This window comes from Duganella sp. CF458 (genome assembly GCF_900113115.1).
Classification (GTDB): domain Bacteria; phylum Pseudomonadota; class Gammaproteobacteria; order Burkholderiales; family Burkholderiaceae_D; genus Rugamonas.
This window is the reverse complement of the sequence record NZ_FOOF01000009.1, coordinates 54172-110152: the sequence shown is the minus strand read 5'-3', so window position 1 is coordinate 110152 and position 55981 is coordinate 54172. Positions and strand designations below refer to the sequence as shown.

Below are 55981 nucleotides of genomic sequence, written 5' to 3'. Positions count from 1 at the left end.
TCTACGCCGCCGCGGTGGCGCGCGAGGCGATGCAGGGCAATATGCTGCAAGACCTGCTGCAGCGCGCCTTCGCCGGCTCCGCCAAGGCCCTGGTGCTGGCGGCCTTGAAAAGCGGCATCTCGAAGAAAGAACGCGCGGAAATCGAGGAACTGCTTAAGCAGGAGGACAAGCCAAATGAATGAGATCATCCACGCCGCCGGCTGGACCCTGATCCACTTCCTCTGGCAAGGCGCGCTGGTTGGCCTCGCCGCCGCTACCCTGCTTTGGCTGATGCGCGGGGCCCGCCCCGCCGCCCGATATGGCCTGGCCTGCGCGGCGATGCTGGCCTGCCTGCTATGGCCCGCTTTCGAATTCGCCAGCGCCCTGCAAGCCACGCCGCACTCCCTGCAAGCCCTGGTGCTGGCGGGCGGCGCCGACACGTTTGCACAAAGCGATCTTCTGGCCAGCATCGACAACCGCCTGCCGCTGCTGGTGGCAGCCTGGCTGGCCTGCGTCGGGGCCCTGGCGCTACGCAGCGTTTTGGGCCTGGCCTGGATCGCCCGTGCCCGCCGCACCGGTGGCCGCAACCAACATTGGCAGCAACGCCTGTCACAACTTGCAGCCCGCCTCGGCATCCGCCGCGAAGTCGGCCTGCGCATCGTTGAAGCGCTGGCCAGCCCGATCACCGCGGGCTGGTGGCGCCCGGTCGTGCTGGTGCCGGCAGCCTTGGTGGCGCGCATGCCGCCGGAATTGCTGGAAGCGCTGCTGGCGCATGAGCTGGCCCACGTGCGCCGTCACGACTACCTGGTCAACCTGCTGCAGAACGTGGTCGAAACCTTGCTGTTCTACCATCCGGCAGTGTGGTGGTTGTCGCGCCGCATCCGCCATGAGCGCGAGCTGGTGGCCGACGGGATCGCCGCGCAACTGACAGGCGAACCGCGCAGGCTGGCGCTGGCGCTGTCCGAGCTGGAGAAGATGCAGTTCGCTTCGCAGCGACTAGCGCTGGCGGCCGATGGCGGGGACCTGATGCAGCGCATCCGCCACCTGATGCTGCCGCCGCAGCAACGCAGCAACTGGAAAGGATTGCTGGCGGCGTTCGGTATCACGGCCGCCTGCCTGGCCGGCTACGCCAATGCCCGTGTCGATGCCGCCAGCGTCCCGGCCGCACGCACGCCGGCAGTGGTCGACTTCAGATCCTGCGCCAAGCCGCTGTGGCCGCAAGAAGACCTCCAAGCCGAGCATACCGGCGCCGTCACGCTCAGTTTCCGCATCAATGCGAAAGGAGACGTCACCGGTTCCAGGGTGGTCAGGTCCAGCGGCCATGTTGGGCTGGATAAAGCAGCGCAAAACGGCATCGGCAAATGCCGCTTCTCACCCGCCAAGGTTCGCGGCAAGCCCGTCGAATCGTGGCAACAAATGCAGTATGTGTGGACCCTCGACTAAAGGAGACAAACCAATGAAACACCTATGCACCGCAGCCATGCTCGCCACCCTCGCCACCCTCACCGCCTGCGCCCATGCCGGATCGACCGACGCCGCCCAGCGTCCCGTCGTGGAATTCAGCTCCTGCGCCAAGCCGGCCTGGCCGCAGGAAGACTTGAAAGCAGGACATGCCGGCACCGTCGCCCTCAACTTCACCGTTGACGAACTCGGCGCCGTCAAGGACTCGGCCATCGTCAAGTCCTCCGGCCACCCGGCCCTGGACGAAGCGGCCCGCAGCGGCATCGCCAAATGCCGCTTCAAGAACGGCCCGGGCAAGACCGATCTGCAATACGTCTGGATCCAGGAGCACGGCAAATGAGATTGGGCTTCATCATCGCGGCCATCGCAACTTGTGCAATGGCTGTTACGTGCAGCGCCCGGGCATCCGGCCCCGCCTTGCCTTCGCATCCGTTCGTCAGCACCAGCGGCAAGGCGCAGCTTTGGATGCGGCCCGATATCGGCGAAGTGAAGTTCGAAACCGGCGCGCAGGACGCCAGCGCGCAAATCGCCGCCAGCCAACTGCAGGAGCTGAGCGCCAGCGCCATGCAGCTGCTGGCCGAACACGGCGTACAGGAAGCGGATATCGAGGCTTATGAAGTCGAGAAAAAGACCGTCCCGGTCGGCGAGCAGCAGCCACCCGCCTATTCGATGGGACGGCTGTTCCACGTCCGCGTGCGTGACCTGGCGCAATGGCCTGCCCTGATCGCCAAGCTGGTCGACATGGACCACGTCACCAATATCAGTTCCAGCTTCGACCGCACGGATGGCGACGACATCAACGCCCAACTGATGTCCGCTGCCGCCGACGACGCCCGCAGCAAAGGCGCGTCGCTGGCCAAGGCCTTCGGCCGCAAGCTCGGGCCCGTGGTTGCCATCGCCCGCGGTCCGCTCGACCAGGTTGGTGCGCCCTACATCGAACAGCAGCCAGGACGCGTATCGCGTGGCACCGTGCCGCAAACCGGCAAGTACTCCGTGCCTGATTCAATCGCGTATTCGCAGACCGTGAATGCGATCTTCGTGCTGAAATGAACCGGTTCTAAGCGCCAGCCATGCGCTGCCGGCGCCAATGCCGCCATGCCACCAGGGCATTGATCCAGTAAGCAGCATACAACGCCGCCGTCAGGTACAGGCCCCGGCTGGCATAGAGCGGCACGGAGATGGTGTTCACCAGCAGCCACACTGGCCAGGTCTCGATGCGGCGTCCCATCAGCAGTACTTGCGCGATGATGGAGAACATCAGCACCGTCGAATCGACAAACGGTGCGAAGGCATCGGTGAAATGCTTCAGCATCAAGCCATAAGCTGCGGTGGCGGCGATACCGGCCAGCACCATCTTCAGCAGCGTTGCGCGGCGCGTGGTGCGGATGTGCAGCGCGTGGCCATGGTCGCCGCGCAGCCACTGGCGCCAGCCGATGACGCAGGTGACAATGAAAAACAATTGCAGCGCCACGTCGGCATACAACTGCGCTCCGTAGAACAGCACCGAGAATAGCGCGCAGCCGGCAATACCGGTCCACCAGGAATGGATGTTGTTGCGCCCGGCCAGGAAGATCGACACGGCCATGACCGCGTTTGCGGCTATTTCGAGGGACATCATGTTCATATCGGGCATCAAGGTGTCGACAGTATGACCAGCAAGCCGGGCATGTCTTCGCCGCTTTCCTGGCGTAGCGTGCTCGGGGTGATTTCATGGATGGTGAAGCCGAGGCTGCGTGCCAGCGCTTCGATGCCGGTGCGCGAATGCGCATAGCGTCCCGAGGAGCGCAGTGCGAAGTCTTCCGCGCCGTCGTGCCGCTCCACCGAAAATGCCAGGCGGCCGCCGCTGCGCAGCGCCAGTCGCGCCACGGAGAACACGGGCTTCAGGTCGCCCAGGTAGACAAACACGTCGGCCGCGACGATGACGTCGACGCTGGCCGGGCGCGCGCGCAGATAAGCCACCATCTCGCCGCAATACAGGCCGTCGTACAGGCCGGTATCGCGCGCACGGTCCAGCATGTGCGACGACAGGTCGACGCCTTCCAGCAGGCAGGCCAATGGGCGCAAAAGCGGGCCGCACAAGCCGGTGCCGCAGCCGGCGTCCAGCATATCGAGCTCGCCCGCCGGCAGGTGGCGGCGCAGGGCCTCCACCAGCAAGGACGGCGTGCGGTAGCGCAGCACGTCGACCAGGTGGCGGTCGAAGTTGCCGGCGTACTGGTCGAACAGCGCCTTCACATACCCAGCGGGCGAAGCCCCCGGCGCCTGTTCCGCACCCATGATGGCCAGCATGTAGCCGACGGTGTCGGCCTCCGCACCAAAGGCCAGCGCCGCCTGGTAGGCCGCGACTGCCTCCTCGCGGCGCCCCATGGCGCGCAAGGTGTTCGCCAAGCCAAGCTGGGCGCGCGCATAGCGCGGGCGCGCCGTCAGCGCATCCTGGAAGCTCGATAGCGCTTCTTCATGGTCCTGGGCACGCAGCAGCAAGGCCCCGCGCGAGCACCACGCTTCCGCGTACTCCGGCTGGATGTGCAGCGCACGCTCAAAGCCTTCCAGCGCATCGGCCGGCTGGCCCAGCGCCAGCAGCGAGATGGCTGCGCCGTGCAAGGCTTCCGGATATTCAGGCCGCGCCTGCAATGCCGCGCCGAAGGTGTCCAGCGCTGCCTCGTGGCGCGCCAGCGATTGCAGCGTCAGTGCACGGTTGCACAGCGCGTCGGCATACTTGGGCGACAGGCGCAGCGCCGCATCGAAGCTTTCCAGGGCGCGCTCGAGATGCCCCAGGTGGCGCAAGGCGTTGCCGCGGTTGCTCAGGGCGATCGCGTAACCGGGCTGCAGGGCCAGCGCGCGCTCGAAGCTGGCCAGCGCCTCGTCGTAACGGGCCAGATCCTGCAGCGCAACGCCGCGGTTGCAGTGGGCGATGGCGCGGCGGCTGTCGATCGCCAGTGCGCCATCGATCAGGTCCAGCGCACGTTGCGGTTCGCCCTGCTGGCGCGCCAAAGCGCCGCTCAGGTGCAGGGCATCGAAGTTCAGCGGCTGGGCGCGCAGCACCTCATCATAAATGGCTTGCGCAGCGGCTAATTCGCCTTTCTGGTGCAAGGCAACGGCTTGTTGCAGGAGTGCATGTATTTCTTTCATGGCCGTATTACACCAAGTCGTCACACGCGCGTCAAACGGCCGTCATATTCGGCCAGCAGAATGCATGCACCTGGCGCTGCGGCGCCACTACCGGGGCCGGCGGTCGGGAAATATACCGGCACCACACTGACCAGCTTTTCTCTTTACAGCAACGCTGCCATCTGAAACACTGTCCTCGTGGATATTTTCGGATGCCCTCGGCCATGAGGCTGTTGCTCGCTGCACTCCTGCTACAACTCGCCAATCCTGCCGGGGCCTGTACCTTGCGCCTGGCGCCCGAAGAATGGCCACCCTATTTTTATCACAATGACAAGGAAGTGCTGGGCGGCGTCGATTTCGAATTGCTGCAGGCCATCGTCAAGCAGGCGGGCTGCGTCCTGCAATTGGAAAAGGAAATGCCGCCCGCGCGGCGCAACGTTTTGTTTCAGCAGGGCAAACTGGATCTGCTGATGGCCGCTTCCGCCACCGAAGAGCGGCGCGGCTACGCCCGTTTCAGCCTGCCCTACCGGCAGGAGACGGTCGGCCTGTTCACCGTGCCGGAGAAGCTGGACAAGTTCAAACGCATCGACAGTTTCCAGGACATCGTCAAGCAGCATGCCAGCCTGCTGGCACCGCGCCTGGGCTATTACGGCGACGATTACGATCGCGCCGCCCCGCTGCTGAACGCGGAAGGACGACGCAGCACCTTCGGCACGTTCGAACAAGGCGTCAAGATGCTGGAGGCAGGGCGCGGAGACCTGATCATGGGTGACGCCCATGCCCTGCGCCACATCGCGCGGCAGCAAAACATCAAAATCGTGCAGTTGGCCTATATGCCCTACCGCGCGCCGGTGCACCTGATGCTGAATGCCGCCAGCACCACGCAAGCGCAACTGGCGCGTATCAACCAGGCGATCACCCAGCTGGAGCAGAACGGATCATTGGCCGCCATCCGGGCGCGCTATGGCATCCACTGATCACTTCCTGAATTCCACGTAGGCGGCAGGAACGTTGATGCCTTTGTGGACCCAGTCGTAAATGGCATAGCCTTTGAACGCGGTCAGTTCGGCGTGCGACTGCGCCTGCTCAAGTGACATGCCCTTGGCGTGGGCATCCTGCACCGCGGCCTTCAATGCGGCCAGGTAGTCCAGGTGCCACTTCATCGCTTCCCTGGCGATCACCGGACCGTGTCCCGGCACGATACGCGCGTCCGCCGGCAGGAAATCATAGAGGCGGGTCAGCGTGTCCAGCGTATCCTGGACATGGCCGTCCAGCAGCCATGGCAGCGAAGGCTTGCCGGCGATCACCGGGTTGCCGGTAAAGGCCACCTTGGCCTGCGGGTCCCATACCACCAGGTCGCCGCCGGTCTGCCCGAAGCCGAAGTCGATGATCTCGACGACCTTACCGCCCAGGTCCAGCTGCACGCGGCTGTCCTTGGCCACCAGCACGTCACCGGTGCGCGGCCTGATCCTGTCGATGCCGCGGCCTTTGCCGAATGCTCCCTCCATGAACTGGACGTCCTTGGTGAAGTTAGCGTCCACGTATGCCTTGGCTGCAGCGTGCTGGATGACGGTGACCGACTTCGGCAAGAAGTAATTGCCGTAGGAGTGATCGCCATGGTAGCTGGTATTGACGGCGTAGCGGAGCGCACCGTGGCGCTTTGCCTCCGCCATCACCTGCTTGTGCAAGCGTTCGTTGAGCATGGTATCGACCACCAGCACACCCTTGCTGCCGGCCAGGATGCCGGAAGTGGTGGCGATCGGTACGCCATCCGCCGCCCTGGCCGCGTCGGCCGGCACCATGGCGTACACGCCGTCGGCCAGCTTGTGCGCCTTCAACTCGACCTTGTTGGCATCCCATACCGGCTCGCCAGCCTGCGCAGCACCGGCGGCCAGCAACAATGCGGCGTCAGTCATCCTGATTTTCATGCTTCTCTCCTGTGAAGGTTTTATACTGGCCCCCATCATAGGCGCATGCCTGACGCCTGCGGGCCTCGCGCTGAGCACACAGAATCCACGGGAGAAGAACAATGCAGGACCGCTATGAAGATTTGAAGACGTTTGTAGCGGTGGTGGAAGCGGAAGGATTCTCCGGTGCGGCGATACGCCTTGGCGTGGTCAAGTCGGCGGTCAGCCGGCGCGTCAGCGAACTGGAAGACCGCCTCGGCACGCAACTGCTGGTGCGTTCCACCCGCAGTATGAGCGTTACTGAGGCCGGCGCCCTGCTTTATGAGCGCGCATTGCGCCTGCTGGACGACCTTCATGATGCGGAGGCCGAGGTTTCGTCCGGCAGCGCCGCCCTGCGCGGCAAGCTGCGTGTGGCAGGCCCGATGTCTTTTGGCGTGATGTGCCTGGCGCCGCTGGCGGCGGATTTCGCGGCACAGCATCCCGACCTGGCCGTTGAATTGGACTTGAACGACCGCATCGTCAACATCGTCAACGAGGGCTTCGACCTGGCGATCCGCATTTCGCGCCTGAAGGATTCGAACCTGGTGGCGCGCAGCATCGCCTCGATCGAGCATACCGTATGCGCCAGCCCGGCATACCTGGCGCAGCACGGATTCCCCGTCACGCCACAACAGCTCGCGTCGCACAGGGGGCTCGCCTACAGCAACCTCGACGACGGCGCGTACTGGTCCTTCCGCGATCCGTCCAACGGCGCTCCTTTCAGCGTCGACGTGCGTTCAGCGTTCCGCGTCAATAACGGCGCCGCGCTGCGCGAAGCGGCGGTGCAAGGGCACGGCGTCGCCTACCTGCCGCACTTCATCGTTGCGCAGGCGATCGCACGCGGCGAATTGCGGCCTTTGCTGGAGGGCTGGCGCAAGGCTCCAGTGGAGGTTTATGCGGTCTACCCAACCCGGCGCAACCTGCCGCTGCGGGTACGTGCCTTTATCGACTTCCTGGTGAGCCGCTACGCAGGAAATCCAGCACTTCTTCATACAGTTTGAAACGCGCAGCCTCGAGATGCATGACGTGGGTGCCGCGCGGGACAATCGCGTAGCGCGCGCCCTTGATCGCGGCCTGCAGCGCGCGGTAGTCTGTGTCACTGGGCCATGCATCCCATTCGCCGCGCACCAGCAGCACCGGCATTTCCAGCCGTGCAGGATCGTAGTAAGTGCGGCCTTGCTGCAGGTCGGCCAGGTCGGCGCTCGGGCCGGCGGGAAAACGTACCGCACCTTCGCGGCGCCCGTCCGATGCCAGCCATTGCGCACCCCAGCGGGTGAAGATATCGGCGTGCAGCAGCGGAGATTCTTGCGGCGGGCGCAGGCTGTCCATGGCGGCGATGCGCTGGGCCGGCGTCAACGCCTCATAAGGCTCGGCAGGCTTCGCAGGTGCGGGCGCCTGGGCGGGCGCCGCGCGCGGCGTGATTGCCGCAAACAGCACCAGCTTTGCCACCTTGGCAGCGTGGTCCTGCGCATAGCGCGCAGCCACCGATCCGCCCCAGGAATGCCCAATCAGCACCACTTGCTGCCTGCCGGTCTTGCGCAGAATGGCACCGACCGCGCCGCCTACATCCTGCGCCACCTCGCGCGCACGGCCGGGCAGCGAGGCGGCATCGGCATCGGCAGCAGCATCGGCAGCGAAGCGATCCGACAGGCCGTAGCCGGGAAAATCGAGCGCATACACGTCGTAACCGCGCGCCGCCATCCAGTCCATCCACGACTGGCCATCCATGCGGAAATCGAAAGACAGTCCCGAGGGGAAGGAAGACCCGTGCACGAACAGCACCGGTGGCGCACCATTGGCACGGTCAGGCGCGGTGTGGCGCACGCGCGCCACCAGGGCCGGAAGGTGGCTGGGAATATCGATCACTTCGTAGGCTGGCATGGCTGGCTCCCGTAAAAGCCATCATGCTAGCGACAGGCTCGCCGCAACAATTCGCCCGTCGACGAAGGATCGATGCTTCAGCAGACCTTGAAGACGCGCAGCCAGTCGCAAGTCCACATGCTGACGCGGTGCAGCAGCCCGGCAGGATCGCCCCAGATATAGAAGGCGGCTGCAGCCAACACCGGCACGAAGACGAATCGCTTCATTTCAGCACATAGCTCGCCAGGACTGCCTGCACTTCATAAATGCTCAGGCGCTTATTGAATTTCTGCGTGAACGGTTCCGAGGTGCTGGAGATCCAGATCTTCAGGTCCGCGTCGAGGTCCAGCGTGCCGCCGGTCTCGATGCTGAAATGCGTCACGCTCTTGTAAGGGATCGAGTGATATTCCTTCTTGCTGCCCGTGACACCCTGGATATTCACCACCACCAGGCGCTTGTCGGTGAAGACGAAATAGTCGCGTATCAACTGGTAAGCATGCTCCACTCGCTCATTCGGCGCAAGGACTTTCGCGAAGTCCTCCCGCAAGTCCTCTATATCGATCTTGGAAGCGTTGCCCAGCATGCCATCAAGGATTCCCACTTTAAACCTCCTTCTCAATGTTCAAAGTGGGAATCTATCACGTTACAGGCGGCAGCTGGCTACCGGGGTGGACTCCACCACAAAGCTGTAATGCGCGGTGTAATCGCCCTGCACCGGCTGCGTGCCGGAAACGCCGGCGTTCGGGCCGATGATGTAGGTTTGCGCTTTCGGAATGCCCGCATCGGCATAGGCTGCAATATCGGTCGTGGCGTTGCCGTAGGCACGCACGATGTTCATGCCGACCGTGTTGCGCAGGTAGCGCACGTAGTCGGTCTTGAACTGTTGCGTATTCGGCGGAATCGGGCCGTCGCCATAGGGATTGGAGTGGTAATGCCATTGGCCCATGTTCTGGATCTTCAGCCATTCCAGCCCGTCCTTCGTGACCCAGTATGGGCGGCCGGTGAGGAAGATCACCTGGTAGCCTTTCTGGCGATAGGCGTTCACCACCTGGGGCGCAAAGGAATACGCCGTTGCGGTCTTGACGCCGACGTAGTCGGCATAGGCTTCGAAATCGTTGATCGTCAGTGTACCGTCGATGTCGAACAAGACCGCGTCGCGGCTTGGATCGACAACGCTCAGGTAGCCGTTGGTACTGCTCAAGTCACCCTCCACCACAAAGCGCACCACATAATCGCCGACCGGGCGCACGCCCAGCGGCACGTTGATCCTGCCATCGCTATTGGTGATGAAGTTTCCCAGGTACTGCCACTGCTGCATGCCGGTACCGTAAAGGTAGGCGTGCACCCGCTCGCCCTCCAGGTCCTTGTGCAGGACCGCGTCGTAATCGAATTTTCCGGTGATCGTCGCCGCCTGGCCAGCCTTCACGATGGCGTCGTGCGCCATGTGCCAAGGCTTGTAAATCCCGGCCAGGATGGTGTTCCCGAAATTGGCGAAACCCTTGCGCACAGGGCCCGATAGCGTCGGCGGGTTGGCCGCCGTCACATAGTCCGGGCAGGCTGCCATTGCCGGCAGGGTGGAAAAGGCGCACGCGATTACGACCGCACGGCTAACGGTATTCAGCATCGGTTCCTCCTTTGAGTGGTCTACCCGCTAAAACTAGCAGGACTCTGCTACAAGTAAATGACCGCACGAGCCAAAATCTTAGAGGTGTACCTCCATCGTCTTCAAACCGTTCCTGGGGTAAGTTTGCCGGTTCAGGACACTCACTATCGGAGGCAGAATGAAGCTGTCAGGCGCCATCGTTTCCCTCCTGTTCGGGATGCAGGCTTTGCACGCCGCAGACCTGGGCCTGGGCATCCGCACACAGTACGACGTGGCGATGGACACGCCACTCAATCGCATCCAGGTGCTGGGCGCGCACAATGCCTGGAATGACAGCGGCGCCACCTGGGCCAACCAGCGTTGGCCGATGAACCAGCTGCTCAATTCGGGCATCCGCAATATCGACCTTGACCTGCACATGAACAATGGCCAGGTGCAGCTATGCCATCAGGATTGCTCGGCGATCTACGGCGCCGCCGACAACTACCCCAATGAATTGTGGAAGATTCGCAACTGGCTTGATGCCAATCCGAAGGCAATTGTCTTCGTCGACCTGGAAGACCGCGCCAACAACCAGGCCGGCGTAGTGGGGCCGTTGACGGCGGTCTTCGGTTCACTGCTGTACAAACCTTCCGACAAGCCTGCCAGCCGCTGGGAGTCGGCGCGCGAGATGATCGCCCGCGGCAAGCGCGTGATCGTGAAGTCTGCCAACAACACCTACGACGGCACCGTGGTCTGGCAAGGCCCGTTGTTCGCGACCGGCGCGGCGGGCGGCTGGAACAGCCGTCAGGTCAAGTTCGTCAACACCGCCAACTGCACGGTGGACGGCGCGCCGATCGACCAGGAAAAGATCTATGCCGTTTCCGACTCCAAGCTTGGCAAGGACGTGCTGCCCGATTCCTGGATCGACGAAACCGGCACCATTGACGGCTCCAACATCCCCGGCCTGATGCGCTGCGGCGTGGACAACGTCGATGCGGATCGATGGGACGAAGGCATGATCGCCTCCGCCATCTGGTCCTGGGCCGACGGCGAGCCGAACGACTACAACAACGAAGACTGCGCCCAGATGCGTGGCGATGGTCGCTGGAACGATGCCGCCTGCACCACAGCGCTTCGCTTCGCCTGCCAGGACAAGGAGCGGCCGGACGAATGGCGCGTCACCCCGGCCGCAGGCGTCTGGCAAGGCGGCAAGCAGGCTTGCGCCGCAGCCTTCGGCAATGGCTTTGCGTTTTCCGTTCCCGCCAATGCGTACATGAACGAACGCCTGCGCCTGGCGGCCGGCGCCAATCCTGTCTGGCTCAATTATTCCGACCAGGCGGAAGAAGGCAAATGGGAAAAGTATGACGACGCGCCGACGCGCTGGGATACTGGCGCCTACGGCAACAATGAGGACCGCGCGCAAACCTTGCGCCTTCCCGGTGCCGGCGCGGTACGCATCAATATCGGCGGCTCGCTTGGCGCCGGCGACGTGCTGCGCGTCTACGACAGCAACCGCCGCCTGCTGCAAATCTTCAGCGGAGCGCTTGCCCATTCACTGGTCGTGGCCGACAGCGCCATCATTGCGCAACTGGTATCCGATGCTGCCGGCACATCCAGCGGCGCAAGCGTCAGCATCGAGGCACTTGCCACCTCCTGGAACAGCGGCGCCTATGGCAATAATGAAGACCGCTCGCAGTGGCTAACCATTCCCGGCGCAGCCGCGCTGAAGGTCTACCTCCATGGCAGCACCGATGCGAATCGTGATTTCATCCAGGTCTACGACCGCAATGGCACGCTGGTGAAATCGCTGTCCGGCGCCATCGCTACCAGCTTCATGGTGAACGGCGACAGCGCGCGCATACGGCTGGTATCGGATGGCTCTATCGCTGGCACGGGCGTCACCGCCAGCGTCAAGCCTGGCAATGCCTATGTGTTCCGCAGACTGGTCGATGGCCGTGGCAAGTGCATCGACATTGAAGGCAACAATATGGCCAATGGCACGCCGGTCCATCATTGGAGCTGCCAGGGTCAGGTCACGCAATTGTGGTACCACGACCCGGACGGCCTGCTGCGCAGCAAGAACAATCCGGACAAATGCATCGACGTTTACGCCTTTGGCACCGGCAACGGTTCCAAGCTGGTGGTCTGGGACTGCAACGACAAGACCAACCAGCGCTTTTCGTGGTCCGGCCAGACCCTGCGCCCGGCCCATGCCCCGGGCAAGGCGGTCGACGTCAAGGACGCCTGGTGGGGCTCATTCGATGGCCAGGACCTGCACCTGTGGGATTACCAGGAAAGCTGGGGCCAGACCTGGCACTGGGAGTGATCAGAAAGTGAACCAGGCCGGTTGCAGGTCCTCCGCCCTCATGCGCCCAGGGTCGACAATCGGCGCAAAGCGCTGCAACCGCCCTTGCGCTTCCGAAGCGTAGCGGTGCGCGAAGTCCTCGCGCGCTGCTAGCGTCCGCAGGTAGTAACCATCGTCGGTCCGCAGCCAGTAGTCGACGTGATGCCCCAGTTCGTGCAGCAAGGTGCGAAACAGTACAGTATTGCGCAAGCTGGCCGGCGTAGGACGGAACTCGAACCCGCGCCGCGTGCCGACAATCTCATGGCCGTCATCCCGCAGTCGGGCCAGCTCGCGTGCGCGTTCGGGATCGATGTGCTTTCCCCAACGGTAAGGCAGCAGAGAACGTGACTCCAGGATGATCGCGGGGCCATTCAAGCCCTTACCTTCGAAATTCCAGATGGCGCGGCCCCATGCAGGCGAGTGCACTTCCTGTTTTCGGGTCGGCTGGCGCAGCACGATGTAGTCCACCAGGGCCTGGTGCGCAGCAGGCAGCTGAGTCAAGACGGCCACGATATCGTCTATCGTGCAGGGATAGGCAAATCCAGCCCGTACCGGCTCGATGATGAAAAGCAGCTCGCGCGCGCCTGCCCGGCGCCGCACGATTACAGGATTTGCCAGTTGTTCGAAAAACGCGGTGCTGCGATTGCTGTAGAAGGGAATGTCGAAATTGTTATCGCGCCCGAGGCCATTTGCCTTGGTGCCGGCATTGCGGTTGCGCCGCGTTGGTTTCCAGCCAGGTCTCATGCCACTTTCCTTCCATTTGCCAAGAAGTCCGTCGCAGCGTAGGCAGCCAACGGACGGGCGAAATAATAGCCTTGCAGCAGGTGGCATCCCAGCTTGCGCAATTGCGCGGCCTGCATCGCATCTTCCACGCCTTCCGCCACCAGTTCCAGGCCCAGGTTACGCGCCAGGCCCACTGCGGTGGCGCAGATTTCCAGGTCTTTGGCAGACCTGCCGATATCCCGTACAAAGCTGCGGTCAAGTTTGAACGCATGCACGGGCAGCAGCTTCAGGTAGCCAAGCGAGGAATAGCCGGTGCCGAAGTCGTCGATCGAAAGGCGTACCCCCAGGGCGCGCAATGCCTCCAGTCTTTCGATCGAACGCTGGGGGTCCTGCATCAGCACCGACTCCGTGATTTCGAGCTCAAGGTCGCCGCCCTGCAGGCCGGCGCGCTGCAAGGCCGACTGCACGGCTTCGCCGAGATCAGACACCAGCAGCTGCTGCGCCGACAGGTTGACCGCAACGCGCAGGTCAGTGAAACCGTTTTCACGCCAGTTCGACATTTGCCGGCAGGCGGCATCGATCACCCACGAACCGATGGCGGCGATGGCACCGGTGGCTTCCGCCAGCGGAATGAATTTATCGGGCATCACCAAACCCAGCGTCGGATGATGCCAGCGGATCAGCGCTTCCATGCACACCACACGTTCGGTGGCCGCGCAAACCTGCGGCTGGTAGTGCAGGACGAACTGCTCTTTTTCGAGCGCTTCCTTCAGCTCGGTTTCTAGGCCAATGCGTTCGTTCAAGGACTGCTGCAGTGATGGATGGAACACGCGCAGGTTGCCTGGCCCGGCGTCGCGCGCCTGGTGCAAGGCCAGGCCCGCCGATGCCAGCAAGTCCTCAGCCGACGAAGCATGGTCGGGATAGACCGCGACGCCAGCGCTGAAGGTCATGTTCAGCACGGTGCCGGGAATGCTGAACGGCGCCTTGGCTGCGGACAGTATTCCCTCCACTTCACTTTCGATGCCGGCCCAGGTCTTGTGCCCCGCAATGCCGACCACGAAGCGCGCGCTGCCAAGGCGCGCCACCAGCATGCGTTTCCCGCAGTGATCGCGCAGGCGCTGCGCCACCTCGACCAACAACTGGTTGCCGGCCTCGTAGCCGCGGGTGCCGTTGATGATCGCCAGCCGGTCGAGGTCAAGCAGCAGCACGCCCATCCTGGTCAGGTTCGATTCGCTCTTGACGAACATCCTGTGCAGCAAGTCCAGCGCACCGACGCGATTGGGCAAGCGCGTCAGCGCATCGTTGCTCAGCGCATGCTCAAAGCGCAGGCTGGCGCGCTTATGACTCTCCATCTCGCGTTCCAGCGCAGCGCTGATGCGGATCTTGTCGGTCAGGCGTTGCGTGGCCTCGCGCCGCACCAGCAGCAAGTAGGACGCGGCGAGGAAAAGGAAACCGAACCCGCTAAGGAACGGCAGCTGCAGCATGCCCGCATCGGTGGCGCCGCCGAGCGCAGTCGTGACAATAATCAGCACCACCGAAAGCCATACCAGGCGGTTGGAAAAACGCACGCGCTCGCTGCGCGCGCGGATGCAGAAGATGGCCGCATACACTGCTGCACCCAGCGACAGCAGGCGGTTGATGGCATAGGCCGGCGTCGTTTCGCCCGCCAACAGGAAGGCACGCTCGCCCCACCACAGCTCTCCCGGGACGTCGACCGTCAGCACGGAAAAGCGATAGCCATAAGGAGCGACAAAGTTTTCAAACAACAGCCAGGCTGTCACGCACCCGACAGCGTAAGCCAGGCGGAACGACCACTTGCGAGCATCGAGCGAGGCAAGCAGGTACCAGATCTGCGGTATCAGCAGCAGCGAGAAAAAGTTCACCCATTTGTGAGCCGTAACGGCCACCGCCAAGTCGGGAGCGGCCAACTGCCGGACGTTGGAAAGTTGAAACAACGCAAACGTCAGGCAGATGACAGCGAAGGTCCAGCAAGCCCGCACGTATGAACTGCTGCGCGCCAACAACGCTGCCTGGAATGCACACATTGCTAGCGCTCCCACGGAGATCAGGTAGAGCGAAGCAATGGGCGTATCCATACAGTCCTCGATTTCTTTTTGGCAATGCGCGTTATTTTATTACAAACACGAAAACCGCCCATTGTTCTTTAGGGGAACGCAGTCGGCCAGCCGACGTTATCGGGCAAGGGCCGCGGGCAATTACGCGGCAGCTTCCCTTTGCTCCATCAGGAAGTTGGTGGCGGCATGCGCCGCAAGCGGGCGCGCAAAGTAGTAGCCCTGCAACAGGTTGCACCCGAGATGACGCAACTGCATTGCCTGCACCGTGTCTTCCACGCCTTCGGCGACGATCTCGAGGCCGAGCTTGCGCGCCAGACCAACCGCGGTGGCGCAGATTTCGAGATCCTTTTCGCTGGTGCCGATATCGCGCACGAAACTGCGATCGAGCTTGAAGGAATGCACAGGCAACATCTTCAAGTAGCCAAGCGAGGAATAGCCGGTGCCGAAATCGTCGATCGAAAGCCGCACGCCCAGACCACGCAAGGTCTCCAGCCTTTCGATGGAGCGTTGCGGATCCTGCATCAGCACCGATTCGGTGATTTCAAGTTCAAGGTCCGCGCCCATCAGACCGGCACGCCGCAAGGCCGATTTCACGCTGTCGTCAAGATCGTCCAGCAACAGCTGCTGCGCCGACAGGTTGACCGCCATGCGCACTTCGCTGAAGCCCAGGGCACGCCAATCCTGCAGTTGCCGGCAAGCGCTTTCGATCACCCACGCGCCGATCGACGCGATAGTGCCGGTCGATTCGGCCAGCGGGATGAACTTGTCCGGCATCACCAGCCCAAGCTCGGGATGCTGCCATCGGATCAGCGCCTCCATGCCCAGCACGCGTTCCGTGACCGCACAAACCTGCGGCTGGTAATGCAGGAACAGCTCCCCGTTCTCAAGCGCATCCTTCAACTCGTTTTCCAGGCCAATGCGCTCGCTCAGGGACTGCTGCAGCGATGGGTGGAAAGTACGCATACTGCCCGGCCCAGCGTCGCGCGCCTCGTGCAGCGCCAGTCCCGCCGATGCCAGCAGGTCTTCCGCCGACTCCGCATGGTCGGGATAGATTGCCACACCGGCGCTGAATGTCATGTTGAGGATATTGCCCGCTACCGCGAAAGGCGGCTTGATCGCAGCCAGGACGCCCTCCACTTCGCGTTCGATTCCTCCCAGGGTCTTATGGCCGGCAATGGCGACCACAAAGCGCGCGCTGCCAAGACGTGCCACCAGCCGGCGCTTGCCGCAGTGTTCGCGAAGGCGCTGCGCCACCTCGATCAGCACCTGGTTGCCAGCTTCGTAGCCACGCGTGCCGTTGATGATCGCCAGGCGGTCCAGGTCGAGCAGTAGCACCGCCATGCGGGTCATGCTCGATTCGCTCCATGCGGACATGGTACGCAACTTCTCCAGCGCGCCTTCGCGGTTCGGCAAACGGGTCAGTTCGTCGTTGGTCAGGGCGCGCTCGATGCGCCTGCTGGACAGCTTGTGGCTCGCCAATTCGCGCTCCAGCGCGGCGCTGATACGAATATTCTCGGTCAGGCGCTGGGTCGCCTCGCGCTTCACCAACAACAGGTAGGATGCGGCGAGGAACAGGAAACCGAAGCCGCTCAGGTAAGGTATGGGCATCATGCCGGTATCGGTCGCGCCGCCCAGCGCTGTCGTCACGACGACCAGTGCGGCCGAGCTCCACACCAAGCGGTTGGAAAAGCGCGCCCGCTGCCGTTGCATGCGGACGAAATAGAAGACGGCAAACACCGCCGCGCCCAGCGACAGCAAGCGGCTGACCGAGTATGCTGCGGTCGTTTCGCCGAAGAGCAAAAAGGCATGCTCGCCCCACGCCAACTCAGTGGGAGCATCACTCGCCAATGAGGAAAAGCGATAGCCATACGGGACCATGAAATTGTCCACCGCCAGCACGGCCGATATGAAGGCGATGCCGTAGCTAAGACGGAAAGCGGCGCGGCTCGGGTCGAGCGAGGCGACCAGGTAGCAGAACTGCGGCGCCAGCAGGAGCGAGAAGAAATTGACCCATTTGTGGGCCGTGATCGCCTCCGCCAGTCCGGGCGCCAGTTGCTGCCGCACGTTCGCGTACTGGAAGCAGGCAAATGTCAGGCAGATCACTGCAAACGCCCAGCACGCCCGCACATAAGAGCTGTTGCGTGCCACCAGCGCCGACTGGAATGCCGACATTGCCAGCGCACCTGCGGAGATCAGGTAAAGCGAAGCAATGGGAGTATCCATATGACCTTGTCAGTTTCTGTTTTCAAAGGCGATAACCTCGTCGCCAGCCTGCGCTTCGCAGCCCGCACCCATCGCTTCCCAGCCACGCCGGATCACGATATGGTTCGCGTTATAGCAAAGCTCAATGCGGTGCGCTTGTGGCGCTTCGCGGCGAACAAAATGCTCAATCGACGAAGGCATGCTGACGCGCATTGTTTGCGCACGCAAGTCTTCATCGGGATGGTCGATCACGTGTACCAAGGGCACGAAATGCGCCGCGATCACCAGCGCGCGGCCAACGTTGACCGGCTCCGCTTCGTAACCCCGCTCGCGCAGCCAGCGCTGGGCATCCTCGCGCTGCGGTGTGGATGCACCCCAGGCACTGGCCATCAGCTCCAGCAGCCACTGGTTGCAGTTCTGGTAGCGCGTGCCGTAGGCATAGGCGTTGGCGCTATATTCGCCCGACAGCAGCGACAGTGGTGTTTGCGTGTCCAGCGCGGCCGCTTGCAGTGCGTCGGCCAGCACGTCCGGCAGCAGCACCATCGACAGGTGGCCTTGCGCCGGTTCTTCCGCGCCGAGCACGAAACCGGCCATGCCCTGGTCGAAAATACGCGGGCGCTTCTCGTCGCAAGCATAGTAAAGCTGGCGTACCGACCACGGACTGTTCGGATTGGCTTTCAGCGCCAGCCCGGCATGCGAATAACGCAGGCCCAGGCGCGCCAGGTCAAGACCGGCGCGCGACACCACCGCAGCGGCGGCGCCGGAGCGTTCCAGCTCTTCCTTCACCACGGCTGCAAAACGCAGCACGTGGTCCTGCGCCGCCGCCGAGACTTTCGCCGGACGGTCGCAGAACATCATCCCACCTGCCTGCGCTGCGGCATTCCAGCCGAGCGCCAGGTAAGCGGCGATCAGATGGCGTGCGAGCGCAGTTCGCGTTGCCATGCGTCGTCGAGCGCCAGGAAGAAGGCCTGACGGGTGTCGGCGTATGCGAATTCATAGCCGTATGGGCGCTCGCTTACCTGCACCAGCGCGCCGGCTGGCAGTGCGCGGTCAGCCAGGGCGGCTTTTGGCACGGTCAGGAAGAACTCGTTGCCTTGGCCTTGCAGCTTGAGGCGGGTGGCGCCCGGCTTGCCAGGAGCTTCCGCAATGTCGATCACGCGGTACTGGCCTGCGGCCACTTTCTTGTCGTCGCCGCTGGAGCTCTTGCTGGAGCCGCCGATGGAGTCGGACACACTGCCCGAAGACTCGGAGCCGGCGCTCGAAGCGGACGACGCGGAACTCCCGGCCTGGGCAGGGATGGCGATAGCTGCGGCCAGCAGGGAAAGTGCGGCGGCGCGGCGCAGGAATTGCATGGACATTACTGGATTCTCCGGTTGAAAAACTTCGCGTGGATTATACGCGCACTCTTGAACGGCGCGACCGTGCACTTGCTGCCATAATCGCCACTTTGTATTTTTAGCAATTTAATCGCGCCATGAGGAAACCTGTCTCGCCCATCGCCATCGAACTGCTCACCAAGGAGCTTGCCTACGAGGCCAAAGAGCAGCGCGAAAGCATCGTCCTGCGCCTGCACAGCGCCTTCCTGCACCTGACCGAAGCCTTGCAGCCTTTTCGCGAGCAGTGGCAAGGAAGCGGTGCCGCCGCGTACCAGGCCGCCGCCGAATGCGGCTGGAACCCGCCGCCAGCCAAATGGCTGCACGCCAAGCGCAGCGTGTTTGACGCCGGCCTGTGGAGTGGCGTTTCCGACACCATGCGCCAAGCCGCGCTGCCCGGCGACGAGACACAGTCGACAGAAGCTGACGAATGGGTGTGGTGGAAGGAGCGCCTGGGCGCACTGCCTGCCATTACCGGATTCAAACTGCTGCCGGGCGGCTTGCCCGGCGCGCCGCATGACTTCACCCATGGCGCCTTCGGTGGCGGTGCCACATTCGCCGCCAGGCTGCAAGAACACCGTGCCGCGATCTTCGGCCTGCCCGCCATGATCGCCATCGGCGACGGGCAAGGCATCGACGATTTCCTGGAGCGGGTACTGCCTGCGATCCGGCCGAAACTGGCGCGCGAAGCCAGCGCCTCGTATAACCGCCAGTTGATCGGCGAACTGCTGGCCGAGCATGACAGCATGCTGACCTGGCTGGCGTATATGGAAATGGTCTTCGAGGCCGTACCGCCGGCGTTGTATGCGCACATTGCCGGCTCCGGCGGCGTTACATTGATGCTGGAACTGCGACTGATGTTGCCGCTCGCCTTGCTCTGTGCCCGGCCGGCGATAGATCACGCCATTCATGCATTTGCCGAAAGCCTGCAATGCTTCGTGGAAGACGACGAAGACCCGGCGCCGCTCGACGCCGCAGTACAGGAGTTCGCGCGTTTGCTCATCGACTTCGCGCGCGCCGCAAAGGAAGTGCACGAGCTGGAGGAATTGCTGGCGGAAGCCCGCACCGAGGAATTGAAATTCCCCTTCCTGCCGCACTCCGAGCTTCGCACGCGTAAAACAGCGATCCGGCAGGACAAGTCCTGCCGCTGCTGCGGCAGCCTTGAGCATCGCGGACATGGCGTTCGCATGGGCACCGTGGCGTACGAATGAAAGCCGGACAATGACCGAATTTGAAAAACAGTACTACTTCCTCAAGCGCGCCAAACTTGAGTCGCTGCCCTATCCTTCCGCCTTCCATGAATCGAACGAGCGTGAATACTGGAAATCTCCATTACCGCCCGGCTCCGCACCGCTTGCGTTCCACAACGGCCAAAAACGCGATAATCGCCGGGAGGGCATTCAGTCTTTGCCGGTTCCGCCCGATGTAATGTTCGAGCACGGCAATCTCATCGTGCGCAATCACGTTCGCAACGCGCTGCTGGAACGCAAAGTGACCGGACTGTTCATGCACCCGGCGTGGTGGGTGCATGACGATAAATCCCTGTATGAGGATTATTGCTACATCGGCTTCCACGAAAAATTCGATTGCTGGGACAGGGAGCTCTCCGAGCATTCTGGCCAGGAAGAAGACGCCGACCCTACAGACACCGAACCAAGCGTCTGGTCCTACCGCCTGAATGCACGGTTACTGGAACAGACACCGTTGAACGAGCGATTGCTGTTCGTGATGGGCGGCTGCTTTGCCGGCGACCTGGTGTGCCACGAAAGTATCCTGCCGCTGTTTCATGGAGGGGAAAACAGCGGTACCCGCGCCATCCTCGTCGCAGACTACTAGACCTGATATGGTGCCTGGATAGGTTCGAACTGAATGGTGGAAAAGTCGAACAGCAGCTTTTCTCCATGCATGCCGTCCGCTTTCATGCGGCCGGCATGGAGACAGCCGTTGGACGCCCATACGACTCGGTTGCCGTCGACATCGGCCCACTCCCAGGATCCGCGATCCAACACATCGCCGTTTCTTCCGACCAGTTGATGGGTATCGTAGTAACAACCGCGGCCTTCCGTACGTGTGATAGTCGCATATGCGGTTTTGCGAAGTGTCCAGTGATCGTTGATGCGCTTCTCAAAAACGGCGTCGACTCCATCAGATGCCGCGCCGATGTGGACAGTCATCGTCCAGCCATCACGCTGTAAACGGATGTAATAGACGCCAGGACATTCGCCTCCATAATAGTCCTTCCCCGGATAAGCCGATGAGCGGCGCATGCCGGCGCCATCCCGGAGTAATTTGTGGCCGTAACCGTCATTGAGCCAATAGGCATCGCTGCCGACAAATAATCCACCGCCATGCCAGCAATCGCCCTTAGACAGTAGCGTCAGCGCCGTGAGATAAGGAGCGCGGGAAATGGCAGTCCAGGAGCCTCTCGCTTCCGTCTGCCAGCGACCGTTCATCGCGAAGTAGATCAGGTTCTTCCCGTCAGGGGAGATATCGCAGCGGCGTTCGTAGATCCGTCCTTTCAGCCATTGCCCAACGCGAAACTCGTCGGTGCTGCGATTCCAGCCGACGAATGCGGTGCAACGCGACGGGCCGCGCCGGATAACCACCGCCGTATCGGCATCCCGTGCCATCAGTACATGCAGCCTTGGCGGAATTTTTCGTTTCATACGCAATAATATGCGCCGCTCCTTACGCCATTTCAAGACCTGATATCGATGGAAGCGGCAGGCTGGTATGATTAAACTGATTTCCATAGGCCTTACACGTCTTCGATGCGCTTACTGATTCTCTCCGACCTCCATCGTGAATTCTGGAACAAGCACCAGGTTTCGTTTGACCTCGCCGCCTCGTCGCCAGACGTCGTTATTCTGGCCGGGGATATCGATACCAGCGGCGTGCGCTCCGTGCAGTGGGCCGAAGCTGCCTTCGAAGGTGTCCCAGTCATTTACATGCATGGCAACCATGAGGGTTATGGCCACAACCTCGATAGCGAGATCGAAAAGATACGTGCAGCCAGTGTCGAGACAGAGAATGTGAAGTTCCTGAACCGCGACGAGCACGTCATTGGAAACGTGCGCTTCCTGGGCGCGGCCTTATGGACCGACTTCAAGCTATTTGGAGATGACCGGCGATATTTCGCAATGACCAGGGCGGAGGAGGTCATGTCGGACTACCGCCGCATTAGACTCGCCAGCAAGGGCTACGGCAAGCTGCGCACCAGGGATACCGCCCTTTTCCATGAGCAGCACAAATCGTGGATCGCCAGTAAGCTAGCCGATTCCCATGACGGCAGGACTGTGGTCATAACCCACATGGCCCCGTCCATGCGCTCGGTTCCCGGCCAGTATGCCAACGATCTGACATCGTCCGCCTATGCCTCAAACCTCGACGACCTGGTGGCGAAGGCGGATCTCTGGGTGCACGGTCACATGCACGAGTCCTTTGACTACGAGATCGGGGCGTGCCGCGTGGTATGCAATCCGTTTGGATATATGTCGAAGAATGGAACCGGGGAGAATGAAGGCTTCAATCCGAACTGCGTCGTCGAAATTTGAAGCCTACATTCAACCAGCGCGCGGATAAGTAAACGCGATGAAATGGACCAGGTTAAGCAGGAAGTGGGCGGCGATCGCAATCTCGATGCGCCGTGTCCGCGCATACAGTAGCGCATAACCCAAGCCTGCCAAGCTGGCGAGAACACCGATCTGCCAGCCGCCAGCCAAGTGCGCAGCTCCGAACAACAGGCCTGAAACCGCGACAGCCAATGCATCGCCGTAATGCGCAAGCTGCCCCTGGATGACGCCGCGGAAGAAGGCCTCCTCCGCCACGCAGACAAACAGCAGGTTGACGACGGCAAACAGCGGCAAGAATGGCGACAGCTTGAAATCCGGATGAACGAATCCAATTGCCCAGCCAACGCCTAGTACGCCGGCCAACAGCCCTGCAAACACCAGCGCTTGCGATCTCCACGCAGCGGCAAAATCCCGCCAGGACCCGGCGCGGTGGCAGAAGAACACCAGCAGCACAAGTCCTACCACGCCCTTGTCGAAATTCGCATACAAGGTGTACGGCGCCGAACTGGCCGATAGCTGGACATCCTTCAGCAGCAAGGGATTGTCGTAGCCGGGAACGGCATGCACTGCAAGCGCAAGTGCCAGCAGCAGCGCCAATAGCGTAAGCAATACTCGGACGGCGGCTTTGCCATGGCGTGTCGCCAACCATGAGAAAGCCAGCAAGGCTGCGATACTGGCCCCGGCGACCGGGCGCAGCACGCCTGCCGCCAGGCCGGCGCTGATCGCTAGTCCGAGCAAGACCAGCCAGAGATGCCTCAGGAAAGCCGGTCGTCCATCAGCTGCAATCGCCAGGCCAGTGCTCGCAATTGAAAGACCCAGCAAGCCAAACGGCAGCCAGGCCAGAGCTGGAATCGCTTGCATGTTTCGCGTCAGGCGAACTTCGAGAAGTCAGGCTTACGCTTCTCGAAGAAGGCGGTGAACGCTTCCTTGGCTTCGGCGCCGGTCAGCATGGCGCCAAACTGGGCGCTTTCCACGTCGATGTGGGCTTTCAGCGCTTCGCGGCCTGCTTTCATCAGCCGTTTGGTCTGGCGGATCGACTCGGCCGGCAGTGCGACCAGCTTGGCCGCTTGCGCCTGGGCGTGCGCCAGCACCTGGTCGGCCGGCAGCAGCTTGGAGATCAGGCCCATGTCATAGGCTTCCTGGGCGCTGAACGGTTCGCCCAGCATCAGCTTTTCCGCTGCGCGGGCGTGGCCGCCGTTGGCCGGCAGCAGCATGCTGGAGCCGAATTCAGGGCACAGGCCCAGTGCCGCGAAAGGCACCGAGAACTTGGCGTTGTCAGCGGCGTACACCAGGTCGCAGTGCATCAGCATGGTGGTGCCGATGCCGATGGCGGCGCCGTTCACCGCTGCCACCACCGGCTTGGTGCTGTTGAACAGGGCTTTCATGAACTGGATCACAGGACGGTCGGAGAATGCCACGCCGTCGTTGGCGGTGGTGGTCATCGCGAAGTCGACCAGGTCGTTACCGGCGGTGAAGATCTCCGGCTTGCCGGTGAACAGGATGGCACGCACTTCGGTGTCCATCTCTGCGGCGTTGATGGTGTCGGCCATGGTCTGGTACATGGCGGAGGTGATCGCGTTCTTGCGGTCCAGGCGATCAAATTCGATGGTCAGGATGCCTGCGTTCTTGCTGGTCTGGATTGCCATTGTTGTTGTCTCCGTTTAAACCGGTCAACCGGTGTTCGACCCGCAGGGTCAGACACCCTCTGCGCACCGGGCTGTGGATATGAAAAAAGGCGGGCCATCTGACCCGCCTTGCTAATGCGTTATTGCGTCGTCGCGCGGATTATACGCGCTCGATGATGCCTGCCGCGCCCATGCCGGCGCCCACGCACATCGTGACCATGCCGTACTTCAGCTGGTTGCGGCGCAGTGCGTGTACTACGGTCGCGGCGCGGATCGCGCCGGTTGCGCCCAGCGGGTGGCCCAGGGCGATTGCGCCGCCCATCGGGTTCACTTTGCTGGTGTCCAGGTTCAGGTCGCGGATCACGGCCAGCGCCTGTGCGGCGAACGCTTCGTTCAGTTCGATCCAGTCCAGTTGGTCCTGGGTGATGCCGGCAGCTGCGCAGGCCGCAGGAATCGCAACCTTAGGACCGATGCCCATGATTTCCGGTGGCACGCCGCGTACGGCGAACGAGGAGAACTTGGCCAGCGGGGTCAGGTTGTGTTCTTTCAGGATCTTCTCGGACACCACGATCAGCGCGCCGGCGCCGTCGGACATCTGCGAAGAGGTCGCAGCAGTCACGGTGCCCTTGGCAGCAAACACTGGCTTCAGCTTGGCCATGCCTTCCATGGAGGCGTCGGCGCGGGCGCCTTCGTCGGTATCCACGGTACGCTTGCCAACCTTGATCTCGCCGGTGCGCAGGTCAGGAGTACGGGTGATGATTTCGACCGGGGTGGTCTCGTCCTTGAAGAAACCGGCTTGCTGGGCGGCGATCGCCTTGCGGTGCGATTCCAGGCCGAAGGCGTCCTGGTCTTCGCGGGAGATCTTCCACTGCTGCGCCACTTTTTCAGCGGTCAGGCCCATGCCGTAGGCCAGGCCCACGTTTTCGTCCTTGAAAGTGTCCATGTTGATCGATGGGTGGTGGCCCATCATCGGCACCATCGACATCGATTCCACGCCGCCGGCGATCATCACGTCGGCCTCGCCAACGCGGATGCGGTCGGCAGCCATGGCCAGGGCGGTGATGCCCGATGCGCAGTAACGGTTGATGGTCACGCCGCCCACGGTGTTCGGCAGGCCTGCCAGCACCACGGAGTTACGGGCGATGTTGAAGCCTTGTTCTGCCTCAGGGAAGGAGCAGCCGATGATCGCGTCAACGATCAGGGCCGGGTCCAGGCCAGGCACGGCAGCCATGGCGCCCTTGATGGCGGCGACCAGCAGGTCGTCCGGGCGGGTCTTGCTGAACATACCGCGCGGTGCTTTGCCGATCGGGGTGCGGGTAGCGGCGACGATGTATGCGTCTTGGAGTTGTTTGCTCATTTTTAAGCTTTCCAGTATCTGTGTTCGTTAGCGTTTGGCGGAGAGGTACCAGTCCACCTGTACTTGTGCTGCCAGCGTGCCGTGTTCGTCAAAGATGTCGACGTTGACCGGGAACGCTACTTTTCCTTCATCCTTGAGCTGGGCGCGGATTGCGGCCAGGTCGCCCGGTACCTTGCCGGAGGCGCGCGTCGCGCCCTTGGCCACTTTCTGGTACTGGATGCGCGACTCCTTGGCGACCGGGCGCATGTCCATGATCAGGTCGGCGAAGCCGCCTGCCATGGCCGCGCCGGACGCCGTTTCGGCCAGCGTGAAGATCGCACCCGCGTGCGGCGTGCCGAGGTGGTTGTGCAGCTTGCCGTCGTCCGGCATCGACACTTCGGCCGTTCCCGGGCCGATGCTGTCGATGCGGATGCCGAGCAGGCGCACGAACGGCAGCGACTCCGTCATGTGCTTCTTGATTTGCTCATAGACCATGCTTGGTTTCACTCGCAACAGGATTTTGAAGGCCAGCGACAGGATGGACATTTGCTCTTAGTTGCGTACCGGCTTACCGGTCTGCAGCATGCCCATGATGCGCTCTTGCGACTTAGGATGGTTCAGCAATTCCAGGAAGGCCTTGCGTTCCATATCCAGCAGCCACTGCTCGCTCACCACGCTGCCCTGGTCGATGTCGCCACCGGACACGATCTCGGCGATCATGTCGCCCAGCTTGTAGTCGTGCGCGGAGATGAAGCCGCCATCGCGCATATTGACCAGCTGGCCGCGGATGGTGCCCCAGCCGTAACGGCCGGTCACTGGCACTGGGCGCTGGATCGGCGCGCGGTAGCCGGAATCGGCCATCGCACGTGCCGTGGTTTTTGCCACGTGCAGCAGCTCGTAGGCGTTGAACACGATCACGTCGTCTTCCTTCAGGTAGCCCATGGCCTTCGCTTCCAGCGCGGACTTCGAAACGTTCGCGGTTGCAGCGTTGGTGAAGCCGGTCTTCAGGAATTGCAGGATGTCGTTGCCTTTGGCTTCGCGGGCAGCACGTACAGCCGCTTCTTTCAGGCCGCCGCCGCCAGGGATCAGGCCAACGCCCACTTCCACCAGGCCGATGTACGATTCCAGTGCCGCCACGCGCTTGGATGCGTGCAGCATCATTTCGCAGCCGCCGCCCAGGGCGATACCGGCAACAGCCGCCACCACTGGCACGTTGGAATACTTCATCTTCATGAAGGTGTCTTGCAGTTCCTTGATGATCGGGTCGACTGCCTTGGCGCCGCCGGCCATGAAGGCTGGCAGGGCTTCCTGCAGGTCGGCGCCGGCCGAGAAGGCGCCGCCTTCGGCTGCGTCGGTGTTCCAGATCACCAGGCCCTTGAAGTTCTTCTCAGCTTCGGCCAGGCCGCGCTGGATGCCTCCGATCACGCCTTTGCCGATCACGTGCATCTTGGTCTTCAGCGACAGGATCAGGACGTCGTCGCCGGTGTGCCACAGGCGCACGGATTCGTCTTCGTGCACGGTTACGCCGGCAGTCTTAGGATCGGCGCCGCCACCGCCCACTACCGGAGCGCGGAATTCCTGGCGCTTGTACACAGCCAGTTCGGAACGTGGAGTGTAGGACTTGCTCGCTGGCGAGAACGAGCCTTCAGCGGTATGCACGCCCTGCTCGCCCACTTTGCCTTCGAACACCCAGGCTGGCAGCGGTGCATTGCACAGCGCCTTGCCGGCTTCGATGTCTTCCTTGACCCACTGTGCAACCTGGCCCCAGCCGGCTGCTTGCCAGGTCTCGAATGGACCGACGTTCCAGCCGAAGCCCCAACGCATGGCGAAGTCGATGTCGCGTGCGTTGTCGGCGATCGATTCCAGGTGGATCGCGATATAGTGGAAAGCGTCGCGGAAGATCGCCCACAGGAACTGGCCCTGCGGGTTGGTCGATTCGCGCAGCGCCTTCATCTTCTTGACCGGATCCTTTTCTTTCAGGATGCGGGCGATGATGTCGTCAGCCTTCTTGCCGCCGGCGACGTATTCACCGGTAGCTGCGTCAAGGCGCATGATGTCCTTGCCGACCTTCTTGTAGAAGCCGGCGCCGGACTTCTGGCCCAGGGCGCCCTTGGCGACCAGGCCGGACAGCACGGCAGGAGTCTTGTACAGCGCTGCGAACGGATCGTTCGGCAGGTTGTCTTCCATGGTCTTGATCACGTGGCCCATGGTGTCCAGGCCAACCACGTCGGCGGTACGGAAGGTGCCGGACTTGGCGCGGCCCAGCTTGGCGCCGGTCAGGTCGTCGACCACGTCGACGGACAGGCCGAACTTCTCGGCTTCGTGGATGATGGCCAGGATGCCGAACACGCCAACGCGGTTAGCGATGAAGTTCGGGGTGTCCTTGGCACGCACCACGCCCTTGCCCAGCACGGAAGTCATGAAGGTTTCCAGCTGGTCCAGGATTTCCGGCTTGGTGTCGGTGGTCGGGATCAGTTCCACCAGGTGCATGTAGCGCGGTGGGTTGAAGAAGTGCACGCCGCAGAAGCGCGCTTTCAGGTCCGCGTCGAAGCCTTCGGCCAGCTTGTTGATCGACAGGCCGGAGGTGTTCGAGGCGAAGATCGCGTTCTGGGCGATGTGCGGAGCGACCTTCTTGTACAGGTCGTGCTTCCAGTCCATGCGCTCGGCGATCGCTTCGATGATCAGGTCGCAGCCGGCCAGCAGGTCCAGGTTGTCTTCATAGTTGGCGATCTGCACCAGTTCCGCGTCGGCCTTGTCGCCGAAAGGCGCTGGGGACAATTTTTTCAGGCCTTCGATGGCCTTGATGCCGATACCGTTCTTGTTGCCTTCTTTGGCAGGCAGGTCAAACAGGACCACCGGTACTTTGGCGTTGACGCAGTGGGCAGCGATCTGCGCACCCATCACGCCGGCGCCCAGTACCGCTACTTTTTTCACGTTGAAGTTGCTCATGTTTTTCCTTTAATTAGAACAGGTCAGCATCCAGGGCCATCAGGTTGGCGGCGCCGGAACGAGCCTGGCGGATCAGGGTTGCGGTTTCTGGGTACAGGCGGCCGAAGTAGAAGCGGATGGTTGCCAGCTTCGAGGTGTAGAACTTGTCGCCCGACGCTTCTTTTTCCAGGGCGATCTTCGCCATCTGTGCGAAGAAGTAGGAGTACACCAGGTGACCGGCGACGCGCAGGTAAGGTACGGCAGCAGCGCCCACTTCGTCCTGGTTCTGGAAGGCCTTCATGCCGATTTCCATGGTCAGCTTGGTCAGTTTCTCGCCCAGGTCGCCCAGCGGGGTGACGAATTCGGACATCGCTTCGTCGGTGCCGTTTTCTTCCACGAAGGCGCGTACTTTCTCGCCGAACTTGCGCAGCTTGGCGCCGTTGTCCATCAGGATCTTACGACCCAGCAGGTCCAGCGACTGCACGGTGTTGGTGCCTTCGTAAATCAGGTTGATGCGCGCGTCGCGCACGTACTGCTCCATGCCCCACTCGGAGATGTAGCCGTGGCCGCCGTACACCTGCATGGCGTCGGAGGTAGCGATCCATGCGTTGTCGGTGATGAAGGCCTTGATGATCGGGGTCAGCAGGGCCACTTCGTCGCCGGCTTCCTTGCGCACGTCGGCGTCAGGGTGGTGCAGTTCGCGGTCGATCTGCAGCGCCACGTACGAAGCGAAAGCACGCGCGCCTTCCGCGTAGGCTTTGCCGGTCAGCAGCATGCGGCGCACGTCAGGGTGCACGATGATCGGATCGGCTGGACCTTCAGGATTCTTCACGCCGGACAGCGAGCGCATTTGCAGGCGGTCTTTTGCATACACCAGCGCGTTCTGGTAAGCCACTTCGGTCAGGCCCAGGGATTGCACGCCCACGCCCAGGCGGGCGGCGTTCATGAACACGAACATCGCGTTCAGGCCCTTGTTCGGCTGGCCGATGATCCAGCCCTTGGCGCCGTCCAGGTTCATCTGGCAGGTCGAGTTGCCGTGGATGCCCATCTTCTCTTCGATCGCGCCGCAGAAGATCGGGTTGCGCTCGCCGATCGAACCGTCGGCGTTAGGGATGAACTTAGGCACCAGGAACAGGGAGATGCCCTTCGAGCCTTCCGGTGCGTCCGGCACGCGGGCCAGCACCAGGTGCAGGATGTTTTCGGCCATATCGTGTTCGCCGGCCGAGATGAAGATCTTGGCGCCGGTGATGTCCCAGGAGCCGTCGGCGTTAGGGATGGCTTTCGAGCGCAGCATGCCCAGGTCGGTGCCGCAATGTGGCTCGGTCAGGCACATGGTGCCGGTCCACTCGCCGGAAACCAGCTTAGGCAGGTACAGGCGCTTCTGTTCGTCGGTGCCGTGTTCCTTCAGGCACTCGTAGGCGCCGTGCGACAGGCCTGGATACATGGTCCATGCCTGGTTGGCGGAGTTCAGCATCTCGTAGAACGAGTTGTTCAGGACAATCGGCAGGCCCTGGCCGCCGAATTCAGGATCGCAAGCCAGCGCAGCCCAGCCGCCTTCAACGTATTGCGCGTAGGCTTCCTTGAAGCCTTTTGGCGTGGTCACGGTCTTGGCCGCGGCATCGTGGTGGCAGCCTTCGCGGTCGCCCGAGTGGTTCAGCGGGAACAGCACTTCGGAGGTGAACTTGGCGCCTTCTTCCAGCACCTGGTTGATGATGTCCGCGTCGGTTTCGGCGTGAGGAGGCAGCTCTTTCAGCTTCTCTTCCACCTTCAGCAGTTCATGCAGCACGAACTGCATATCACGGATTGGCGCGACGTATTGACCCATTTTATTCTCCAGATAGCTAAAAGGTTATGTTTGCTCGGCGGCGAATTGCAGCCTTAGGATGGTTGGTAGTTTTCGATCAGTCGATTGAAGCCCGTGCCCGCCCGGTCCACGCTGCCAGGAGTGCGCATGAAGCGCGCCTCGTGGTGCAAGGCCAGGATCAGGCCATACATTTCGTACACCAGCTGGGAAGCATCGGTATCGTTCCGCAAGTCGCCGTTGTCGATGGCCTGGCGCACGCAACGCAGCAAGGCTGCCTGCCACGCGCCGACCATGGCCAGCAGCTCTTCGCGGATCGGGCCAGGACGGTCGTCATATTCGACTGCGCCGCTGATATAGATGCAGCCCGAGGCAATTTCCACGCTCACACGTTTGATCCAGTTGGCAAACATGGCGCGCAGGCGAGGCAGGCCACGGGCCTCCTTCATCGCCGGATAAAACACTTCCTGCTCGAAACGATGGTGGTACAGCTTCAAAACTTCAATCTGCAAATCTTCTCGCGAACCAAAGTGCGCGAATACACCGGACTTACTCATGTTCATCTTATCGGCGAGCAAACCAATGGTGAGGCCTTCCAGGCCGTCACGGCTTGCCAGGTCGAGGGCCACATCCAGGATGGCCGCACGGGTCATTTCGCCTTTGCGCATGAATTTTGTTGGTGTATTTACAAGAATGCCACTCACTTTTGAACCCATCCAGAAAGAAGGAAAAACCTTATTCTCGCTCTAACAGATCGGCCGCTGGTGAAAAGTTTTGCGAACGTTCGTACTATTATCCAGCGTGTGGCGAAAGTCAAACGACACAACTAGAAGTGCACCTCTATTGTTGCGTTGCAACAAAATAAATGGGGACGTACCCCATTTATTTTGTTGTGGCGCGTTCCCAGGCGCGGCGGTCGCGCTTGGTGGGGCGGCCTTTGTTGTCGGCGAAGGGTTCGGGGAACAGCTTCTTGCGCTCGATCAGGGCGGCGCGGCGGGCCAGCGATTCTTCGCTCTCTTCATAGAGCAGGCGGGCGACCGGCGCGCCTTCGCGCTTGCCGGAGATGCCTACCACCAGCACCTCCCATTCCTCCGCGCCATTGTCTATCTGCAGGCGCTCGCCCAGCTTGGCATTGCGCGATGGCTTGATGCGTTCGCCGCTCGACAGTTTCACCTTGCCCTTGTCGATGGCGTCGATGGCCAGTTGGCGCGTCTTGAAAAAGCGCGCCGCCCACAGCCATTTGTCGATCCTTACGTCACTCATGTGTATTTTCCTACTGCAAAAATGCGCATCAGCGTGCGGTAGAAGAAGTACGCCACTTCATACCCGACCCGCCGGAAGCGCCCGACATGCTCAAAATCCTGTGGATGGATCACCACGCCGTCGGCAATCGCGTCTTCGATCTTGGCCCGCAGGGCACGCGCGAACGCGGCGTCCTTGATCACCACATTGGCTTCCTGGTTGAGGAACAGGCTCAGCCCGTCCACATTGGAGGAGCCAACCGTCGCCCAGTCATCGTCGATGACCGCGACCTTGGCATGCAGCTGCGTCTTGCGGTATTCCACCACCTTGACGCCGGCTTCCAGCAGCTTGGGGTAGAAGGAATGCGCCACCGCATCCTGCAGCCAGAATTCGCCGACGCCGATCAGCAGCACCACGTCCACCCCGCGCTGCGCCGTCGCGGCCAGGGCACGGCGGAACTTGCGCCCCGGCGCGAAGTAGGGATTGGCCAGCAGCACGCTCTTCCTGGCGCGCCCCAGCGCCTGCAGGTAGGCGCGCTGGATGGTGCGGCGGTTGCGCAGGTTGTCGCGCACCACGAAACCGGCCTGCATCGTGCTCTGGCGCGCGATCTTGTTCAGCTTGCGCACTTCGTTGAACAGGGTCAAGCGCTTGACGATGTTCATATGGCCCAGGCGGGTCCACTGCGTTTCCGCCTCGCTGTGGATGGATTCGACCAGCGGTCCGCGCACCGCCACCGCAAAATCCCAGCGCGGCGCTTCCAGCGCCTTATTGCGGTCGTAATCGGTGAACATGTCGTCGTTGATATTGATGCCGCCGACAAAGGCCACCTGCCCGTCCACCACGCAGATCTTGCGGTGGGTGCGCGTCACGCCGCGCCGGAACCAGGGGTTGAAAATGCGGTGTTCGACGCCGGCCGCCGTGACCTCGGCGTGCAGCCGGTAAGCGGGCTTGTGCCCGGTACCGAACCAGTCGGTAATCATGCGCACCGTGACGCCGCGCTGGGCGGCAGCTTTGAGCGCGGCCATCACGCGCTTGCCGGTCTCGTCCTCGGCGAAGATATAGGTCTCGAAATAGACTTCGACCCGCGCGGCCTCGATGGCCTCGACCAGTGCCGGAAAATAATCGGTACCGCAGTGGAGGAGTTTGACTTCGTTATCGGCTAGAAAATCAACGTGACGCATGTGTCAGGAAACCAGTTTCAGGTTCGCCACGATGGGCGCGTGATCCGACAGCTTGGCCCACAGCGGGCCATGCAGGACTTCCGCGGATTCTACCTTGAAGCCCCGCACATAGATGCGGTCCAACCTGAAGAAGGGCATGGCGGCCGGGAAAGTGCGGGCCGGGCGCTGGGCGGCTTTGCGCCGCGCCAATGTCCGCACCAGGTCGCCGACCGGATGGCCGTGATTGATCTCGTCGAATACTTCGCGCACGCCGAGTGCGCTTTGCAGCTTGTCCGTCAGGGTGTTGCGCCAGTCGTTGAAGTCGCCGGCGATGATCACCGGCTCGCCGTCCGGCGCCGAACTGCGCACGGCTTCGATCAGCACTTCCGCCTGCCGCACGCGGCTGCGCTCGAACAGGCCAAGGTGGATCACGTAGCAATGCACCAGCTTGCCGTCCGTCTCCACCACCGAATGCAGGATGCCGCGCGATTCGTAGGCATGGTCGGAAATATCGGTATTGGTCCAGCGCGCGATCGGGTACTTGCTGAGCAGCGCATTGCCGTGGTGACCGTGGTCGTATTGCGCATTCAAGCCATACACGGACTGGTGCGATTCGCCCGCGAAAAATTCATGCTGGGCTTTTTTCGGCCAGTGCCGATGTCCCTGGCTTTCCTCGCCGTAACGCGCCTCGATCCGGTCGTGCTGGCCCTGCACTTCCTGCAGGAAAACCAGGTCGGCATGAAAGGCTTCAATCGCATGGCGCAAGGCGTGCACCCGTGGATGGCTACGGTACGACACGCCTTTATGGATGTTGTATGTGGCAACACGAATCATCATGGAACCATTCTAACCCCAACTGCCCGGCTTGCTCACCGTCAAAAGTGCTCCGAATTGCTTTATAGTCATGCCCCATGACTGAACGACACACTACCTTCCCTTCCGCATTGGAGGCCTTTTTCCTGGTGATCTGCAGCTGGGGCGTTGAATACCTGGTGACCTGCGCAATGTACGACGCCCGCAGGCTGCTCGGCATGCACGATCCCTATAGCCTGGCCACCATCGCCAGGGTCCTGGCAAGCGGTATCACCTTTACTGCCTTGTTGCATTGGAAGAATCTGGGCTACCGGGACCTGTTTCATCCGCCCCGCCCGGCGACGGGCGCGGCGATGCTCGCCGTTGTGCCCTTGGTCCTCCTGGCCACGCCGTGCCTGTTCCTGCTCATGGGCGGGATCAGCGAATTGCTGCAAGCAGCCTTTCCGCCGGATGCCAACGCGTCGCGCCTGTGCCAGGATATGCTCTCGGCGCAGCTGCCCCAGATCATCATGGTTTGCGTGTTAGCGCCCGTCGTGGAGGAAATGCTCTTCAGGGGGATTATCCTGCGCAGCTTCCTGCTGCAATACGAGCGCAGCTATGCCATCCTGGGTTCGGCCGTGGTCTTTGGCTTCGCCCACATGAATATCTACCAGCTGGTCGGCGGCATAACGTTCGGCATCTTCGCCGGATGGCTGTACGAACGGACCCGCTCGCTGCTGCCAGGCATCGCCATGCACGCGGCGATCAATTCCGGCGTCATGCTGTTGTCCAATGCCGGCTCGGCGGCCCCGGCAACCGATGCCGCGACCCTGGCGCTGACGATATTGCCCGCCCTCCCCGCCTGTTACATGCTGCGCCGCTTCCTGGCCGCGCCGGCGCGATGAAGACGGCCCGCATCGTTTCTGCGGCGCTGCTGGCTGCCAGCGCCGCTTTGGCCAACGCGGCCAGCACTTGCCATGGCACGGTCAACCGCGGCAGCATCGAGGACAGCGTCCAACTTCCGTCCGAGGGCGCCAATTACACGGCCTACAGCGGGCTGGCCGTCGCCATGGGCCGCAACCACGTCCATAGCGAAGTATCAGCCATCATGCTGGACGCTTACGCCAGGCTTGAACGCGCCGCGCCGGACGCGCAATACGTGTACGGGGAAACAGGAAACGAGTATGGCGGCCGCTTCCGGCCCCACCGCACGCACCAGAATGGCCTGTCGGTCGATTACTTCGTGCCGGTGCGCGACCAGGATGGGCATGCGGCGCGCCTGCCGACGCCTGCCAGCCAGCGCTTCGGCTACGACATCGAATTCGACAAGGATGCGCGCTACGGCGGATACAGCATCGACTTCGTCGCGATGGCGGAACACTTGTACCAGCTGGACTTGGCGGCCCGTGCGCGCGGCCACGGCATCGCGCTGGTGATCTTCGATACCGCCTACCTGCCGCGCCTGCTTGCAACCCCGCGCGGCGCCGCGCTAAAGAAGCTGAAATTCATGACAGGCAAGCCATGGGTGCGGCATGACGAGCATTATCATGTCGACTTCGCCGTGCCCTGCACCCGCTAGGCCATGCGCAGCAGGAAAGCAATGCGCACCAGCACTTCAAAGCTCGCGACGAGGCAATAGCCAAACATCACGGTCCTCAGCAACAGCACGATCCAACCGCCGCCATACACCTTGCGCATGGCCAGCAGGATGTACAGTCCCAACGCACTGCCCAGCAGCGGTTTGACGCCGCCCCGCATGCCGCCCACGGTAAGCAGCAGGGCCAGGAAGGTGACCGTCTGAAAATGCATGGCAAACACCAGGTGTTCGCCATAGCGCCAGCCGCTGCCAAGGTGCAGGAGTTTCAGCACGGCCGCCATCAGTGGAATCAAGCACAGCACGACAGTCGGACCGAAGCGCAACCAGGCCTCCCAGAATTGGGCGCCCTGGAGCGGTTCCGGCTGCGCTGCATACTTGCCGTAATTGCCGACAAACTTATCGCTCACCCGCGCAAAAATATCGAACAACCAGCCGTCGGCTTGGTGCACCTGGCGCGCCGTCGCGGCTGTCGCAAGCACTGTAGCGCGCGCCGATACGGGTTCTACCGGTGGGACCGGCAGGCGATAGACCTCCCACTTCATCACCAGGAATGCCAGCAGCGATACCGTCAGCAGCAAACGCAAGGGGTCGACGAAATGCCCGCGCCGGCCGCCAATGAATTCAACTGTTAGCTGCCCCGGCTTGGCGATCAGCCAGCCCAGAGTACGCCACAGCTTGCCCTCGGCGGCGATGTAGTGGCCGACAAAATGGTGCAGGAATTCATGCGCGCTGGCGATATGCGCTTTGGCCTTCTGGCCGCATTCACCGCAGTAGGTGGTACTGACCTCGGCATGGCAGTTATGGCAGGATCCCGCGGCCGCCGGGCGCTGCGATTCAGCCTGGCGGCCGAAATGGAAAAACAGATTTTTCATGCGGAAGATAATAGTCATCGCATGACAGCTTAGTCAATTTACAACATCATTTTCCTCGGCGGCAGGCGCCATCTGTCGCGGCAGGATCACACGGAAGGTGGTGCCACGCCCGATCTCGCTGTCGACCTCGATGCGGCCGCCGTGCTTTTGCACGATGCTGTAAGACAGCGACAGGCCCAGGCCGGTGCCCTTGCCCACCGGCTTGGTGGTGAAGAAAGGTTCGAAGATACGGCCCAGGTTTTCCGCTGCGATGCCGCCGCCGGTATCGCTCACCGACACCGTCACCATCTCGTTTTCATAACTGGTGCGCAGCGTGATGCGGCCGCGGTTCTCGATCGCATGGGCGGCGTTGACCAGCAGGTTCATGAATACCTGGTTCAGTTGCGACGGGATGCATTCGATGTCCGGCACGCCGCCGTATTCCTTCACGACTTCGGCCTTGTATTTCAGCTCGTTCCAGACCACGTTCAACGTGCTGTCCAGGCCAGTTTCGAGGTTGGCCACCAGGATGTCGCCACCGCCCGCGTGGGAGAAGTCTTTCATGTCCTGCACGATGCGCTTGATGCGGTCCAGGCCATCCATCGATTCGGACAACAGGCTGCCCAGGTCCTCGCGCAGGTAATCGGCGTCGATCTCCTTGCGCAGGGCATTCAGCTCGCCGCGGTCGTTCTCGGGCAGATGCTCCTCGCGCGCCTCATACGCATCGAGCAGGCGCATCAAGGACTGCATATAGCGCTGCAGGCTGCTCAGGTTGGAATTGACGAAGCCTACCGGGTTGTTGATCTCGTGCGCCACGCCGGCCGCCAGCACGCCTATCGACGCCATCTTTTCCGATTGCAGCAGCTGGTTCTGCGCCTCCCCCAGCTTGCGGATCAAATCGGCCTGGCGCGTCTTCTCGTTCTCCAGCGTGAGGTTGGCCATCTGCAGCGCCAGCGTGCGTTCGTGCACGCGGCTCTCCAACTGGTCGCGCGATTCGCGCAGCGCCTCTTCGGCATGCACGCGCTCCGTGGTGTCCAGGAAGCCGTATACCCGGCCGATAATGCGCTCGCCGAGGAATTGAGCACGCGAGCGGCATTCGAATACGCGGCCGTCGTGCAGGTGCAACTGGTCCAGCGCCTCGTGCGGGGCGCTGACTTGCTGCAGCCGTTCGCGGCACAAGTCCTGTTCGACGACGTTGGCGGTCAGGAATTCAAGGATGGCGCCATCGTTGCCATTCTTGAGGAAGGCATCGGGGATATGCCACATTTCACTGAACTGGCGATTCATGCTGGCGATCTTGTTGTGCCAGTCGATCACCAGGATGCCGTTGCCGGTCGCTTCCAGCGTGGTGCGCAGCTGCGACAGGGTCTGCTCGAGCACGTCCTCCACCTTGCGCTCCTGGCGCGCATCCCGGGCCAGGATCAGGATCAGCCAGCGGTCTTCATGGCGCAGCACGCGCAGCGACTTCATGACCATGATCTGGGTGCCGTCGGCGCGCTGGTATTCGCCCTCCTGCGCGTCGATGTCCTGGAAATGGCCGCCGCGCACATCCTCCCAATAGAACACGTCCTGCAGCGAGCTCTCGATATCGGTGATCAGCATTTCAACCAGCTGGACCCCGGTGTACCCAAGCACTTGCTCGGCCACCTTGTTGGCCACGATGATGCGCAGGTCGCTGGGATCGACCAGCAGCATCATATGCGGGCTGTGGTCGAGCATTAGCTGGCGCAGTTCGGAGATCACCCGGTCGCTCCCTGTCCCGGCTTGGTGGCATCGAAGTAGTAGCTGACACGCTTGCGCGGGCTGAGGTAAGCGTAGATTTCCTTCGGCACCTGCGAGGGTTTGATGGCGCGCACGATATTCAGGTCGCTCTCTCGATCCATGTCGACCATGATGGCATCCTCGCGCGGCACACCCGGTTCGTACACCACCAGTTCCGGCTTGTTCGGCTTTTCTGTATTGATGGTGGCGACCATTCCAGTCGCACCGTTCGATAGCTGCACGATGGTGCCCGGCGGGTACACACCCAGGCAGCGGATGAACACCTGCAGCAGCTTGGGATCGAACTTGCCGCGGTTCTTGGCAAACATCAGCGACAGCGCTTCGTGCGGGGTCAGGCCAGGCGTTCCGTTGACCGGGTTGCACAGGCGGTCGTAGTAGTTGGCGATCGCCACGATGCGCGCCAGCACGCCGATCTCCTCGCCTTTCAGATGGCGCGGATAACCGCTGCCGTCATACATTTCGTGGTGGTCGCGCACGATGGCGACGGCGGCGGCGGGAAACTTGAGCTGCTGCCCCATTTCGGTACCGACCGCGCAGTGGGTCTCGTACAGGTTCTGCTCGGAGTGCGTCCACGCTTCGCTCTTGGTCAACACCTTGTCGGGGATATTGCGCACGCCAAGGTCATGGAACATGGAGCCGACGCCCATCGCGCTCGCCACTTCGCGCGGCAGCTTGATGTCGCGCGCAATCATCATCGACAACATGGTGACGTTCAGCGAGTGCAGGTAGATTTCCTCGCCGCCGGTGCGGTCGCCCATCACGTGAATGGCCAGCTCCGGCGCGCTGAGGATGGAGTCGGCGATCTTGCCGATCATCTCGCTGGCCTTCTGCAGGCTTTCCGCCGGGCGGGCAAAGAGGTTTTTTTCCATGTCCTTGATCTCGCGCGCCGTATCGACGAAGGCGTGCTCGATGCGGGCCGCATTCTCGCGCTGTTGGCGCATGCGTTCCATCATGGCGCGCTTGGCGGCCAGTTCGGGGGTTTCAGGCATCGGCGCCGACGGCTTGCCGGCCGACTCTGCGGAAACGGCGACCGGCGCATCGACCTGCAACGCGACGGGCTGTACATCGCTCAGGGCCGGGTCGATGCGGATCCTCTGCAGGCCGAGACTGCGCAACTGATGGATCTGTTCTTGCGACTTGATCTTGAAATGGCTGAACGCAAAAGGATGCTCAAACCACTTCAGGTCGAGATGGACGTATAGGCCAACCTGCAACTGCTCCAGAAGAATATCCTGAGTCTCCGGCATGGCGCGCGCCCCCAGTGTGACAGTCGATGTCCGATTATAGCCAAACGCGCGAAGAGCAATTAACGAGCAAAATGCTAGTTACAAATGCTGTGGCAACTGGAGGATCGCTTCCGCATTGGAGGGGGAAAAACAGCGGTCCGCGGCTTCCAGATAGGGCAGCCAGACGTGGGCGGTATGCTCGCGCGGGCTCAGCATGACTGGCACGTTGCGCGGCACTTGCACGCTGAAGATATGCTCAAGGTTATGCGTGACGCCGGGCGCGTAGCGATGGCGCCAGACCGGGTAGATTTCGTAGATGTTCTGCAGGCCCCAGTCGCGCAGCAGCACGTCCCTGCCGTCGGCAACGATGCCGGTTTCTTCGAATAGTTCACGGGTGGCCGTGGTGAGCAGCGGTTCGTCGACGGCGTCTTTCGAACCGGTGACGGACTGCCAGTAGCCGGGATTGCCGGCGCGTTCGATCAGCAATACGTCGAGGTCGGCAGTGTGGATCACCACCAGGACGGATTCGGGGATTTTATGGGCCATGAAACAAAAAAGGCGGGCTTTGCAGCCCGCCCTTCAACAGCAGATTAACCAGCTACTTTCGGCTCGGCCGAACGCAGGCGGATATGCAGTTCACGCAGCTGCTTCTCGTCGACCGGCGATGGCGCCTGGGTCAGCAAGCACTGGGCGCGCTGGGTTTTCGGGAAGGCGATCACGTCGCGGATCGAATCGGACTTGGTCATCAGGGTCACGATACGATCCAGGCCGAAGGCCAGGCCACCGTGCGGAGGTGCGCCGTACTGCAGCGCGTCCAGCAGGAAGCCGAACTTCTCGCGCGCTTCTTCGGCACCGATCTTCAGTGCGCGGAACACTTTCGACTGCACTTCTTCGCGGTGGATACGGATCGAGCCGCCGCCCAGTTCCCAACCGTTCAGCACCATGTCGTAGGCCTTGGCGATACATGCACCTGGATTGGTTTCCAGCATGTCTTCGTGGCCGTCTTTTGGCGAGGTGAACGGGTGGTGGGTAGCGGTCCAGCGGTCTTCTTCTTCGTCGTACTCGAACATCGGGAAGTCGATCACCCACAGCGGTGCCCACACGTCGTTGAACAGGCCGTTGGCCTTGCCGAACTCGGAATGGCCGATCTTCACGCGCAGCGCGCCGATGGCATCGTTGACCACCTTCGCCTTGTCGGCGCCGAAGAAGATCAGGTCGCCGTCTTGTGCGCCGGTGCGTTCCATGATGGTGTTCAGTACCGCGTCGTCCAGGGACTTGAGCAGCGGCGACTGCAGGCCTTCGCGGCCCTTGGCCTTCTCGTTGACCTTGATGTAAGCCAGGCCCTTGGCGCCGTAGATGGCGACGAACTGGGTGTATGCGTCGATTTCCGAACGCGACATGGAGCCGCCTTTCGGTACGCGCATGCCGACCACGCGGCCGTTGGCCATGTTGGCGGCGCTGGAGAAGATCTTGGACTCGACGTTCTTCATGATGTCGGTCAGTTCGGTGAACGCCATGTTCACGCGCATGTCGGGCTTGTCCGAACCGTACTTGCCCATGGCTTCGGCGAAGTCCATCACCGGGAACGGGTTTGGCAGTTCCACGTCCATGGTGTTCTTGAACACTTTGCGGATCATGGTTTCGAACATGTCGCGGATCTCCTGCTCGCTCAGGAACGAGGTTTCGCAGTCGATCTGGGTGAATTCCGGCTGGCGGTCGGCGCGCAGGTCTTCGTCGCGGAAGCACTTGGTGATCTGGTAGTAACGGTCGAAGTTGGCGACCATCAGCAATTGCTTGAACAGTTGCGGCGATTGCGGCAGCGCGAAGAATTCGTGCGCGTTTACGCGCGACGGCACCAGGTAGTCGCGCGCGCCTTCCGGGGTGGACTTGGTCAGCACCGGGGTTTCGATATCGATGAAGCCCAGGTCGTCCAGGTACTTGCGCACTTCCATCGACACCTTGTAGCGCAGGCGCAGGTTGTTCTGCATCTGGGCGCGGCGCAGGTCCAGCACGCGGTGGGTCAGGCGGGTGGTTTCGGACAGGTTGTCGTCGTCCAGCTGGAACGGCACCGGCACGGAAGCGTTCAGCACTTCCACCTTGGTGGCGATCACTTCGATCTTGCCCGACTTGTGCTTGGCGTTGACGGTTTCGGCCGAACGTTCCTTGACGGTACCGGTGATTTGCAGGCAGTACTCGTTACGCACGGATTCGGCGACTTTGAACATGTCGGCAAAGTCCGGGTCGCAGACCACTTGCACCAGGCCTTCGCGGTCGCGCAGGTCGATGAAGATCAGTTTGCCGTGGTCGCGGCGACGGTGCACCCAGCCGCACAGGCTGACGGTTTGGCCTACGAGGGCTTCGGTTACGAGGCCGCAGTATTCAGTACGCATGGACATATTGATTCTCAGTTTCAGGTTAAGTTTTATTCAGGGACGACAACGCCCATCGAAACGATGTACTTCAGTGCGGCATCGACGCTCATATCGAGCTCGATTACATCTTTTTTCGGCATCATCAAGAAGAAGCCGGAAGTCGGGTTCGGCGTGGTTGGCACGTAGACGCTGAGGTATTCGTCGTTCAGGTGCTTCTGCACTTCCGTGGCCGGTGCGCCGGTCAGGAAGGCGATGGTGCGCGAACCGGCATGCGGATACGGCACCAGCACGGCCTTGCGGAAGGCGTTGCCGGAATCGGAGAACAGCGTATCCGATACCTGCTTCACGCTGCCGTACAGCGAGCTGACCACTGGAATGCGGTGCAGCAGTTTTTCCCATTGCCTGACGACGAAATTGCCGACCAGGTTATTGGTCAGCAGGCCGGTGATGAACACGATCAGCACGGTCAGGATTGTACCCAGGCCCGGGATATCGAAACCGATCAGGGTACGCGGCTGCCAGCGCTCCGGCACGATCAGGAGCGACTGGTCCATGGTGCCGATGATGATGTTGAGCACCCAGGCGGTAATCGCCAGGGGCACCAGGATCAGCAAGCCGGTAATGAAATATTTGCGCATCAGGTTCCTTGTGCGGGGTACATCAGCCCTCGCTGGTGGACTTTGCCGGCGCAGGCGCCGGAGCGGCAGCGGCCGGGGCTTCGGTCTTGGCCGCGCTGGCAACGCCGGTCGCCGGGGCGCTGCCGCCACGGAAATCGGTGACATACCAGCCGGTGCCCTTCAGTTGGAAGCCGGCTGCGGTCAGTTGCTTCTTAAAGGTGGATTTGCCGCAGGAAGGGCAATCGGTGAGCTGCGGATCGGAGATCTTTTGCAACACGTCCTTGGCAAAGCCACATTCCTCGCAGCGGTAAGCGTAGATCGGCATCTATTACTCCGCAAAAAACATCAAAACCCTGAATTATAAAGCTTTTTTCCGGCGCCAGGCCATCCAGCGCTCCTTGCCCTGGAATACTGCGATGGAGTCCCCGACCGGCTGCTCCTGCTCAAGGTCAAAGTGAGCGCTCATTAACTGCAGCAGGCGCTCCCGCTCGGCCCCGAAGGGCGGGCCTTTCGGATTGTTATCGAAGAAGAAGTAGCCTAGCAGGAGGCCGTCTTCGGGCAGCAATTGCGCCCAGCGCTGCACCACGCGCGGCCACATGTCGCGCGGCATGGCGCACAGGAAGGCGCGCTCGTAGATCAGGTCCAGCGGCTGCGCGGGCAGGTAGGCGAAAAAGTCAGCCTCGACAACGCGCGCGCGCCAGGGGCCGACGGCCCGTTGCGCCGCAACAACGGCGGACGGCGAGAAGTCGATGGCGGTGGCGTTCCAGCCGGCTGCGCAGAAGGCCTGCAATTCATAACCGCTGCCGCAGCCGGGAATCAGCGCCGCGCCTGCCGGTGCGCTGGCCAGCCACGCGGCCAGTTGCGCCGGCACCCCACCCCGATCCCACGGCGTGAATGCGCCGTCGAAGCGCTGGTCCCAGAATTCCGGCGTGCGCGGATCGCGGTTAGTAAAGTCGGGCATAAGCCAGGTACGCCACGGTGCCCATCACAAACGACCCGACCAGGAACGCGAAGAATGACAGCAAGCGGTTGGTATGCCGCTGCTCCCTCACCAGGTGGGCCAGCAACAGCTTGGTCTCCACGTCGCGGTCCGCCGCGACGGTAAGTGCCTGGTGCGCCAGGCGTGGCAACTGGGGGAAAATATGCGAATAGCGCGGCGCCTCCGCCTTCAAACGCTCCACCAGGCCGCGCCAGCCGACCTGCTCCGCCATCCAGCGCTCCAGGTATGGCTTGGCCGTCTTCCACAGATCCAGCTCGGGATCGAGCTGCCGGCCCAGGCCTTCGATATTCAGCAGTGTCTTTTGCAGCAGCACCAGTTGCGGCTGCACTTCCACATTGAAACGGCGCGAAGTCTGGAACAGGCGCAGCAGCACCTGGCCAAACGAGATGTCCTTCAGCGGGCGATCGAAGATCGGCTCGCAGCATGCGCGCACCGCCGCCTCCAGCTCATCGATACGGGTTTCCTTCGGCGCCCAGCCCGACTCGATGTGCGCCTCCGCCACCCGCTTGTAATCGCGGCGGAAGAAAGCCAGGAAGTTCTGCGACAGGTAGTCCTTGTCGTAATCGTTCAGCGTGCCGACGATGCCGAAATCCAGCGCGATATAGCGGCCAAACGACTCCGGCTCGATCGACACCAGGATGTTCCCGGGATGCATATCGGCGTGGAAGAAGCCGTCGCGGAACACCTGCGTGAAGAAGATCTCGACGCCGTCCGAGGACAGCTTTTTCAGGTCCACCCCCGCTTCGACCAGGCGGTCGATCTGCGACACCGGAATGCCGTGCATGCGCTCCATGACGATCACATTGCTGGAGCAGTAGTCCCAATACATCTCCGGCACCAGCAACAGCTTGGATTCGGCGAAATTGCGGCGCAGCTGGCTGGCATTGGCCGCCTCGCGCATCAGGTCCAGTTCATCGTGCAGGTATTTGTCGAATTCCTGCACCACTTCCTGGATCTTCAGGCGCTTGGAATCGGCCCACACGCGGTTGATGAAGTTGGCCGCGATATGCATCAGCGCCACGTCTTCATCGATCAGTTTCTTCATGCCCGGGCGCAGCACCTTGACCGCCACCTGGGTGCCGTCCTTCAGCGCGGCAAAGTGCACCTGGGCGATGGAGGCCGACGCCACCGGCACCCGCTCGAAGCGCGCGAACAATTCGTCAGGGTGGGCGCCCAGCGACTCCTCGATCATCATGATCGCCAGGTCGGAATCGAAGGGCGGCACGCGGTCCTGCAGCTTGGACAATTCGGCTACGATATCGAGCGGGAACAGGTCGCTGCGCGTGGACAGCACCTGGCCGAACTTCACGAAGATCGGGCCCAACTCCTCCAGCGCACGGCGCAGGCGCACCGCACGCGGCGTCGACAGGTCGCGCCAGAAGAAAGCGGTATCGAGGAATTTGCTGATGCGTGGCTTGTCGAAGCCGGAAATGGCGATTTCGTCCAGTCCGTAGCGGACGGATACTCGGACGATCTTGAACAGCCGGAGGAATTTGCGAATCATTTAGCCAGTTTTTGTTCGAGTTTTTCCAGCCGCTTGCTGGCACGTTCCACGTCGTCGCGGAAGCGCGTCACATCGGCCGCAAAGCCTTCCGCCACCAGTGGGCGGATCAACAGCGGGTTCTCGTCGAGGAAATACTCCGCGACATTCTCGGCCGCTTTGCGCTGGCCGTTGCGGGCGCCCTGCACCACCGCCTTCGCCCCCTGCACCAGGCGCACGGCGGCAATCGGCCCCAGCAGTTTTTCCAGGTCGTACTCGGCTTCCCAGCGCAACGACTGCGACAGGCGCGAAATGGCGTTGGCGAATTCGGCGTCGCCTTCGATCTGCACGTAAGAGAAGGCGCGCTCGCGGTTTTGCGCGATCAGCGGCAGGTCGCCCAGCTTCAGGCGGATCGTCACCGCCGCTCCGGCCTCGCTGCCCGCCGCCTCCACCATGCCGTCCGGCGCCACGCGCAGGCGCAGCACAGCCGGGCTGGCGTCGATCACGGCAACTTTCCCGGCGTGCAGCTTGAGCTCGGTACGCGCCCAGGGCTCCTGCGCCAGCAGGTGGTTGACGGTGGCTGCCGCCGGCATGCTCAGGCCAGGTAGCTTGGGAGGGAATGGAAACATATTCAGGTCGGTCCAAATAAAACAAAACCGCCCCGGAATACCAGGGCGGTCTCGATCTTACCAGTTACTGCGCGCGGTCACGCAAGCTGCTGGATACCTGCCAGCATCCAGCCGGTTTTGCCGTTATGCGGTTTGCTCATGTTCCATACTTCCTGGAACGGTTCCGGCAGCGCATCGGCAGCAGGTTTCATCTTGCCCCAGAACTTCACGCTGGCCAGGGACTCGTTGCCGTCGTTTTCGATACCCAGCAGTTCAGCCTCGATGGCCACCACGTCGGTGTACTCGGCTTGCGCGCCGCGTTCCTGGATCTGCATGCGCAGCTCGGCAAACACTTCAGGCGTGGTGAAGCTACGGATATCTTCCACGTCCGCCTTGTCCCATGCCGCTTGCAGGCGGATGTAGTTGGACTTGGCCGCGCGCAGGAAGCCGGCGCTGTCGAAATCGGCCGGCACGCCCCAAGGAGCATGCGCCGCCGCTTCCGCCACGGCAGGCGCGGCCAGTGCGGCACCGGCAGCAGGGGCCACCGGCTCGAACGCCGCCGGCTGCATCTGGTGCACGTTGCCGCCGTTGTAGCCACCGCTGAATGCCGGCTGGGCCGCCGGCTGCGATTTACGGCGCAGCATGCGCACGATGAAGAAGATCACGCCTCCGATCAGGGCGATCATCAGGATCGAGCTGATGGCCGACGCCATGGCGCCGCCCAGGCCGAGGTGCGACAGCAGCGCGCCCAGGCCAAGGCCCAGCAGTGCACCGCCGAGGATGCCCTTCCACATGCTTGGTTTGGCGGCCGGTGCCGGCGCCGCAGGGCTCGGTGCGGCGGCAGGACGGTTGGCGGTTGGCGCCGCGCTCGGGGCGCTTGGCGCCGGCGCCGGCGCTGCCTGCTTCGGCATGCTGTTCACGCTCGACGACTGGCGGCCGAAGGACTTGCCGCCGCCCATTGGACGCGCGGACAACTCGCTCATCATGCTCACTGCGGACAGCGCGATCATGGCGCCAGCCAGGAATTTTTTCATTTTCATCGTTGGAGGTCTCACATTTTGATACCAGTGTGTAAAGCGGCCACACCTGCCGTCAGGTTGTAGTACTGCACGCGCTCCAGACCCGCAGCCTGCATCATGGTCTTCAGCGTTTCCTGGTCGGGGTGCATGCGGATCGATTCGGCCAGGTAGCGATAGCTCTCCGAATCGTTGGCCACTTTCTGGCCCATCCACGGCAACACCGTGAAGGAATAGAAATCATACGGTTTTTGCAAGACCGGATCCACTTTCGAGAATTCCAGCACCAGCAATTTGCCGCCCGGCTTCAGCACCCGACGCATTTCGGAAAGTGCAACATCCTTATGCGTCATATTGCGCAGGCCGAACGCCACGCTGACACGGTCGAAGTAATTGTCCGGGAAAGGCAGCTTCTCCGCATCGCAGATCAAGGTGGGGGTCACCAGGCCCTTATTCAAGAGACGATCGCGGCCGACGCGCAGCATCGATTCGTTGATGTCGGTCAGCCAGACTTCCCCGGTCGAACCCGCCGCCTTGGCAAAGGCCTTGGCCAGGTCGCCGGTGCCGCCAGCGATGTCGAGCACCTTCATGCCGGGGCGCACCGCCGCGTTAGCAATGGTGAAAGCCTTCCAGATCCGGTGCAGGCCGCCGGACAGCAGGTCGTTCATGATGTCGTACTTGGCGGCGACGGAATGGAAGACCTTGGCGACTTCCTTGACTTTCTCGTCTTCGTTGACGGTTTTATAACCGAAATGGGTGGTATTGGTCATGTTGGGGGTGCCTTGTAATTGCCGCATTATACATTTGTGGGGTGGCGCACAGATTTTGCGAGTGCTTGTCAACCAGAATGCTCAACGAGTCGTTTTATGGCTCAGACGATTTGTCTTACTAGGAGATTTTCAGATGGAGCTTCAGCAAAAATTGCCCGCGGACATTTTTTTCCCGGATATCGACGAAGCCACCAAGCAGTTCATCGATGCCACCCGCGCCCAATCGCGCGCACTGGCGTCCGCCGAGCCGCACCCGATGACCTTCAACGTTGAGGCCATCCGTCGCCTGACTCCGGAAGCCCGCGCCGCATTCCGCTACATCTGGGAACGCGAGCAGCAGCGCTACGAAGAGTTCCAGCGCCGCAAGATGATGGTCAACTAAGCATTCTTTCAATGGCGGCAACATGCCGCCATGCCCGCGCCACCTCCCACCTTCAGCACGCTAGCCGCCGCCCCCCATCTGCGGCGCCTTGCGCTCGCGGCGACTCAGTGGTGATGGCCGCAGCCGTGGGCTTTCGCGGCGGCGCCGGGCAGCACGGTGCCGGGCTGGCGGCCGGAGTCGCCAGGGAAGCCGGCGGACTCCAGGCGCTTCAGGTAATCGGCCCAATGATGGTCCATGCGGTCGCCCAGGTCGTACAGGTAATCCCAGGTGAACAAGCCGGAGTTGTGGCCATCGTCGAACGTCGGCTTCACGGCATAATTGCCGACCGGTTCGAGATTGGTCATGGCAACCTCGCGCTTGCCGACTTGCAGCACTTCCTGGCCCGGCCCATGGCCCTTCACTTCCGCCGACGGCGAGTACACCCGCAGCAGCTCGAAAGGAATGTTGAAGCTCACCCCATCGTCGAAGGAAATTTCGAGGTAGCGCGATTTGCTGTGGACAGTCAGTCCGGTGGGATTCTTCATTTCAGGTTCTCGATGATTGCCGCCCGCAAGGCCGGCAGCAAAGCTGCGCGCGCCGCGACAGCCGCGTGGTCGTGCTCGCGCTGCTTCGCGCCCCAGGTCGGGTTCGGGAAATGCGCATCGTCAGTGTAGCGCGGGATCACATGCCAGTGCACGTGCGGCGTCATATTGCCGAAGCTGGCGAGATTGACCTTGTGCGGCGACATGGTGGCACGCTGCGCCTCCTCGACCGCCCACACGGCCTGCATCACGTGGGCGCGGTCCGCGGGCGGCAGGTCGGTCATTTCGCGCACGTGGCGGTGCCACACCACGCGCACGTAGCCGGGGTAGCCCGGCTCGTCGACCAGGATCACCGCCAGCCGGTCGTCACGCCACAGCAACACGTCGTCCGGCGGATTGGCCAGCAGCTTGCACAGGTCGCAATTGATCGTCATACCAGCACCCTTTCGATGCCGCCGTCATTGGCACGCGCCACATAATCCACCAGCCAGTTTTCACCCAGCTTGTGCTTGGCGATCTCGATCACAATGTAATCGGCAGTGGTGCCCGAATCGTCGTTGTAGCGGGTCAGGCCCTGCATGCAGGATGGGCAGGAAGTCAGGATCTTGACGTCGCCCTGGAAGCCGTCGGCACGCAGCTTGTCCGCACCCGACACCATCTCCTGCTCCTTGCGAAAGCGGACCTGGGTCGAAATATCGGGACGCGCGGCAGCAAAAGTACCCGACTCGCCGCAGCAGCGGTCATTCTTCTCGATCTTCACGTTATCGACCGTGGACACCAGCGCATTGACCGTCTTCAGCGGATCCTGCTGCTTCATCGGCGTGTGGCAAGGGTCGTGGTACATGTAGCGGGTGCCTTCCACGCCCTCCAGCTTGACGCCCTTCTCCAGCAGGTACTCGTGGATATCCATGATACGGCAGCCCGGGAAGATCTTCTCGAACTCATACGTCGCCAGCTGGTCGTAACAGGTGCCGCAGGACACCACCACGGTCTTGATATCGAGGTAGTTCAGCGTATTGGCCATGCGGTGGAACAACACGCGGTTGTCCGTCATCATCTTCTCGGCCTTGTCGTACTCGCCCGCGCCGCGCTGCGGATAGCCGCAGCACAGGTAGCCCGGCGGCAGCACGGTCTGCACGCCCACCTCCCACAGCATGGCCTGCGTCGCCAGGCCCACCTGCGAGAACAGGCGCTCCGAACCGCAACCCGGGAAGTAGAACACCGCCTCGGTATTGGCGTTGGTCTTCTTTGGATCGCGGATGATCGGGATCATCTTGTTGTCTTCGATGTCCAGCAATGCACGCGCAGTCTTCTTCGGCAGATTGCCCGGCATCTTCTTGTTCACGAAGTGGATCACCTGCTCGCGCACGGCCGGCTTGCCGACGGTCGGCGGCGGTGCCTTGGCCTGCTTGCGCGCCACGGCCTTGAACACCTCGTGCCCCAGGCGCTGCGCCTTGTAGCCCCAGCCGATCATCGTTTGGCGGGTGGCATTGATGGTGGCAGGGTCGGATGCGTTCAGGAAGAACATCGCCGCACGCTTGCCGGGATTGAAGGAGCGCTTGTCCATCTTGCGCAGCAGGTTGCGCATATTCATCGACACGTCGCCGAAGTCGATATTCACCGGGCACGGGGTGGCGCACTTGTGGCACACGGTGCAGTGGTCGCTGACGTCTTCGAACTCTTCCCAGTGACGGATCGAGATGCCGCGGCGGGTCTGCTCTTCGTACAGGAAGGCTTCGATCAGCGCCGAGGTGGCGAGGATCTTGTCGCGCGGCGAGTACAGCAGGTTGGCGCGCGGCACGTGGGTCGAGCATACCGGCTTGCACTTGCCGCAGCGCAGGCAGTCCTTGACGCTGTTGGCGATCTCGCCGATATCGCTTTGCTGCATGATCAGCGACTCGTGCCCCATCAGGCCGAAGGACGGCGTGTAGGCGTTCAGCAGCGTCGCTTCCATGCCCGGCAGGTTGAGCAGCTTGCCCTTGTTGAAGCGGCCTTCAGGGTCGACGCGTTTCTTGTACTCGCGGAATTCGCCGATCTCGTCTTCGGTCAGGAATTCCAGCTTGGTGATGCCGATGCCGTGCTCGCCCGAGATCACGCCGTTCAGCGACCTGGCCAGCTTCATGATGCGCGCCACAGCCTTGTGCGCATCCTGCAGCATTTCGTAGTGGTCGGAGTTGACCGGCAGGTTGGTGTGCACATTGCCGTCGCCCGCGTGCATGTGCAGCGCCACGAAAACGCGGCCATGCAGCACGCGCTTGTGGATCGCCTGCGCTTCGTCGAGGATCTGCTTGTAGGCGCCGCCATTGAAGATCTGGCGCAACTGCGCGCGGATCTCCTGCTTCCAGCTGATGCGCACAGTGCGGTCCTGCGCCACGTCGAACAGGGTCGCTTGCGGCTGGTGCTGCAGGCGGTCGTCCAGCGCGCCGGCCAGGTGCTCCAGCCCCAGCGCCAACAGGTTGCCGCGCACATCGGCCAGCGGCTTGTCCAGGTTGGCGAGGGTGAAGCTCCAACGTGCATGCACCTGGTCCACCAGCGCCAGCGCCAGCGCCTGGCGGTCGCCCAGCATTTCGTCGTAGCCGACCTTGTCGTCGGAGGCGTCGTCGCTCTTGCCGATCGGGAGCTTGTCGGCGCTGAGGAATTCGCGCAGTTCCTGCGCCAGTTGCAGCTTGTTCTTGATCGACAGTTCGATGTTGATGCGCTCGATGCCGTCGGTGTATTCGCCCATGCGGTTCAGCGGAATCACCACGTCTTCATTGATCTTGAAAGCGTTGGTGTGCTTCGCAATCGCCGCGGTGCGGGCGCGGTCCAGCCAGAATTTCTTGCGCGCTTCCGGGCTCACCGCCACAAAGCCTTCGCCCACGCGGGTGTTCGCCAGGCGCACCACTTCGGATGCAGCCAGCGCCACGGCGCCTTCATCGTCACCGACGATGTCGCCGAACAGCGCCATCTTCGGCAGCACGCCGCGCTTGGACTTGGTGGCGTAGCCGACCGCGCGCAGGTAGCGCTCGTCCAGGTGTTCCAGGCCTGCCAGGCGGATGGTCTTGAATTGTTCGCCTTGCGCCGGCAAGCCGTCCAGGTAATCCTTGATTTCAACGATCGACGGGATCGCGTCACGTGCCTGGCCGAAGAACTCCAGGCAGACGGTGCGCGTGAACTTCGGCATCTTGTGCAGGATCCAGCGCGCCGACGTGATCAGGCCATCGGTACCCTCTTTCTGCACGCCAGGCAGGCCGGCCAGGAATTTATCGGTGACGTCCTTGCCCAGGCCTTCCTTGCGGAACTTGCGGCCTTCGATTTCCAGGATCTCGGTCCTGAACGGCTCGCCTTTCGACTCGCCCCGGCCGTTCGGGTGCGTCCATTCCAGCTTGAAGCGCGCCAGCGGCGTGTCGTGGATCTTGGACAGGTTGTGGTCCAGGCGCGTGACTTCCAGCCAGTCGCCGTTCGGATCCACCATGCGCCATGACGCCAGGTTGTCCAGCGCGGTGCCCCACAGCACGGCCTTCTTGCCGCCCGCGTTCATCGCAATATTGCCGCCGATGCAGGACGCGTGGGCCGACGTCGGGTCGACCGCGAACACGAATCCGGCCTTCTCGGCCGCTTCGCTGACCTTGTTGGTGATGACGCCCGCTTCCGAATGGACGGTCGCGTATTCGCGCTCCAGGCCCGGCAGCACTTTCATTTCGACGGCACCGAGCTTGAGCAGCTTTTCGGTGTTGATGACGGCCGACAGCGGCGTCAGCGGAATCGCGCCGCCGGTGTAGCCGGTGCCGCCGCCACGCGGGATGATGGTCAGGCCGAGTTCGATACAGCCTTTTACCAGGCCGGCCATTTCGTCTTCGCTGTCCGGGGTCAGCACCACGAACGGATACTCGACGCGCCAGTCGGTGGCATCGGTCACGTGAGTGATGCGCTTCATGCCGTCGAAGCAGATATTGTGCTTCTCGGTGTATTTACCCAGTACCTTCTGCGTGCGCTTGCGCAGGTCGTACATCTGGCGGAATTCTTCGCCGAAGTCGGCCACCGCCTTGCTTGCTGCGCGCAGCAGCTTCTCCACATTGCCGCTGCGCTTCTGCGAGTCGGCATCGGCAGCCGCGTCGACGGTGTTGCGGCGCTTGTCCACTTCCGCCAGCCGGTGATGCAGCGCGTCAATCAGGGCCTGGCGGCGCTTCGGGTTATCCAGCAGGTCGTCCTGCAAATAAGGGTTGCGGCGCACCACCCAGATATCGCCCAGCACTTCGTACAGCATGCGTGCGGAACGGCCGGTTTGGCGAGAAGCCCGCAGTTCGTCCAACAACGCCCAGGACTCTTCGCCCAGAAGGCGGATCACAATTTCGCGATCGGAGAAGGAGGTGTAGTTGTACGGAATTTCCCGCAAGCGGGTAGGGGCGTGACCGTCGGGCGATTCGGCAAGCAGTGCCTGGATTTGAGCTGGTGCGTTCATATTGCGTGGACGAGGGGCTGACGCTGGGACAGAACATTCTATCTTATTGCGGCGCACAAGATGGAAACAGCCTTAGAGGCCAACGGGGTTCCGTTAACGTCAACCAGCGGAATATTGTATTGTTTTGCACGACAACATCCGCCATTCATTCGCAGCAAAGGCCCTCTTCCGTGCTGAAATTTTGCATCCATGCTGCTATGCGGAATGTTTATCCGCCCAACGCGTTGGCCAATGAGCGCCAGAAGCCATCCGGCACATACAACAACAGGGAAGTCATGGTCAGGTAGCGCGCCAGTTTACCGATCGCCATGTACATGACCGACGGCCAGAACGGCAGCTTGAGCCAGCCACCCAGCGTGCACAGGGGATCGCCGATGCCCGGCACCCAGGACAGCAGCATGGTCTTGGCCCCATGGTGCGCAAGCCAGCCGAACCAGCGGCTCGAACGTTCCTTGGCGAAGGCTTTCTTGGCGTAATAACCGATCCAGTAATCAACGATCCCGCCCAGCGTGTTGCCCAGCGTGGCGACCGCAATGGCCGGCCAGAACAATTCAGGGTTGGCTTTACAGACGGCAAAGACGGCAGGCTCCGAGCCCAGGGGTACCAGTGTGGCAGAGACGAAACTGATGATAAAGACCGACGTCAGCCCCACTTCTGGCGCCGCAATAAGGTCCAGCAGCCAGCGAATAGCGTTTTCAATCATGGGTCAATTATAATCATCCGTACCAAGCTCAAAGCACGTTAGACATCCTGCCTCCCGCATACCCGCACGGCAGGCGTGCACCTCCTTCGGTTACCCGCCGTTGTCAGTCTTTGCACCACACCTTTACTCTTGCAAATCATGACTATCGACTACCTGAAGAAAATCCTGACCTCCCGCGTCTATGACGTGGCCCATGAAACCCCGCTCGAACTGGCCCCGATTCTCTCGCAACGAATCGGCAACCAAATTTACTTCAAGCGCGAGGACATGCAGGACGTCTTTAGCTTCAAGGTACGCGGCGCTTACAACAAGATGGCGAATCTGAGCGACGCGCAATTGAAGCGCGGCGTCATTTGCGCCTCGGCCGGCAACCATGCGCAGGGCGTGGCCCTGTCCGCAGCCAAACTCGGTTGCCGCGCCCTGATCGTCATGCCTGCCACCACCCCGCTCCTGAAAGTTGAATCCGTGCGTCGCCGCGGCGGCGCCAGCGTGGAAGTGGTGCTGCATGGCGAGTCCTATACGGACGCCTACAATCACGCCCTGCAACTTGAAAAAGAGCAGAAGCTGACGTTCGTGCATCCGTTCGACGATCCGGAAGTGATCGCCGGCCAAGGCACGATTGCCATGGAAATCCTGCGCCAGCATTCCGGCCCGATCCACGCGATCTTCGTGCCGATCGGCGGCGGCGGCCTGATTGCCGGCGTCGCTGCCTATGTGAAGCAGCTGCGACCGGATATCAAGGTCATCGGTGTGCAAACCATGGATTCGGATGCGATGGGCCGCTCCATCAAGGCGGGCGAACGCGTGACCTTGTCCGATGTCGGCCTGTTCGCCGACGGTACCGCGGTACGCCTGGTGGGCGAAGAGACCTTCCGCCTCGCGCAGCAGTTTGTCGATGAAGTGATCGTGGTCGATACCGATGCGATCTGCGCGGCGATCAAGGACGTGTTCACCGATACGCGCTCGATCCTGGAGCCTTCCGGCGCGCTGGCGGTTGCCGGCGCCAAGGCTTATGTCGAACGCGCCGAGATGGGCAAGTACCCGGTGCGCGACGAAGCGCTGGTCACCATCTGCAGCGGCGCCAATATGAACTTCGACCGCCTGCGCTTTGTCGCGGAACGCGCGGAGCTGGGCGAATCGCGTGAAGCGGTATTCGCAGTGACGATGCCGGAACAACGCGGCTCATTCAAGCGCTTCTGCAGCCTGGTGGGCCCGCGCAATGTGACGGAGTTCAACTACCGTATCAGCGACCAGGAACAGGCGCACGTATTTGTCGGCGTGCAGATCGCCGATCGCAGCGAGTCTTCGTTGATCGCGCGGCGCTTTGAAGAGAACAACTTCAAGACGCTGGACTTGACGCACGATGAACTGGCCAAGTCGCACTTGCGCCACCTGGTTGGCGGCAAGAGCGTGCTGGCGAAGGATGAGTTGCTGTACCGCTTTGAATTCCCGGAGCGCCCTGGTGCACTGATGCGCTTCCTGGATTCGATGGCGCCGGAGTGGAATATCTCCTTGTGCCATTACCGCTCGCAGGGCGGTGATGTGGGGCGCATCCTGATCGGCTTGCAGGTGCCGGCACAGGATATGGATAAGTTTGCGCAGTTCCTGGCCACCTTGGGCTATCGCTATTGGGATGAGTCGCAGAATCCGGTGTACAAGCTGTTCCTCTGAAACCGTTAAACCAGTCCAGTGTCTGGCTCACAGGGCCAGGCACTGTCTGCGGGTCGGACCCCGAATTAGCGGTTTCAGGTAAACTGGCAGACTGTCCCGCAAAACGAAGTCCGCCCATGTCCAACCTTCCAGAACAATCCCCCCTCGGCAAAACCTCCGCTTACCGCACCGACTACGCGCCGGAACTGCTGTTCCCGATCCCGCGCCAGGCCAAGCGCGACGAGTTGGGCCTGAAAGGCACCCTGCCCTTTTTCGGCGTGGATATCTGGAACGGCTACGAGCTGTCCTGGCTGAACATGCGCGGCAAACCGCAAGTGGCGCTAGCCCGCTTCACCATCCCGGCCGATTCGCCCAACTTGATCGAATCTAAATCTTTCAAGCTTTACCTCAATTCCTTCAACCAGACCAAACTGGCCGGCCCTGACGCGCTGAAAATCCTGCTGCAGCAAGACCTGTCCGCCGCCGCCGGCGCGAGCGTGCACGTCACCCTGACCATGCAGGAAGACTTCGAAAAACTGGAAATGGGCGAGTTGGAAGGGCAGCTGCTGGACCGCCTCGACATCGACGTCGACAACTACTCCCCGCAGCCGGAAACCCTGAAGGCGAACTTCGACGAATTGCCGGTGGAGGAAACCCTGGTGTCCCACTTGCTGAAATCGAACTGCCTGGTGACCGGCCAGCCCGACTGGGGAACCGTGCAGATCAGCTACTACGGCCCGCAGATCGACCAGGAAAGCCTGCTCAAATACCTGATCGGTTTCCGCGAACATAATGAGTTCCACGAGCAATGCGTGGAACGCATCTTTAGCGACATCATGCGCCAGTGCAAGCCGCAACATTTGACGGTGTATGCGCGGTATACCCGTCGAGGCGGCCTTGATATCAACCCCTGGCGCACCAACTTTAGTAGTGCCCAGCGGCCGTCCAATGCGCGCAACGCCCGCCAGTAGCAGACTTTTCCGCGTGGAAACATTGCGTGAATTTCGAGTTACACGGCTGAGAAACAAGCCTATAATGCGCTCGCAAAGCACATAAATGTCGCGTCATGAATAACCTGAGCAAAATCCTTTCGCTAGAGAACGTCCAGCTTGACCTGGAAGTCTCCAGCAAAAAGCGCGCCTTCGAGCAAGCCGGCCTGATCTTTGAGAACAACTGCGGCATCGCTCGCTCCACCGTATCGGACAACCTGTTCGCGCGTGAACGGCTGGGCTCCACGGGCCTCGGTCACGGCGTCGCTGTACCGCACGGGCGCATCAAGGGTTCCAAGAGCCTGAAGGCGCCCTTGGCCGCCTTCGTCCGCCTGGCCGAACCGATTCCATTCGAGTCGCCCGACGGCAAGCCCGTCAACCTGCTGTTCTTCCTGCTCATTCCTGACCACGTGACGCAGCAGCACCTCGAAATCCTGTCCGAGATCGCGGAAATGTTCTCGGACGACGCCTTCCGCCAGGCCCTGACGGAAGACCCGGACCCGAAATCGGTCTACAGCCGCATCGTCAACTGGCAGCCTAGCCTGCAGGCGGCGGGTTGAACATGCTGCAAACGCCGCTGACGATCCAGAGACTGTACGACGACAATCGCGAAACCCTGCAACTGGGATGGTTCGCCGGCTTTCCCGGCGGCGAGCGCCTGATCTCCGGCGACGTCGCTTCGGCGGCCGACCAGGTTGGCCACTTGAATACGATTCACCCTGGACGTATCCAGGTGTTCGGCCACCAGGAAATCAATTACTACCAGCGCCTCAAATCGCTGACGCGCGCCCACGTGATCGGTGAACTGATCGCGGGCGGCCCGCCGGCGCTGATCATTGCGCAGGGCCTGGAGACGCCGCCGGACAT

General features: G+C 62.0%; 56 protein-coding genes (2 of these 56 running past the window's edge). 17 read left to right on the top strand and 39 right to left on the bottom strand.

What is annotated here, in order from left to right; all coding sequences use genetic code 11:
* The 4 genes in view from BM269_RS15305 to BM269_RS15290 are tightly spaced (at most 13 nt apart) and all read left to right on the top strand, a layout consistent with a single transcriptional unit that may run on beyond the window.
* Nucleotides 1–182, top strand: partial view of a BlaI/MecI/CopY family transcriptional regulator gene (locus BM269_RS15305; protein ID WP_090438269.1) — the 3' end only. The gene continues 202 nt to the left of window position 1, outside the view; only the last 182 of its 384 coding nucleotides appear in the window; its start codon lies off the left edge, out of view; its stop codon occupies nt 180–182.
* On the top strand, nt 175–1422 hold the full coding sequence (locus BM269_RS15300) for a M56 family metallopeptidase (RefSeq protein WP_090438266.1): 1248 nt from the start codon (nt 175–177) through the stop codon (nt 1420–1422). The genes BM269_RS15305 and BM269_RS15300 overlap by 8 nt, the downstream gene beginning before the upstream one ends.
* A gap of 13 nt (nt 1423–1435) precedes the next feature.
* Nucleotides 1436–1780 carry an energy transducer TonB gene (locus BM269_RS15295; protein ID WP_170860388.1) on the top strand — a complete coding sequence of 115 codons (345 nt, stop codon included), beginning with the start codon at nt 1436–1438 and terminating at the stop codon, nt 1778–1780.
* The gene (locus BM269_RS15290; RefSeq protein ID WP_170860387.1) at nt 1777–2490 is read left to right on the top strand and encodes an SIMPL domain-containing protein; all 714 of its coding nucleotides are present in this window, start codon (nt 1777–1779) and stop codon (nt 2488–2490) included. Before BM269_RS15295 ends, BM269_RS15290 begins: the two co-directional genes overlap by 4 nt.
* 7 nt (nt 2491–2497) lie before the next feature.
* Here the strand turns inward: BM269_RS15290 and pnuC are convergent, their stop codons facing one another.
* The gene (gene pnuC, locus BM269_RS15285) at nt 2498–3058 is read right to left on the bottom strand and encodes a nicotinamide riboside transporter PnuC (RefSeq protein WP_090438729.1); all 561 of its coding nucleotides are present in this window, start codon (nt 3056–3058) and stop codon (nt 2498–2500) included.
* Between the two features lie 14 nt (nt 3059–3072).
* Nucleotides 3073–4566, bottom strand: coding sequence for a tetratricopeptide repeat protein (locus BM269_RS15280; protein WP_090438257.1), 1494 nt, complete (start codon nt 4564–4566; stop codon nt 3073–3075).
* A 203-nt stretch (nt 4567–4769) separates the two neighbouring features.
* Here BM269_RS15280 and BM269_RS15275 point away from each other — a divergent pair, with 203 nt between their 5' ends.
* Nucleotides 4770–5522, top strand: coding sequence for a substrate-binding periplasmic protein (locus BM269_RS15275; RefSeq protein WP_090438726.1), 753 nt, complete (start codon nt 4770–4772; stop codon nt 5520–5522).
* Here the strand turns inward: BM269_RS15275 and BM269_RS15270 are convergent, their stop codons facing one another.
* Complete coding sequence (locus tag BM269_RS15270) at nt 5523–6473, bottom strand: MBL fold metallo-hydrolase (RefSeq protein WP_090438254.1); 951 nt, start codon at nt 6471–6473, stop codon at nt 5523–5525.
* Nucleotides 6474–6574: 101 nt separating this feature from the next.
* Here BM269_RS15270 and BM269_RS15265 point away from each other — a divergent pair, with 101 nt between their 5' ends.
* On the top strand, nt 6575–7492 hold the full coding sequence (locus BM269_RS15265) for a LysR family transcriptional regulator (RefSeq protein WP_090438251.1): 918 nt from the start codon (nt 6575–6577) through the stop codon (nt 7490–7492).
* Here BM269_RS15265 and BM269_RS15260 read toward each other — a convergent pair.
* The 4 genes from BM269_RS15260 to BM269_RS15250 all read right to left on the bottom strand — a co-directional run bounded on the left by BM269_RS15260 (nt 7434) and on the right by BM269_RS15250 (nt 9975).
* On the bottom strand, nt 7434–8372 hold the full coding sequence (locus BM269_RS15260; protein WP_090438248.1) for an alpha/beta fold hydrolase: 939 nt from the start codon (nt 8370–8372) through the stop codon (nt 7434–7436). The two genes, BM269_RS15265 and BM269_RS15260, sit on opposite strands and share 59 nt — an antisense overlap.
* A 77-nt stretch (nt 8373–8449) precedes the next feature.
* Complete coding sequence (locus BM269_RS29995) at nt 8450–8578, bottom strand: hypothetical protein (protein WP_255372309.1); 129 nt, start codon at nt 8576–8578, stop codon at nt 8450–8452.
* A complete protein-coding gene (locus BM269_RS15255) occupies nt 8575–8952 on the bottom strand; it encodes a PH domain-containing protein (RefSeq protein ID WP_090438245.1) in 378 nt (125 codons plus the stop codon). Before BM269_RS15255 ends, BM269_RS29995 begins: the two co-directional genes overlap by 4 nt.
* A gap of 42 nt (nt 8953–8994) precedes the next feature.
* On the bottom strand, nt 8995–9975 hold the full coding sequence (locus BM269_RS15250) for a lipin/Ned1/Smp2 family protein (protein WP_211482699.1): 981 nt from the start codon (nt 9973–9975) through the stop codon (nt 8995–8997).
* Nucleotides 9976–10132: 157 nt separating this feature from the next.
* Here BM269_RS15250 and BM269_RS15245 point away from each other — a divergent pair, with 157 nt between their 5' ends.
* Nucleotides 10133–12262, top strand: a complete 2130-nt coding sequence (locus BM269_RS15245) for a ricin-type beta-trefoil lectin domain protein (RefSeq protein WP_090438241.1) — start codon at nt 10133–10135, stop codon at nt 12260–12262.
* Here the strand turns inward: BM269_RS15245 and BM269_RS15240 are convergent, their stop codons facing one another.
* From BM269_RS15240 to BM269_RS15220, 5 genes are all read right to left on the bottom strand, one after another.
* On the bottom strand, nt 12263–13024 hold the full coding sequence (locus BM269_RS15240; protein WP_090438237.1) for a hypothetical protein: 762 nt from the start codon (nt 13022–13024) through the stop codon (nt 12263–12265).
* Nucleotides 13021–15099, bottom strand: a complete 2079-nt coding sequence (locus BM269_RS15235) for a putative bifunctional diguanylate cyclase/phosphodiesterase (protein WP_090438234.1) — start codon at nt 15097–15099, stop codon at nt 13021–13023. The genes BM269_RS15240 and BM269_RS15235 overlap by 4 nt, the downstream gene beginning before the upstream one ends.
* A gap of 120 nt (nt 15100–15219) precedes the next feature.
* Entirely contained in the window at nt 15220–17301 is a 2082-nt protein-coding gene (locus tag BM269_RS15230) for a putative bifunctional diguanylate cyclase/phosphodiesterase (RefSeq protein WP_090438231.1), read from the bottom strand.
* A gap of 9 nt (nt 17302–17310) precedes the next feature.
* A complete protein-coding gene (locus BM269_RS15225) occupies nt 17311–18222 on the bottom strand; it encodes a DUF2145 domain-containing protein (protein WP_090438228.1) in 912 nt (303 codons plus the stop codon).
* Nucleotides 18189–18638, bottom strand: coding sequence for a hypothetical protein (locus BM269_RS15220; protein ID WP_090438225.1), 450 nt, complete (start codon nt 18636–18638; stop codon nt 18189–18191). The genes BM269_RS15225 and BM269_RS15220 overlap by 34 nt, the downstream gene beginning before the upstream one ends.
* Before the next feature lie 116 nt (nt 18639–18754).
* Between BM269_RS15220 and BM269_RS15215 the strand changes: the two genes are divergently transcribed.
* Together BM269_RS15215 and BM269_RS15210 are read left to right on the top strand one after the other, a co-directional pair.
* Nucleotides 18755–19864, top strand: coding sequence for a hypothetical protein (locus tag BM269_RS15215; RefSeq protein ID WP_090438222.1), 1110 nt, complete (start codon nt 18755–18757; stop codon nt 19862–19864).
* A 10-nt stretch (nt 19865–19874) separates the two neighbouring features.
* Complete coding sequence (locus BM269_RS15210; RefSeq protein WP_090438220.1) at nt 19875–20489, top strand: hypothetical protein; 615 nt, start codon at nt 19875–19877, stop codon at nt 20487–20489.
* Here BM269_RS15210 and BM269_RS15205 read toward each other — a convergent pair.
* Entirely contained in the window at nt 20486–21406 is a 921-nt protein-coding gene (locus BM269_RS15205) for a hypothetical protein (protein ID WP_139232751.1), read from the bottom strand. The two genes, BM269_RS15210 and BM269_RS15205, sit on opposite strands and share 4 nt — an antisense overlap.
* An 18-nt stretch (nt 21407–21424) precedes the next feature.
* Here BM269_RS15205 and BM269_RS15200 point away from each other — a divergent pair, with 18 nt between their 5' ends.
* The gene (locus tag BM269_RS15200; protein ID WP_090438214.1) at nt 21425–22207 is read left to right on the top strand and encodes a metallophosphoesterase; all 783 of its coding nucleotides are present in this window, start codon (nt 21425–21427) and stop codon (nt 22205–22207) included.
* Nucleotides 22208–22216: 9 nt separating this feature from the next.
* Here the strand turns inward: BM269_RS15200 and BM269_RS15195 are convergent, their stop codons facing one another.
* The 10 genes from BM269_RS15195 to BM269_RS15150 form a co-directional block, all read right to left on the bottom strand.
* Nucleotides 22217–23086, bottom strand: coding sequence for a CPBP family intramembrane glutamic endopeptidase (locus BM269_RS15195; protein WP_090438211.1), 870 nt, complete (start codon nt 23084–23086; stop codon nt 22217–22219).
* An 8-nt stretch (nt 23087–23094) separates the two neighbouring features.
* Nucleotides 23095–23871, bottom strand: coding sequence for an enoyl-CoA hydratase (locus BM269_RS15190; protein ID WP_090438208.1), 777 nt, complete (start codon nt 23869–23871; stop codon nt 23095–23097).
* Nucleotides 23872–24010: 139 nt separating this feature from the next.
* Nucleotides 24011–25207 (bottom strand): acetyl-CoA C-acyltransferase, encoded by a 1197-nt coding sequence (locus BM269_RS15185; RefSeq protein ID WP_055937972.1) that lies wholly within the window; start codon nt 25205–25207, stop codon nt 24011–24013.
* Nucleotides 25208–25234: 27 nt separating this feature from the next.
* The gene (locus tag BM269_RS15180) at nt 25235–25732 is read right to left on the bottom strand and encodes a PaaI family thioesterase (protein ID WP_229204662.1); all 498 of its coding nucleotides are present in this window, start codon (nt 25730–25732) and stop codon (nt 25235–25237) included.
* A gap of 6 nt (nt 25733–25738) precedes the next feature.
* The gene (locus BM269_RS15175) at nt 25739–28135 is read right to left on the bottom strand and encodes a 3-hydroxyacyl-CoA dehydrogenase/enoyl-CoA hydratase family protein (protein ID WP_090438205.1); all 2397 of its coding nucleotides are present in this window, start codon (nt 28133–28135) and stop codon (nt 25739–25741) included.
* 13 nt (nt 28136–28148) lie between these two features.
* Nucleotides 28149–29939, bottom strand: a complete 1791-nt coding sequence (locus BM269_RS15170) for an acyl-CoA dehydrogenase C-terminal domain-containing protein (protein WP_057264532.1) — start codon at nt 29937–29939, stop codon at nt 28149–28151.
* 53 nt (nt 29940–29992) lie between these two features.
* Nucleotides 29993–30583: a TetR/AcrR family transcriptional regulator gene (locus BM269_RS15165; protein ID WP_090438202.1), complete on the bottom strand. Its 591-nt coding sequence runs from the start codon at nt 30581–30583 to the stop codon at nt 29993–29995.
* Nucleotides 30584–30797: 214 nt separating this feature from the next.
* The gene (locus BM269_RS15160; protein WP_090438200.1) at nt 30798–31178 is read right to left on the bottom strand and encodes an RNA-binding S4 domain-containing protein; all 381 of its coding nucleotides are present in this window, start codon (nt 31176–31178) and stop codon (nt 30798–30800) included.
* Nucleotides 31175–32338, bottom strand: a complete 1164-nt coding sequence (gene clsB / locus BM269_RS15155) for a cardiolipin synthase ClsB (protein ID WP_090438197.1) — start codon at nt 32336–32338, stop codon at nt 31175–31177. Before clsB ends, BM269_RS15160 begins: the two co-directional genes overlap by 4 nt.
* A 3-nt stretch (nt 32339–32341) precedes the next feature.
* A complete protein-coding gene (locus BM269_RS15150) occupies nt 32342–33154 on the bottom strand; it encodes an endonuclease/exonuclease/phosphatase family protein (RefSeq protein WP_090438194.1) in 813 nt (270 codons plus the stop codon).
* A gap of 74 nt (nt 33155–33228) precedes the next feature.
* Between BM269_RS15150 and BM269_RS15145 the strand changes: the two genes are divergently transcribed.
* Both BM269_RS15145 and BM269_RS15140 read left to right on the top strand, forming a co-directional pair.
* Complete coding sequence (locus BM269_RS15145) at nt 33229–34014, top strand: CPBP family intramembrane glutamic endopeptidase (RefSeq protein ID WP_090438191.1); 786 nt, start codon at nt 33229–33231, stop codon at nt 34012–34014.
* On the top strand, nt 34011–34688 hold the full coding sequence (locus tag BM269_RS15140) for a penicillin-insensitive murein endopeptidase (RefSeq protein WP_090438188.1): 678 nt from the start codon (nt 34011–34013) through the stop codon (nt 34686–34688). Before BM269_RS15145 ends, BM269_RS15140 begins: the two co-directional genes overlap by 4 nt.
* Here the strand turns inward: BM269_RS15140 and BM269_RS15135 are convergent.
* From BM269_RS15135 to ubiE, 12 genes are all read right to left on the bottom strand, one after another.
* On the bottom strand, nt 34685–35578 hold the full coding sequence (locus BM269_RS15135) for a DUF3667 domain-containing protein (protein WP_170860386.1): 894 nt from the start codon (nt 35576–35578) through the stop codon (nt 34685–34687). The two genes, BM269_RS15140 and BM269_RS15135, sit on opposite strands and share 4 nt — an antisense overlap.
* Before the next feature lie 33 nt (nt 35579–35611).
* Nucleotides 35612–37300, bottom strand: coding sequence for an ATP-binding protein (locus tag BM269_RS15130; RefSeq protein ID WP_307153474.1), 1689 nt, complete (start codon nt 37298–37300; stop codon nt 35612–35614).
* On the bottom strand, nt 37297–38586 hold the full coding sequence (locus tag BM269_RS15125) for an HD-GYP domain-containing protein (protein WP_090438179.1): 1290 nt from the start codon (nt 38584–38586) through the stop codon (nt 37297–37299). Before BM269_RS15125 ends, BM269_RS15130 begins: the two co-directional genes overlap by 4 nt.
* 78 nt (nt 38587–38664) lie before the next feature.
* Complete coding sequence (gene nudB, locus BM269_RS15120; protein WP_090438176.1) at nt 38665–39111, bottom strand: dihydroneopterin triphosphate diphosphatase; 447 nt, start codon at nt 39109–39111, stop codon at nt 38665–38667.
* Between the two features lie 44 nt (nt 39112–39155).
* Nucleotides 39156–40961, bottom strand: a complete 1806-nt coding sequence (gene aspS, locus BM269_RS15115) for an aspartate--tRNA ligase (protein ID WP_170860385.1) — start codon at nt 40959–40961, stop codon at nt 39156–39158.
* 26 nt (nt 40962–40987) lie between these two features.
* Nucleotides 40988–41575 (bottom strand): DUF502 domain-containing protein, encoded by a 588-nt coding sequence (locus BM269_RS15110; RefSeq protein ID WP_090438174.1) that lies wholly within the window; start codon nt 41573–41575, stop codon nt 40988–40990.
* Between the two features lie 22 nt (nt 41576–41597).
* Nucleotides 41598–41879, bottom strand: coding sequence for an FmdB family zinc ribbon protein (locus BM269_RS15105; protein WP_090438171.1), 282 nt, complete (start codon nt 41877–41879; stop codon nt 41598–41600).
* Between the two features lie 33 nt (nt 41880–41912).
* The gene (locus tag BM269_RS15100; RefSeq protein WP_090438168.1) at nt 41913–42515 is read right to left on the bottom strand and encodes a methyltransferase domain-containing protein; all 603 of its coding nucleotides are present in this window, start codon (nt 42513–42515) and stop codon (nt 41913–41915) included.
* Nucleotides 42499–44058 (bottom strand): ubiquinone biosynthesis regulatory protein kinase UbiB, encoded by a 1560-nt coding sequence (gene ubiB / locus BM269_RS15095; protein ID WP_090438165.1) that lies wholly within the window; start codon nt 44056–44058, stop codon nt 42499–42501. Before ubiB ends, BM269_RS15100 begins: the two co-directional genes overlap by 17 nt.
* Nucleotides 44055–44663 carry a ubiquinone biosynthesis accessory factor UbiJ gene (locus tag BM269_RS15090; protein ID WP_229204661.1) on the bottom strand — a complete coding sequence of 203 codons (609 nt, stop codon included), beginning with the start codon at nt 44661–44663 and terminating at the stop codon, nt 44055–44057. The genes ubiB and BM269_RS15090 overlap by 4 nt, the downstream gene beginning before the upstream one ends.
* A 77-nt stretch (nt 44664–44740) precedes the next feature.
* Complete coding sequence (locus BM269_RS15085; protein WP_373994394.1) at nt 44741–45676, bottom strand: Tim44 domain-containing protein; 936 nt, start codon at nt 45674–45676, stop codon at nt 44741–44743.
* Nucleotides 45677–45693: 17 nt separating this feature from the next.
* Nucleotides 45694–46428, bottom strand: a complete 735-nt coding sequence (gene ubiE, locus BM269_RS15080; protein WP_090438156.1) for a bifunctional demethylmenaquinone methyltransferase/2-methoxy-6-polyprenyl-1,4-benzoquinol methylase UbiE — start codon at nt 46426–46428, stop codon at nt 45694–45696.
* A gap of 133 nt (nt 46429–46561) precedes the next feature.
* On the opposite strand from ubiE, the gene BM269_RS15075 reads away from it, so the two are divergent.
* Nucleotides 46562–46810 carry a hypothetical protein gene (locus BM269_RS15075; protein WP_028101568.1) on the top strand — a complete coding sequence of 83 codons (249 nt, stop codon included), beginning with the start codon at nt 46562–46564 and terminating at the stop codon, nt 46808–46810.
* Between the two features lie 104 nt (nt 46811–46914).
* On the opposite strand, the gene BM269_RS15070 is transcribed toward BM269_RS15075, so the two are convergent.
* The 4 genes from BM269_RS15070 to BM269_RS15055 all read right to left on the bottom strand — a co-directional run bounded on the left by BM269_RS15070 (nt 46915) and on the right by BM269_RS15055 (nt 52475).
* The gene (locus BM269_RS15070; protein WP_090438153.1) at nt 46915–47334 is read right to left on the bottom strand and encodes a gamma-butyrobetaine hydroxylase family protein; all 420 of its coding nucleotides are present in this window, start codon (nt 47332–47334) and stop codon (nt 46915–46917) included.
* On the bottom strand, nt 47331–47765 hold the full coding sequence (locus BM269_RS15065; RefSeq protein ID WP_090438150.1) for an HIT family protein: 435 nt from the start codon (nt 47763–47765) through the stop codon (nt 47331–47333). The genes BM269_RS15070 and BM269_RS15065 overlap by 4 nt, the downstream gene beginning before the upstream one ends.
* The gene (locus BM269_RS15060) at nt 47762–51772 is read right to left on the bottom strand and encodes a DUF3683 domain-containing protein (RefSeq protein ID WP_090438147.1); all 4011 of its coding nucleotides are present in this window, start codon (nt 51770–51772) and stop codon (nt 47762–47764) included. Before BM269_RS15060 ends, BM269_RS15065 begins: the two co-directional genes overlap by 4 nt.
* A 208-nt stretch (nt 51773–51980) precedes the next feature.
* A complete protein-coding gene (locus tag BM269_RS15055) occupies nt 51981–52475 on the bottom strand; it encodes a YqaA family protein (protein ID WP_090438144.1) in 495 nt (164 codons plus the stop codon).
* Nucleotides 52476–52613: 138 nt separating this feature from the next.
* Between BM269_RS15055 and ilvA the strand changes: the two genes are divergently transcribed.
* The 4 genes from ilvA to hprK all read left to right on the top strand — a co-directional run.
* The gene (ilvA, locus tag BM269_RS15050) at nt 52614–54146 is read left to right on the top strand and encodes a threonine ammonia-lyase, biosynthetic (RefSeq protein ID WP_090438141.1); all 1533 of its coding nucleotides are present in this window, start codon (nt 52614–52616) and stop codon (nt 54144–54146) included.
* A gap of 116 nt (nt 54147–54262) precedes the next feature.
* Complete coding sequence (queF, locus tag BM269_RS15045; RefSeq protein WP_090438139.1) at nt 54263–55096, top strand: NADPH-dependent 7-cyano-7-deazaguanine reductase QueF; 834 nt, start codon at nt 54263–54265, stop codon at nt 55094–55096.
* 95 nt (nt 55097–55191) lie between these two features.
* Nucleotides 55192–55674 carry a PTS sugar transporter subunit IIA gene (locus BM269_RS15040; RefSeq protein WP_028101575.1) on the top strand — a complete coding sequence of 161 codons (483 nt, stop codon included), beginning with the start codon at nt 55192–55194 and terminating at the stop codon, nt 55672–55674.
* Between the two features lie 2 nt (nt 55675–55676).
* Nucleotides 55677–55981, top strand: the 5' end (the start) of a protein-coding gene (hprK, locus tag BM269_RS15035) for an HPr(Ser) kinase/phosphatase (RefSeq protein WP_090438136.1). Its footprint extends 631 nt past the window's final position; 305 of the gene's 936 nt are visible here — the first part of the coding sequence; the start codon lies at nt 55677–55679; its stop codon lies beyond the right edge, outside the window.

Bases quoted from the DNA above. Each gene is read 5' to 3' on its own strand.
- BM269_RS15250 (WP_211482699.1), bottom strand. From the start codon at position 9,975: ATGCTGAATACCGTTAGCCGTGCGGTCGTAATCGCGTGCGCCTTTTCC.
- BM269_RS15170 (WP_057264532.1), bottom strand. From the start codon at position 29,939: ATGGGTCAATACGTCGCGCCAATCCGTGATATGCAGTTCGTGCTGCAT.
- BM269_RS15140 (WP_090438188.1), top strand. From the start codon at position 34,011: ATGAAGACGGCCCGCATCGTTTCTGCGGCGCTGCTGGCTGCCAGCGCC.
- BM269_RS15065 (WP_090438150.1), bottom strand. From the start codon at position 47,765: ATGACGATCAATTGCGACCTGTGCAAGCTGCTGGCCAATCCGCCGGAC.
- BM269_RS15110 (WP_090438174.1), bottom strand. From the start codon at position 41,575: ATGCGCAAATATTTCATTACCGGCTTGCTGATCCTGGTGCCCCTGGCG.
- BM269_RS15085 (WP_373994394.1), bottom strand. From the start codon at position 45,676: ATGAAAAAATTCCTGGCTGGCGCCATGATCGCGCTGTCCGCAGTGAGC.
- BM269_RS15105 (WP_090438171.1), bottom strand. From the start codon at position 41,879: ATGCCGATCTACGCTTACCGCTGCGAGGAATGTGGCTTTGCCAAGGAC.
- BM269_RS15135 (WP_170860386.1), bottom strand. From the start codon at position 35,578: ATGAAAAATCTGTTTTTCCATTTCGGCCGCCAGGCTGAATCGCAGCGC.
- BM269_RS15205 (WP_139232751.1), bottom strand. From the start codon at position 21,406: ATGGAAATCAGTTTAATCATACCAGCCTGCCGCTTCCATCGATATCAG.
- BM269_RS15230 (WP_090438231.1), bottom strand. From the start codon at position 17,301: ATGGATACTCCCATTGCTTCGCTTTACCTGATCTCCGCAGGTGCGCTG.
- BM269_RS15165 (WP_090438202.1), bottom strand. From the start codon at position 30,583: ATGCGCAAAGGCGAAATGACCCGTGCGGCCATCCTGGATGTGGCCCTC.
- BM269_RS15150 (WP_090438194.1), bottom strand. From the start codon at position 33,154: ATGATGATTCGTGTTGCCACATACAACATCCATAAAGGCGTGTCGTAC.
- BM269_RS15200 (WP_090438214.1), top strand. From the start codon at position 21,425: ATGCGCTTACTGATTCTCTCCGACCTCCATCGTGAATTCTGGAACAAG.
- nudB (WP_090438176.1), bottom strand. From the start codon at position 39,111: ATGGCCCATAAAATCCCCGAATCCGTCCTGGTGGTGATCCACACTGCC.
- clsB (WP_090438197.1), bottom strand. From the start codon at position 32,338: ATGCGTCACGTTGATTTTCTAGCCGATAACGAAGTCAAACTCCTCCAC.
- BM269_RS15275 (WP_090438726.1), top strand. From the start codon at position 4,770: ATGAGGCTGTTGCTCGCTGCACTCCTGCTACAACTCGCCAATCCTGCC.
- aspS (WP_170860385.1), bottom strand. From the start codon at position 40,961: ATGTCCATGCGTACTGAATACTGCGGCCTCGTAACCGAAGCCCTCGTA.
- BM269_RS15215 (WP_090438222.1), top strand. From the start codon at position 18,755: ATGAGGAAACCTGTCTCGCCCATCGCCATCGAACTGCTCACCAAGGAG.
- BM269_RS15180 (WP_229204662.1), bottom strand. From the start codon at position 25,732: ATGTCCATCCTGTCGCTGGCCTTCAAAATCCTGTTGCGAGTGAAACCA.
- BM269_RS15220 (WP_090438225.1), bottom strand. From the start codon at position 18,638: ATGTCCATGCAATTCCTGCGCCGCGCCGCCGCACTTTCCCTGCTGGCC.
- BM269_RS15260 (WP_090438248.1), bottom strand. From the start codon at position 8,372: ATGCCAGCCTACGAAGTGATCGATATTCCCAGCCACCTTCCGGCCCTG.
- BM269_RS15225 (WP_090438228.1), bottom strand. From the start codon at position 18,222: ATGGCAACGCGAACTGCGCTCGCACGCCATCTGATCGCCGCTTACCTG.
- BM269_RS15245 (WP_090438241.1), top strand. From the start codon at position 10,133: ATGAAGCTGTCAGGCGCCATCGTTTCCCTCCTGTTCGGGATGCAGGCT.
- pnuC (WP_090438729.1), bottom strand. From the start codon at position 3,058: ATGATGTCCCTCGAAATAGCCGCAAACGCGGTCATGGCCGTGTCGATC.
- BM269_RS15295 (WP_170860388.1), top strand. From the start codon at position 1,436: ATGAAACACCTATGCACCGCAGCCATGCTCGCCACCCTCGCCACCCTC.
- ubiB (WP_090438165.1), bottom strand. From the start codon at position 44,058: ATGATTCGCAAATTCCTCCGGCTGTTCAAGATCGTCCGAGTATCCGTC.
- BM269_RS15070 (WP_090438153.1), bottom strand. From the start codon at position 47,334: ATGAAGAATCCCACCGGACTGACTGTCCACAGCAAATCGCGCTACCTC.
- BM269_RS15265 (WP_090438251.1), top strand. From the start codon at position 6,575: ATGCAGGACCGCTATGAAGATTTGAAGACGTTTGTAGCGGTGGTGGAA.
- BM269_RS15145 (WP_090438191.1), top strand. From the start codon at position 33,229: ATGACTGAACGACACACTACCTTCCCTTCCGCATTGGAGGCCTTTTTC.
- BM269_RS15100 (WP_090438168.1), bottom strand. From the start codon at position 42,515: ATGCCCGACTTTACTAACCGCGATCCGCGCACGCCGGAATTCTGGGAC.
- BM269_RS15075 (WP_028101568.1), top strand. From the start codon at position 46,562: ATGGAGCTTCAGCAAAAATTGCCCGCGGACATTTTTTTCCCGGATATC.
- BM269_RS15090 (WP_229204661.1), bottom strand. From the start codon at position 44,663: ATGTTTCCATTCCCTCCCAAGCTACCTGGCCTGAGCATGCCGGCGGCA.
- BM269_RS15300 (WP_090438266.1), top strand. From the start codon at position 175: ATGAATGAGATCATCCACGCCGCCGGCTGGACCCTGATCCACTTCCTC.
- BM269_RS15175 (WP_090438205.1), bottom strand. From the start codon at position 28,135: ATGAGCAACTTCAACGTGAAAAAAGTAGCGGTACTGGGCGCCGGCGTG.
- BM269_RS15270 (WP_090438254.1), bottom strand. From the start codon at position 6,473: ATGAAAATCAGGATGACTGACGCCGCATTGTTGCTGGCCGCCGGTGCT.
- BM269_RS15280 (WP_090438257.1), bottom strand. From the start codon at position 4,566: ATGAAAGAAATACATGCACTCCTGCAACAAGCCGTTGCCTTGCACCAG.
- ilvA (WP_090438141.1), top strand. From the start codon at position 52,614: ATGACTATCGACTACCTGAAGAAAATCCTGACCTCCCGCGTCTATGAC.
- BM269_RS15195 (WP_090438211.1), bottom strand. From the start codon at position 23,086: ATGCAAGCGATTCCAGCTCTGGCCTGGCTGCCGTTTGGCTTGCTGGGT.
- BM269_RS15290 (WP_170860387.1), top strand. From the start codon at position 1,777: ATGAGATTGGGCTTCATCATCGCGGCCATCGCAACTTGTGCAATGGCT.
- BM269_RS15040 (WP_028101575.1), top strand. From the start codon at position 55,192: ATGAATAACCTGAGCAAAATCCTTTCGCTAGAGAACGTCCAGCTTGAC.
- BM269_RS29995 (WP_255372309.1), bottom strand. From the start codon at position 8,578: ATGAAGCGATTCGTCTTCGTGCCGGTGTTGGCTGCAGCCGCCTTCTAT.
- BM269_RS15190 (WP_090438208.1), bottom strand. From the start codon at position 23,871: ATGGCAATCCAGACCAGCAAGAACGCAGGCATCCTGACCATCGAATTT.
- ubiE (WP_090438156.1), bottom strand. From the start codon at position 46,428: ATGACCAATACCACCCATTTCGGTTATAAAACCGTCAACGAAGACGAG.
- BM269_RS15235 (WP_090438234.1), bottom strand. From the start codon at position 15,099: ATGGATACGCCCATTGCTTCGCTCTACCTGATCTCCGTGGGAGCGCTA.
- BM269_RS15210 (WP_090438220.1), top strand. From the start codon at position 19,875: ATGACCGAATTTGAAAAACAGTACTACTTCCTCAAGCGCGCCAAACTT.
- BM269_RS15125 (WP_090438179.1), bottom strand. From the start codon at position 38,586: ATGCCGGAGACTCAGGATATTCTTCTGGAGCAGTTGCAGGTTGGCCTA.
- BM269_RS15240 (WP_090438237.1), bottom strand. From the start codon at position 13,024: ATGAGACCTGGCTGGAAACCAACGCGGCGCAACCGCAATGCCGGCACC.
- BM269_RS15060 (WP_090438147.1), bottom strand. From the start codon at position 51,772: ATGAACGCACCAGCTCAAATCCAGGCACTGCTTGCCGAATCGCCCGAC.
- BM269_RS15055 (WP_090438144.1), bottom strand. From the start codon at position 52,475: ATGATTGAAAACGCTATTCGCTGGCTGCTGGACCTTATTGCGGCGCCA.
- BM269_RS15160 (WP_090438200.1), bottom strand. From the start codon at position 31,178: ATGAGTGACGTAAGGATCGACAAATGGCTGTGGGCGGCGCGCTTTTTC.
- queF (WP_090438139.1), top strand. From the start codon at position 54,263: ATGTCCAACCTTCCAGAACAATCCCCCCTCGGCAAAACCTCCGCTTAC.
- BM269_RS15185 (WP_055937972.1), bottom strand. From the start codon at position 25,207: ATGAGCAAACAACTCCAAGACGCATACATCGTCGCCGCTACCCGCACC.